We start from the raw sequence: 56,264 nt of genomic DNA, 5'->3' as shown, positions 1-56,264 counted from the left end.
AGCCGCGTGTTGCCGTTCTTGGGATCCGTCGGATCCCATCCGCCGTGCGAAATGCCGCGCATCAGCTTGATGATCCCGATGGTGTCGACGCCGCGGATGCGGGTGACGACATGCTCGCGATAGGAGGGGAACAGGGTGTCCTGCGCGCGAGCGGCGCGGGCAGACCCCACTTGGGCTGCCTCCTGGCCACGACTCGGCGGCCACAGTGCCAACTGTCCTTGTCGCTGCAGGTTGGTGGCTTGATCGTCGATGGCGCGGATGACGACCATGTCGCGATAGAACTGCTCAAGCTCTGCGTCGCTGATCGCATCGATCAACGGCAGGTACTGTTCGGCGGCAGGACTGGGCGCAAAACGGCCGTCCGCTTCCAGGACGCGGACGATATCGGTCTCTGACGAGGTCACCGTTCCACGCTAGTCGAGCATCTCCGCAGATTACTGGAGACGCTCCACAACGGATTGAGCAACCTGTAGGACCTTCTCCACGGATTCATGCTCCCCAACGGATATACGGATGCCGTCCCCCGAGAACGGCCGAACGATGATGTCGGCTTCGATGAAGGCTGCGGCGATCTCGTCTGTGCGTTCGCCCGCGGGCAGCCACACGAAGTTCGACTGGCTGTCAGGCACAGCCCAACCCTGCGCACGGAGGGCTGCCACCAGCGTCGTGCGTCGTTCGACTACTACTGCCACACGCTGCATGAGCTCGGCTTCGGCATCAAGGCTCGCGATCGCGGCGATCTCTGCGGCCGAGGTGACGGACAGCGGGATGCCGGTGGCCCTGGCCGCGTCGAGCACCTTCGCGTTACCGATCGCGTAGCCAACTCGAAGGCCGGCCAATCCGTATGCCTTGGAGAAGGTGCGCAGCACGACCACGTTCGGGTGCTTCTCGTATACGCGCTCGGCGAGGCCGTCGACGGCGTCATCAGCAGTCACGAACTCGGTATATGCCTCATCCAGAATGATGAGCACATCGGCGGGAACGCGGTTCACGAACGCCTCGAACTCCACGCTCGTGATGATCGGACCGGTGGGGTTGTTCGGCGTGCAGAGCAGGATGGTGCGGGTGTTTTCGGTGACCGCATCCGCCATCGCGTCCAAATCGTGCCGCGCGTCAGCCGTCAGCGGAACCGGGATGCCGGTGGCTCCAGCGACGAGCGGCAACCCGGGGTAGGCCTCGAAGGAGCGCCAGGCGTAGATGACCTCATCGCCGACGGATGCGGCGGCCTGCACCAGTTGGTAGAGGATCGCGACGCTGCCGCTCGCGACATGCACCTGATCGGTGTCAACGCCGTAGCGGGCTCCGAGGCGTTCGCGCAGCCGAGCGGCCGTGGCATCCGGATAGCGGTTTATGGGGGTGGTGTGCCCGAGCGCTTCCAGGACGGACGGCAGCGGATCGAAAGGGTTCTCATTACTGGAGAGCTTGAACGCGTCTGGCCCCGCCTGGCGGCCCTGCTTGTACGGCGCGAGTGCCGCGATCTCAGGACGGATGCGGGGAAGGATGGGCTCGGTCACGAGGATGAGTCTACGAGCGAGCGGCGGTTCGGACAGTGTTCTCCGCAATCATGCGGGTGTCGGTGACATCCGGCGCCCGTCATGCGAGACTGAATTCACCATGCGCTTTATTATTCGTGTCGTCGTCAACGCCTTCGCCCTGTGGGTGGTGACGCTGATTACCGTTCTGCAAGTGTCCGTCACTGCCTTCGCACCCGGCGAGACGCTGCAGTTGGTGTTGACCTTCCTGGCTGTCGGCGCGATCTTCGCCCTCGTGAACACGATCATCGGCACCATTGTGAAGATCGTCGCGTTCCCGCTGTACATCCTCACTCTCGGACTCATCGGACTGATCATCAACGGGTTCCTGCTGTGGCTGACCGCGGTGATCACCTCGGGGTTCGGATGGGGCCTGACCGTTGGCGACTTCTGGTGGGGCGTGGTCGCGGCGATCATCATCTCGATCATCAACGCCGTCTTCGGAGCGATCCTTCGCCCACAGAAGAGGAAGCGCCGCGACTGACAGCGGTGCGCGACTGACCCCGGGGCATACGGTCAATCCCGTTCTGCCTCATACTCGGTCGCCTCGATCAGCACGGCCTCATTGAGCTCGCGCCAGTTCACCTCGATCGCGTGCAGCCGCACGTCGCCCGATGCGTCGACCATCTCTGCCGTCTCGATGTAGGTATCGAGATAGTGCGTCTTGATGAGCAGGTCGTGCAGGCGGTAGTCCGGGTCTCCCACACGACTGGCGACGAAGCTGTCCGGCGATCCACTCCCGCCTGGCGCACCGCCGCCAGCGAGTGAGCTGACGATGTCGTCGGTGTGACGCAGTTCGATCAGCAGTTGGTCATCATTCAGAGTTGGATGCACCGGACTGCCCGCGGTCACCTGCACCTTCACATCGAAATCACTCTCTGATGCCAGGTAGGCAGCATTGATGGCTGCCTGTGAGTGCGCGTAGACGTCTACCCGATCTCCCGGCCGTGCACCGGCGGCCTCCAGCACGTCGAGAGTCGCCTGATATGACGCTGACTCCTGCCCGATGTACAGCTCGAGATTCGACTTCATGTCCAGTGGGTTTCCCAATCCGTACCAGGGCGAACCGGTGCCCTTCGCGTAGAGCACGAATCGATGCGAGCCGTCGGGCATCGTGTAGTTCTCGACCTTGAACTGCGCTCCCTTTGCCTCGGGGAACCTTCGGAAGGCTTCGGCCAGGCTCGTCGGCGGCGCAATCGGAGAGCTGGTCTTCACCGGCTTCACCGATACCGCACCGCCATCTCCGGAGAGAGTCGCACCCGGACGAATGGCGCCGAACCGTTGCGTGCCGATACCCGCGGCGAGAAGGAACAGCCACGAGACGTCGAAAGCACCGGGAATTTGAAGTTGCTGCTCAGCCAAACCCTCAAACCTGCCCGCCTTCCAACCTGCGAGGAGCCAGGTCTCCATCTCGGTGACGCGAGGATCGGATGCCTCAAGTTCAGCGATCCGCGCGAAGAGTGCATCGGCTTCCGCCCCGTCAGCAATGGCCAGCGCGGCCAGCTCTGCCCTGGTCTCGACCAGCTCGTAGACATCGGCCATCAGCAGCGTGTTCTGAGCCGCGCTCTGACACTCCTCGCCCATCGCGTCGGCCCGGTCGCTGCTGGCCCACAGTGCTCCCATGTCGACACGACCGATGATCCCCGGCGCCGCCAAGACATGACCATGAGCCCGTCGAATCGCGGCGCTCGCTACCGCGAACGCAGGAGCAATCGCGAGTAACGCGCTCGCTACCGATCGCAGCGCTTGGGGATCAACCGCGATCGCGCCGCCATGGTTGATGTCGACAGATCCGCTCATGGCGTCGGCCTCGACTGAATCTCCCAGTGCCGAGTACCCAACTCGCCGATCTCGATGGCCGTGCGGGTCTTCAGGGCGACGATGAGCTCGTGCAGCGCGCGCACGCCATATGCCTGCCATTCGCTCTCGTAGATGAGCGGAGTCAGCGCGGCTCCGGCATCCTCAAGAGCACCGATTGCGTCCTCCACCGCGGTATACGCCCGTACCCACTCCAAGCCGGCGCCCGTGAGTTGGCCCATCGGGGCCGACATCTCGAATTTGAACATGCACCCAGGATGCCCGGCACGCGTTGCAGGCAGGATGCCGAAACCCGCGAACCGTGCAGAGCACACGCCTCGGCGGGAATGTGGAGAACGAGATGGGTCTCGGCTGTGCAGGATCTGCTCGCGCCCGGCAGAATAGATCCCGTGACATCGCCGGATCCCTTCCGCGTCATCTTCGTGTGCACGGGCAACATCTGCCGCTCCCCTATGGCGGAAGTGGTGTTTCGCGACCTCGCCGAACATCAGGGCTTAGGCCCGCGAATCATCTCGAGCAGCGCGGGAACCGGAGAGTGGCACGTCGGCGAGCGCGCCGATCACCGCACGATCGACACATTGGAACGCCGCGGATACGACGGCTCCCACCACCGCGCGAAACAGTTCACCGCGGCATCCTTCGCGGAGAACGATCTTGTCGTCGCGCTCGACCGCACGCATGAGCGCATTCTCCGCGAGTGGGCGCGCGATGAAGACCAAGAGGGCAAGGTCATCCTGCTGCTCTCCTTCGATCGCGACGCCGACGGCATGGACGTACCGGACCCGTACTACGCAGACACGGCAATGTTCGATGCGGTGCTCGCTATGATTGAGACCGCAACCCGGGGCCTGTTTCGCCAGCTCGAACCCGCCCTGCGTCCCGGCCGCACGACGCCCCACATTTGAGGGGCCCGATCAGGAGGATTCCCCTGACTTCCCCGAATGTTTTCCCCGTCCAGCCGCTGAGCCCCCTCGACGGACGCTACCGCCCGGCCGTCGCACCGCTCGGCGATTACCTTTCCGAGGCCGGACTCAACCGCGCCCGGGTCGAGGCTGAGGTCGAGTGGCTGATCACGCTCACCGACCGTTCGCTGTTCGAGACATCGCCGTTGGCGGATGCCGACAAGGAACGTCTGCGCGGCCTGTACCGTGACTTCGGTCAGAACGAGATCGACTGGCTCGCAGAGAAGGAAGCCGTCACCCGTCACGATGTGAAGGCCGTCGAATACCTCGTGCGCGACCGTCTGTCATCACTGGGCCTCGATTCCATCTCCGAGCTCACCCACTTCGCGTGCACGAGCGAGGACATCAACTCGGTTTCGTACGCGCTCACCGTGAAGCGCGCGGTCGAGAATGTCTGGCTGCCTGCGCTGGACGACGTGATCGCCAAGCTGCGCGAGATCGCTGTCGAACATGCGGATGCCGCGATGCTTTCCCGTACGCACGGTCAGCCGGCAACTCCATCGACCATGGGCAAGGAGATCGCTGTCTTCGCATGGCGCCTGGAGCGCGTGCGCGGCCAGATCGCGGCATCCGACTACCTGGCGAAGTTCTCTGGTGCGACCGGCACCTGGTCGGCGCACCTGGCGGCCGACCCCGACGCCGACTGGCCGACGATCGCCCGCGAGTACGTGGAGGGGCTCGGTCTCGGCTTCAACGTTCTGACCACCCAGATCGAGTCACACGACTGGCAGGTCGAACTCTACGACCGGACGCGTCATGCCGGCGGCATCCTGCACAATCTCGCCACCGATATCTGGACCTACATCTCGATCGGCTACTTCACGCAGATTCCAGTGGCGGGCGCGACTGGGTCATCGACCATGCCGCACAAGATCAACCCGATCCGCTTCGAGAACGCTGAAGCGAACCTCGAACTGTCGGCCGCACTTCTCGGTTCGCTGTCGCAGACGCTGGTCACGTCGCGGATGCAGCGCGACCTCACGGACTCCACGACGCAGCGCAACATCGGCGTCGCGTTCGGGCACTCATTGCTCGCACTCGACAACCTGCGCCGCGGCCTCAACGAGATCTCCCTGGCGCGCGACGTGCTGCTCGCCGATCTCGACGTGAACTGGGAGGTTCTCGCCGAGGCCATCCAGACCGTGATCCGTGCCGAGGTCGTCGCCGGCCGTTCGACGATCAGCGACCCGTACGCACTGCTGAAGGAACTCACTCGCGGTCACCGCGTGGGTGCTGCGGAGCTGGCATCCTTCGTCGAAGGTCTCGAAATCGGGGATGCTGCCAAGCAGCGTCTGCTCGCCCTGACCCCCGCGACCTACATCGGTATCGCCGAGCGCCTCGCGAAGTAGACGTCTGGCGCCCGCGGGCGGGCTTGTGTTGCCCGCGGGCACGAGACGCGGGCGCGGGACAGGCGCGAGCCGGAGCGGGCGGATGCCCCGGCGCTAGGACTTCGTGGAGTCCGTTCCGGTCGAGTCGGTGCTCGGCTGATCGCCGGGCTCCTCGTCATAGAGCACGGGGCGGTCGAGGGTCTTGCTTTCGTACTCGCGCGGGTCGACGGCGAGGATCAGCATCGACATGATCAGCAGCGTGACGATGAACGCACCGCCGCCGATGACGAGACCCAGGGCGACCGGGGTCAGCCCTTCATAGCTGCCGGAGGAGATCAACTGGTTGACGCGAGACGTGAAGGCACCGGTCGACACGAGGGTGACGACCGTGGCGAAGACACCGCAGACAAGGGCGATGCCGAGCAGGTGCAGCGGACGCAACAGCTCTCGACGGTTGGGCTTGTTGTCGCTCACGCGGCTCCTCCAGTCTCGACCGATGCGCGTGTGGCGTCATCGGTTTCGGCATCCTTCTGCCCAGCCTCGCGCCGCGGCGAGAAGCCGGCGATCGCGAGGAAGACCGCCACGATAGCGGTGTAGCCGCCGACCATGCCGACGGCGAGGATGATTCCGGAGAGCGTCAATGCTCCCGCACCGTCGACCGAATACTGCAGAGAGTAGTCGGCCGGGATGATGAGCAGTACGACCGCGAGGACAAGTCCGAGGGCGCCGACGGTGATGGCATCCTTCGCGGTCGGGTCGGTGCGGCGTGCACGAAGGCCGGCGATGAGCTCGACCAGACCGGATGCCGCGGCCCAGATGATGACCACGACGAAGAACGCACCATCCGTGCGCCAGGTCGGGACTCCGCTGGCGACCGCCGCAATAAGGTCGATCACGGCGAGCAGAATGAATGGCCAACGTGATCCGGCAGGAACCGACTGCCAGGCGCCGAGGATAAGGATGAACCCGCTCGCTGCCACAAAACCACCGAAGACGGCGAAGCCGACCTCGGCGGAGTGATCCGACGAGAACGTGATCATGAGCGCGGATGCCGCCGCGAAGAGTGCGCGCAACAACTGGACGTCGCGCACGGTGAACGTTCGAACTGGGGCAGACATGACGATTCCTCGGTCTTCCGGGGTGATATGTCCAGTCTACGCGTGGGCAGGTGCACCCACGCCCACCGTCAATTGCCCGCCCGCCCCCCCCTGAATCCACCCATGCGTAATGCGGGGTTTGGCGGTCGGTCCCCAGATCGACCGCCAAACCTCACGTGCACGCAGCGGGGGGACACTGCGCGTCCGGTGGATCGCGTGCATTGGTAGTGCCCTACCTGCCGCGATCCGACCGTGCCGCCCACGCGTTAACTCGGGCCCCGAGTGTCTTGCGTGGTCTTATGCTCAAGGTTAGACACTGCTTGTTCACATACCTGGGGGAGGGTCTGTGATGTACGAAGAAGATTCCATCGGGGTCGACGAGAGGCTCGATTTCGCCTTGGCTTTGCGCAAGGCAATCCTTGCGCGCGGAGTCACTCTCACCTGGTTGCGGGAGCGCCTGGCAGCGAGCGGCAACCCGATCTCAGCGGCGACGCTCAGCTACTGGCGCTCCGGCGCCCGGCGCCCGGAAGGCCCGCAATCGAGGGCTGCCATAGAGCAGATCGAATCGCTGCTCGATCTGGACATCGGAGCTCTGCTGTCGCTGATCGGACCCACCCTGCGCGTCGGCCCAATCGGCACACCGCAGTACCCATTGAATGAAGGGCGTCTGGAGCGAGCTGTGGCCGAGACGTTCATTGCTCTGGATGCTCCGGTCATGGATCCTGGACGTGATGTCTCAACCACTGCCGTCACCGAGGTCGGCAGCGACGGGTTCGTCATCTCGCGCATTACGCGCACGCTTCTGCAGTCCACCTCAGGAACGATCACGAACGTCCCCTATCTCGATCTCACCCCCGGGGTCTCGACACCGGCACCCACTTTCAGCTTCGTGTCCGGCGGGCACATCTCTCGCCGCTATTCGCACCCGAGCGGAGAGGTGCACGGTGCGATGTTCGAGCTTGAGCGTCCACTCGGGCCTGCGCAGACGACGATGATCGAGTGGAAGCTGGAGTACCCACCCGACTATCCGAGCACCAGCGAGACCGGGCACGGCGTCGCCCGCCGGTGTCGCGACATCGTGCTCTGGACCAGGTTCCACCCCGACGCCCTACCGGATTGGATCGAGGAGATAGAGGAGACACCTAGGGAGACCAAGGTGACACCGCTTTTCCTCGACGGCGCCACGACGATCCACCAGGTGCGCCACGGGTGGGGCCCAGGGATGCTCGTGTTGCGCTGGGGGTTCGGCGAACGCGCGTAACGGCACTTAAGAGTGGCGTTGCAGCGCGAGCGAACTACCTGACCACTGCCGTCGGCGTGCGGAGGTGCGTGAGCACCTCGTGACTGATCGAGCCGAGCAGGAACCGTGCGACCACACCACGACCGTGCGAACCGACAACGGTGAGCCTGGCGCCGGACGCAAGCTCGCTGATGACGGCGGACGGGTATCCACGCACGACGTGCGACTGAATCTCGAGATCGGGGTAGTCCTGACGGAGCCCAGCCAGCGAGAGTGCCAGGTTCTCCTCCGCGGCGTGCTCCAGACTCTTCAGATAATCGGGCGGGTAGACGAGCGAGTTACGCGGCTTCACCGTCATCGGAGTCCAGACCGCGACCGCGATGAGCGGCTCACGCAGACGGTCAGACTCGGCGGCCGCGAAGGCGATCGCCGCCTCCGAAATCGGCGAGCCATCGACGCCGACGACCACGCCTATGCGCCCGCTGATGTCGATGTCAGGGATTACCACGACGGGGATGGATGCCGCAGACACAATGCGGATGCCATGAACGCCACGCGCCTGGCCACCTTCCGGCCCGCGGTAATCGCTGCCGATGACGAGCATCTCCTCTTCAGCTGACGCTTTCGCGAGCTGGGCGACCGGGTCGCCGCGTAGAACTCGAGTCTCGACGGTCAGGCCGCCGGTGCTCAACCGCTCGGACTCGGCGTTCAACCATTCCAGCGTCTGGCGTTCAGTCTCGGCGAGCAACTCACCTTCGCCGACCACACCCAGTGCACCGCTGACAACGGAGACCAACAGCAGCGGACGTTTCCGTTCTGCTGCCCGCTGGGCAGCCCACGCGAGCGCGCGCTCCCCTGCCGTTGTCTGCTCAATCCCGACGACGATTCGTACGCTCATGGTGAGACCTCCTGCTCCGAGGCTAGCTGGCTTGCGCATCGCGCGGGCCTTCAAGGCCCGCCGAGGTTACTTCCCCGTAGCGATCGGACGCCCAGGGGTGTTCGACCATTGACTCCAGGAACCGTGGAAGATCTTCCCATCGATGCCCACCTCGGCGAGCACGAGCGCCGTATGCGCGGCGGTGAGTCCCGATCCGCAGTACGCGGCAACAGGGGTGTCGTCGCTAATCCCGACGTCGGCGAAGTTGCCCCGCAGAGTGTCGAGATCGCGAAGCGTGCCATCCTCGCGGAGGTGCACCCCAGTTGGCAGATTCGTCGCACCGGGGATATGTCCGGCGATCGGGTCCAGCGGCTCGATCTCGCCGCGGAAGCGTTCCGACGCACGCACGTCCAGAAGCACTCCGGATGCCGGGAATGCCGCCGCCTCATCGATGGTGAGGCTGTCAGCTGCGACATCCGTCAAGGTCACCGCACCGGGCGTGAACTCTGCTGAACCGGTCTCGACGTCACCACCAGCGGCCTGCCACGCAGCCCATCCGCCGTCTAGCACCCGCACATCGACACCGCCGCGACGCAGCAGCCACCACGCACGCGCCGCCGCCAGCCCGCGGTAGTCGTCATACGCGACGACAACATCGCCGTCGCCTAGTCCCCAGCTGCGCGCGGCATCCTGCACGTGCTCTGTCGAAGGCAGTGGATGCCGACCCTCGTCGGGCCGCCCGTGACGGGACAGCTCCGACTCGAGATCGACATACACCGCGCCGGGGATGTGGCCCTCGAGATAGTCGGATCGACCGTCTGGCTGGTCCAGCCGGAAACGCACGTCAAGGACGCGCGCACCGGAACCGATCAACTCAGCCAGTTCGGTCACGCTCACCAAGTGGGACATGTTGCTCGTACCGCTCAGGCCTTGGCGTCTTCGTCTTCGTCTTCGTCGGACTCTTCGTCGATCTCGTCAACCTCGACGTCAGCTGCGACGGCAGCGGGTTCGACGGCATCCTCGTCTTCGTCCGAATCCTCATCCACAACATCCGCGCTCGGCAGACCCTCGGGGCGGATCAGCTCCCGCACCTCAGCCATGAAACTGTTCAGCTGCTGCTGCTGCCAGCGCAGCTGGCGCGTGCGATCCTCGGCATCACGCAACACCTCAGTGGTGTGGCCGGTGACCGTGCTGACGATCTTCTGCGCCTTCACACGTGCACGTTCGAGCGTCTCGCGAGAACGCACCTGCGCATCCGCCTCAATGGCATGTGCCTGCGAGCGCATCAGACGCTCGTAGTCGTCGGCCTTCGCGGAGATCCGCTTGGTGTGCTCAAGGGATGACGCGACCTGCTCGTTCGCATCACCCGTGATGCGCTCAGCGTGAGCAACGGCCTGGTTATGCAACAGCAGGAACTCCTGCTGTGCCTCGTCCTGACGGCGGGTCAGCGTCTCTTCGAATTCCAGCACGCGAGCGTTCATCTCGCGCACCTCACGCTCAGCATCGGCACGCTGCTGGCTCGTCTCACGGGTGACCATCGAGCGCAGAGCTGCTGAACCCTTCTCAGCCTCGGTGCGGACAGTCGCCGCCTCTTGCTCGGCCTGGATGACCTTCTCTGCAGCATGCGCACCCTCGCGCTGAACGCGAGCCTCGTGCGCGGTGTATTCCGTGTCGATACGCAGTCGAACCTGATCGGCATCGTGCTGCGCCTGCGCGGTGATTCGGTCAACCTCGGTGGCGAGCTCAGCTCGGCGGGTATCTGCTTCGGCGCGCGTAACCTCGAGCAGGCGATCCGCCTGCACGGCGGCGTTCTGGATCAGTACCGACGCCTGCTCCTCGGCAACTCTCAGCACGGCCTCGAACTGCAGCCGCGACCCCTCACCGTCAGTCTCGCTCTTCGGCGCGTCCACCAGCTCGCTGGTGAGCGTCGCGACCTGCTGCTCGGCGTCGTCTGCTTGCGCGCGCGCTGCGGCGAGGTCTGCTTCCAGTGCCGCGACACGGTCATCGGCCTGCGCCTCGACCTCAGCGATGCGCGCGTCGCTCTCGGCGCGCGCGGCCTCTACCTCTGAGCGCACGGAGGCGATGTCGCGGCTCCCACCGGAACGGGCCTCAGCAAGATCTGCTTCCGCACGCTGTGCCTGCATGCGCAGGCCCGCGATCGCGGCATCCACCTCACCCTTGTCATACCCACGGAAACCGATCGTGAAGGTGCCTTGCTCGCGCGTCTGTCCGTGGGCCAGCTGATCGAAGAAGTCGGCCCCCTGCTCGTCGACGTTGTTCTCGGCGGAGTCATTCACGAGGGAACACCTTTCTGGCAACTGCGAGCCGGAAGACCTTCATGACGCGAGGCATCATGAAAAAAGGGCCGTTCGCAGAAATGGGGAGGAAACGAGGGGAGATCTCATCGTCAAGACTAATCGAGGCAGGCCGCGACGGGGGAAACAATCGGCGCCCCGATAAACTGCCGCCGACCCCCCGATTGAAGGATGCCGCAATGCCGCGTTTTGATCTGCCCCTCGAGGAGCTGCGCTCCTACCGCCCCGCAATCGCAGAACCCACCGATTTCGATGATTTCTGGGAGCAGACGCTCGAAGAGTCCAGGGCACTCGCTGCGCCGGTTCAGCTGCGCCGAATCGACTCCCCGCTTCAGTCCGTCGAGGTGTACGACGTGACCTTCAGCGGCTTCGGCGGGGATCCGATCGGCGCATGGCTGTTGCTGCCGGCGGGCACAGATGAGCCGCTGCCTGCCGTGGTCGAGTACAACGGATACGGCGGCGGCCGTGGGCTGCCGCACGAACGACTCAGGTGGGCAGCATCCGGATACGCGCACTTGTTCATGGACACCCGCGGACAGGGCAGCTCCGGGGGGACCGGTGGCGTCACGCCCGACCCCCACGGCTCGGGTCCCGCGTTCCCCGGATTCATGACAAGAGGTATCGACGACCCGAATAGCTATTACTACCGCCGGGTCTACACAGATGCGGTGCTCGCGATCGACGCTATCCGCTCGCTCGACCGGATCGATGCGTCGCGAGTGGCCGTGTGCGGAGGAAGCCAGGGCGGCGGGATCGCGATCGCCGCCGCAGCCCTGTCCAACGGGCTCATCGCCGCGATGCCAGACGTGCCGTTCCTGTGCCACTTCGAGCGTTCGGTGGGGATGACCGGGCGAGACCCGTACAACGAAATCGTTCAGTACCTGTCGGTTCACCGTGATGCCACGCAGCGCACCTTCCAGACCCTGTCGTACTTCGACGGTGTGAACCTCGCCCGTCGCGCCACCTGTCCTTCCCTCTTCTCGGTCGCACTGATGGATCCGATATGCCCGCCGTCGACTGTGTACGCGGCCCGCAACAACTGGGGCGGGATCGCAGAGATCGTCGAGTATGCCTTCAACGAGCACGAGGGTGGGCAAGGACTGCAGTGGGAGCGTCAGGCCGCATTCCTCGCTGAGCAGCTGGCGGGGTGAGGTCGGCGGGTTAGGGTTTCGACAAGGGGGGCGGTGTTCTGCTCTGAGCAGAACACCTGTCGTAGCAGCAGATGCCAGCGTTACCGTGAACCATGGCCGAGATCATCCCGTTCGCCCGCACCCGCTCTCCGCACGCACCGCGTCATCCCCAGAACGGTCCTGAGCCGCTCTGGCGCCAGCTGCTCGGAGATCAGTTGCGCCGCAAGCGACATGAGCGCGAAGAGACTCTCACCGAGACTGCGAACAAAGCGGGCGTCTCGCCGCAGTATCTCTCCGAGGTGGAACGCGGGCTCAAAGAGCCATCCAGCGAGATGATCGCAGCGATCGGCGGAGCCCTGGGCGTCACGCTCGTCGACCTCACCAGCAACGTGGCCGACGAACTGCGTACGGCCTCGGCTCCGGAATCCGCTACCGGGTCTGCCGGCGTCTTCGCCCTCGCCGCCTGATCAAGGCCTGGGTGTCGCCGCTCGGCATCCGCCTGCGACACCTGTCGGACGTTGTTGCAGATGGCGGAGGTATTCGCTGATTTTGTCCGACAGACGTGACAACCTCCGCGATCTGCAACACCCCGGGCGTTACTCAGACGAGCGCGCCCCGAGCACGGTGTCGATCAGCCCGTACTCGAGCGCACCGGACGCGGTGAACACCCGATCCCGGTCGGTATCGGCACGCAGCGCCTGAACCGTGCGACCAGTGTGCCGAGCGAGGATCTCCTCCATATCGGAGCGCACCCGCACGACCTCATCGGCCGCGAGGATCAGATCGGGGATGGCACCGCGCGACTGTCCGGCGGGCTGGTGCAGCACGATGCGGGAGTGGGCGAGCGCTGCGCGCTGCCCCGGGGCTCCTGCCGCGGCGAGCAGCGCGGCCGGGCCGATCGCCTGCCCGACGACCGTCGTCGCGACCGCTGGCCGAATGTGCTGCATCGTGTCGTACACGGCCAACGCCGCGCCTGGATCACCGCCCTCGCTGTTGATGTAGAACTGCACGCCAGTCTCCGGACTGTCTGAGTCGAGATGCAGCATTTGCGCGATGAGCGCGTTTGCGACGCCGGCATCGATCCCGGTGCCGAGATAGATGACGCGCTCGGCGAGCAGGTGCGAGTAGACATCCATGATGCGTTCCCCGCGCGGATGCTGCGCGATCACATTCGGGATTGTGTAGCTGCTCATGACTTTGCTCCTCCGGTTTTGGATGGCGATTCGGTGGTGGCTGGCGAGTCTGTTGTGGATGCCACGGCATCCGTTCCCAATCCGACCCGTGCCCTGCGCCGAGGAAGCACCTCGCCGATCGACGTGACGATCTCGTCAATGAAGCCGTACTCCTGAGCCTGCGCGGCGGTGTACCAGCGGTCGTGCAGCGAATCCTCGAAGATGCGCTCGGTGGTCTGACCGGTGTCGGCGGAGATGAGTCCGAGCACGGTGTCGCGCATCTGTCGAAGATCGTCGGCCTGCGTCTCGATCTCCCCAGCGGAGCCGCCGATCCCGGCGGACCCCTGGTGCATGAGGATTCTCGCGTGCGGCAGGGCACGACGTTTGCCGTTCGTGCCGGCCGAAAGCAGGAACTGCCCCGCGCTGGCGGCAGTCCCGAGTGCGAGTGTTGCGACGTCGTTCGGGATCAGATTCATGATGTCGCGGATGGCGAGCATCGACGGCACCGATCCCCCAGGCGAATGGATCCACAGGGCGATGTCGGCGGCCGAGTCTTCAGCCGAAAGGGTCAGCAGCTGCGTCATCAGCAGCGTGCCGTTGTCGTCGTTGAGTGCACCGTCGAGCACGAGGATGCGCTCGTGGAACAGCGCGCGGCGGGCATCAGGACCGAACTGTGGGATGGGGTTCTCTTCGCTCATGAATCCAGAGTGCGTCGCACGGCGGTCGAGCAGGCGCAAATCTGCTCTGAGCGGCTCTGCCGTGGGCGGATGGGCTCCGAAACATTCCCGAATCATCGACCTTCTACGGTCGAAGCATGGGACAGGCATGGCAACCGCACGACGACGGCATCAACTTCCCCGGCACCGGAACCATCACACTCCCGTCCGCCTGAATGCTGGCATCCGGTACACATGCACGACCCGAGTACGCCGGCACGACCATTCTCGGCGATCGGTCGTGCAAGTGTGCTGGCGTCGTCGTGCAGACGTACCCCGGTCCGCGCGCCCGACGCATTGTTTTCGGCGTGCCTAAAAGGTAGGTTTTCGGTGTGCCTAAAAATTTCCGACCCGGGGCGTTGGCTCGCGCCATTGCGGCGCTCATCCTTGCTGGTGCCGTCGTCCTGGCCGGATGCGCTGGACCGAATGCCGCGGCGCCGAATGGCTCTGGGTCGGAGGCCACGGACGACCGCCCGATGGTGCTGACCACCTTCACCGTGCTCGCCGACATCGCCGAGAACGTCGCTGGTGATCACCTGCGTGTGGAGTCGATCACCAAACCCGGCGCCGAGATCCACGGCTACGAGCCGACGCCGGGTGATGTGCGCAAGGCCGCCGACGCCGATCTGATCCTGGACAACGGGTTGAACCTCGAGGTGTGGTTCGCGCAGTTCGTCGACTCGGTCGACGTGCCGCACGCAGTCGTCTCCGATGGGATCGACGTGATCGACATCACCGCAGACGCGTATGCCGGAAAGCCGAACCCGCACGCCTGGATGAGTCCGCTGAATGTGCAGCTCTATGTCGACAATATGGTCACCGCGTTCACCGATCTCGACCCCGCGCACGCCGACGATTTTGCCACCAACGCCGAGTCGTACAAGGCCGAACTGCAGCAGGTGCAGGACGACCTCACTGCAGACCTCGCCGACCTTCCGAAGAACGAGCGGGCACTGGTCACCTGCGAGGGTGCTTTTTCCTATCTCACCCGGGATGCCGGCCTCACAGAGGCGTACATCTGGGCCGTGAACGCCGAGCAGCAGGCGACCCCTCGCCAGATCGCCGCCGCAATCGAGTTCGTCAGGGACAACGACGTACCCGCCGTGTTCTGCGAGTCGACGGTGTCAGACAAGGCCATGCAGCAGGTCGTCGAGGCGACGGATGCCTCATTCGGAGGCATCCTCTACGTGGACTCGCTGTCGATGGCCGATGGCCCGGTGCCGACATATCTTGACCTCATCCGCCACGATGCTGACACCATCATTGCCGGGCTCACCGGATCAGGATCCGGCTCATGAGCGCAATCGAGGTGCGCGGCGTGACGGTCCGCTACGGCGATGTGCTCGCCCTGGATGACGTCTCACTGAACGTCGAAGCGGGCCGCGTGACCGGGCTCATCGGAATGAACGGTTCGGGCAAGTCGACGCTGTTCAAGACGACCCTGGGGATGGTGCGTCCGGCGTCCGGCACGGTAACGCTCGGCGGTATGGATTCGGCATCCGCCCGCAAACGGGGGCTGGTCGGCTACGTGCCACAGAGCGAAGACGTCGACTGGACGTTCCCGGTCTCGGTGCGCGACGTGGTGATGATGGGTAGATACGGCACGCAGGGCTTCATGCGGCGAGCGCGGACGATCGATCGGGATGCCGTCGACGAAGCCCTGCAACGGGTGGAGCTCACCGATCTCGCCGACCGCCAGATCGGGCAGCTCTCCGGTGGACAACGTAAGCGCGCGTTCGTCGCCCGCGGGATCGCGCAGGGCGCAGGCATCCTGCTACTCGATGAACCCTTTGCCGGCGTCGACAAGCGCAGCGAAGCGACGATCGTTCGGCTGCTGCGCGAGCTTGCGGCAGCCGGAGACACTGTGCTGGTCTCCACCCACGATCTGCATGCGCTGCCGTCGCTGGCCGATGAGGCCGTCTTGCTGCTGCGCCGGGTACTGTTCCACGGCTCTGTGGCCGAGGCGCTGGAGCCGGCCAATCTGTCCCGCGCCTTCGGGCTCGGCTCGACTGACGAGAATGGGGCCGACGAGAACCAGGGGGAGGTGTCATGATCCTCGATTGGATTCTCGAGCCGCTGCAGTACGACTTCATGGTGCGGGCCCTGGTCACGACGGTCATCGCGGCGATCGTGTGTGCGCTGTTGTCGTGCTGGCTGGTGCTGGTGGGTTGGTCGCTGATGGGTGATGCCGTCTCGCACGCCGTGCTGCCCGGCGTCGTGCTGGCCTACGTCGTCGGGGCGCCGTTCGCCATTGGGGCGCTGGTCTTCGGATTTCTCGCGGTCGGCCTGATCGGGCTGATCCGCGGCACGAGCAGGATCAAGGAGGATGCCGCGATCGGCATCGTCTTCACCACCCTGTTCGCGTTCGGGCTGGTGCTGATTTCAGTCACCCCAAGCCAGACCGATCTCAACCACATCATCTTCGGCAACATCCTCGGAGTCTCTGACACTGACCTGTTGCAGATCGCGATCCTCGCCGCTGTGGCCTTCGGCGTGCTGATCATCAAGCGCCGCGACCTCACGCTCTATGCTTTCGATCCGACCCACGCGTTCGCGATCGGGCTCTCACCGCGTTTCCTCGGAGCCTTGTTGCTCGGCGTCTTGGCGCTCACTGCCGTCGTCGCCCTGCAGGTCGTCGGAGTCGTACTGGTCGTCGCGATGCTGATCATCCCCGGCGCGACCGCGCATTTGCTGACAGATCGCTTCGGACGGATGCTCGTGATCGCGCCCGTCATGTCGGCACTGTGCAGCGTGATCGGGATCTACCTCAGCTACTGGATCGATGCGGCATCCGGCGGTCTGGTCGTCATGGTGCAGGGCTGCGTGTTCGCACTCGTGTATCTGTTCGCGCCGCACCAGGGCGTGATCGGCAAGCGGCTGCGACATCTCCGTAGTCATGCACGGCAAGCGCGCCCATAGGCTGGAGCAATGCCTCTGGAACCTCTCCCCCTGCCCTCCGCCGACTGGGCGGGCTTCGTCGCGGAGCGCGCCGACTCCGCTCTCACTGAAGCACGCGAGGTCGTCGCCCGCCTCAAGGACGGCACCGAGCGCAGCGCACTGGAGACACTCGAGCGGTGGAACGTCGGACAGACAGCGGCAATGAACGCCGCGAGCATGACCGAGCTTCTCTCCGAGGTGCACCCGGACACCGAACTACGTGAGCTCGCCGAAGACAGAATGCAGGCTGCCGCGGCATTCGTCACCGAGCGTGACCAGGATCGTGACCTCTACGCGCTGTTCGCCGCGCTCGATCCCACCGGTCTCGACGCCGAGGCCGCTCGTCTGTTGGAGCGCACCCTGCGCGACTTCCGCCGCGGCGGCGTGGACCGTGACGACGCCACCCGCGCCCGCCTGTCGGAGATCGCGGCGCGCATCACCGTGATTGAGCAGGAGTTCTCCCGCAATGTGCGCGACGATGTGCGCAGCATCCGGATCTCCCCCGATCGGCTCGACGGCTTGCCGGAGGACTTCCGCGCCGCGCACCCGGTCGGCGACGACGGACTCGTCGAGATCACGACGGACTACCCGGACTTCCGCCCGTTCCGCGCCTACGCGCACGACCGCGCGGCCCGCGAGGAGCTCGCCCGCGTCTATGGCTCCCGCGGCTGGCCTGCCAACAACTTGCTGCTGCACGAGCTGCTGGAGCTCCGCGCCGAGCAGGCAACAGCCCTTGGCTACGCATCCTGGCCGGATTTCGACGCCGAGGCGAAGATGATCGGCACCGGCGCCGCAATTGCCGAATTCATCGACCGCATCGCAGACCTATCGGCGGACCGCGCACAAGCGGATGCCGCGGCTCTCCTCGTCCGCGCCCAGCAGGATGACCCATCAATCACCGAGATCACGAGCGCCGACTCCGACTATTACGGCGAGCTGATCCGCCGTGAGCAATACGACGTCGACGCGCAGGCCGTGCGCCAGTACTTCGACTTCGCACGAGTGCGCGAGGGGCTGCTCTCCGTGACCGGCCGACTGTTCGGCCTCGAGTACCAGGCCGTGGCTACTCCGGCCTGGGCGGACGACGTCACGAGCTACGACGTGCTGCAGGACGGCGAGCGCATCGGGCGCATCCATCTCGACCTGCACCCGCGCGAGGGCAAGTACAAGCACGCCGCACAATTCGACTTGGTGAAGGGTGTGCGCGGTGCGCAGCTGCCCGAGGGTGTGCTGGTCTGCAACTTCCCACGCGGGCTCATGGAGCACGAGCAGGTCAAGACGCTGTTCCACGAGTTCGGCCACCTGCTGCACCACGTTCTCGGCGGCGACCATCCGTGGGTGCGGTTCTCTGGGGTCGCGACCGAATGGGACTTCGTCGAGGCGCCGTCGCAGATGCTCGAGGAGTGGGCATGGGATGCCGAAATCCTGCGCACCTTTGCCGTGGATGCCGCGGGCGAGTCGATTCCCGCGGATCTCGTCGCACGCATGCGCGAAGCGGCCGACTCCGACCGCGGTCGCTGGGTGCGCACGCAGATCTTTTACTCAGCGGTGTCGTACCGCCTGCACCAGGACCGCCCGGCCGATCACGATGCCACGATCGCCGAGCTGTCCGACCGGTACTCCGTCATCGCCCACCTGCCGGGCACCCACATGCAGGCAGGATTCGGGCATCTCACCGGCTACAGCTCCGCGTATTACACGTACATGTGGAGCCTCGTGATCGCGAAGGACCTGTTCAGCGCGTTCGACCCTGCGGACATGTTCGCGCCGGACGTCGCCGCCCGGTACCGCGACGAGATCCTCGCCCGTGGCGGAGCTGCGGATGCCGCGGCCCTGGTCGAGTCGTTCCTCGGACGCCCGTACTCCTTCGACGCCTTCGGAAAGTGGCTCGCCGGCGAGGCCTGAGCGCGTCAGATGGTCCAGAGCAGCTGGGCGCTCGGGTCCCCGGATGACTCCACACCCGTCGCAGCCGGCAGCGTCCGGAATGCGTGCCCCAGGTCGGCGATGAGGTCTCCGGCGTTCTCCAGCCCGATCGACAGTCGCAGCACGTCTGCGTCCGGGCGCGCGTCAGCAGGAACCGGCCGGTGCGTGAGCGCGGCCGGATGCTGGATCAGCGAATCGACGCCACCGAGCGAGACCGCGTGCGTGAAAAGCTGCACGGCAGACGCGACAGCGCTGGCCGCGGCATACCCGCCGCGCATCCGCATCGCGATCATCGCTCCGGTCCCCCGCATCTGCCGCTCGAGAATCCGCTCCGGGTCCCCATTGAGCCCGGGGAAGAACACCTCATCCACCTCGGGCTGATCGATCAACCACTGCACGATCTGCTGCGCGTTCTCCTGCTGCTGGCGCATCCGCACCGGCAGCGTCGTGAGCCCCCGATGCAGCAGGTACGCCCCGAGCGGATGCAGCAAACCCCCGGTCACCGCCCGTACCCTGCGCAACGCCGCGGCCGTAGTTTCACTGCACGCGATGACACCTGCGATCACGTCGCCGTGTCCGCCGAGGTACTTCGTCGCGCTGTGCAGCGACATGGCGGCACCATGATCGAGCGGGTTCTGCAGAATCGGCGTCGCGAAGGTGTTGTCGACCACGACCGGCACGTCCCCGGCAGCCGCAACGACCGCGGCGATGTCAACGAGTTCTAGTGTCGGGTTCGCCGGCGTCTCCACGACGACGACGCCGGTATCGGGGCGGATGCTGACACCCACATCCGACGGGTGACAGTAGGTCGTCTCGGTACCGAGCAGACCGGAACCCAGCAGGTGATCGGTTCCGCCGTACAGCGGCCGAACCGCCACGACGTGCCGACGACCCGTCGCACTGGTCATAGCGAGAATCGCCGCGGTCATCGCCGCCATCCCCGAGGAGAATGCCACCGCGGCCTCGGCGTGCTCCATCTCTGCGAGCGCGTCCTCGAACCGCGCAACCGTCGGGTTCCACAGTCGCGCGTAAACCATGCTGCCGTCCGCCGGCGGCCTGCCCCCGGTCGCCATGGCCTCGTAGGAGTCGCCTCCGCGCTCGATATCCGGCAGCGGGTTCGTGGTGGAGAGGTCGATCGGCAGGGCGTGAACGCCGAGTTCGGTCAGGTCGGCCCGACCGCTGTGGACGGCGACAGTATCAGGATGCATTCTTCAACGTTGCCGGAATCACAATAGGGATGGGAAGATTCGACAGTATCCGCCGCAAAAGCCGCACTACTCGACTTCTTCAACAAAGGCGCACGATCCGGAGATGGTCAGATTGCCGAAAGCACAACCGTCCGCAGCATCCCTCGACGAACTCGATCTCGAGATCCTCGCCGCCCTCAGCACTCGCGCCGATCTCACCAACAAGGCGCTTGCGCATCAGCTCGGCCTCGCAGAGTCAACGTGTGCGCACCGCGTGCGGAGCCTCCGCGATCGCGGCGTCATCCGCGACACCCGCATCCGCCTCGACGAAGCCGCGCTCGGCTTCCCACTGCAGGCGATCATCAAGGTGCGCCTAGCGAATCACACCGGCGAGAAGGTCACGGCACTGTTCGATGCTCTCGCCACGATGCCGCGCGTGCTGCAGGTGTTTCACGTCGCCGGCGTCGACGACTTCCTGGTGCACGTCGCGGTTCAGGATGCCGCGGCGCTGCGCGACATCGTGCTGGAACACATCACCGTGCATCCCGTCGTCCGCGGCACCGAGACGCAACTTGTGTTCGAACTGCGTGACGGCGGCGGAGTGCTGCAGGGATAGCGGCGCCTCAGCGCTTGAGCAGCCGCTTCCACCGTCGCTGCACCACGATGGGCACCGACTGCGTGACGATGGCATCCACGTTCAGCGAGCTGTCGTTGGGCCCGATGATCGCAATCGGAGTCGTGAGCGTCATCTCGTACGGATCGATCGGCATCTGCGCCAGCGCCCTGTGCGCCCGCACATACGCGGGGACCAGGATGACGACAGCACCTACCCAGGCGAGCGGGTTGCTCATCGCGACACCACCGAAGCCCAGCACCGCGCCCAGCGCGACCGCCGCACCGACGCGCATGACGAGCTCGACGACGCCGGTGATGGTCGGGATCAGCGCCTGGCCGAGCCCCTGCAGCGCGCCACGGATGACGAACAGCACGCCAAGCAGCGAGTACGTCGCACCGTTGATGATGAGCATGAGATGCGCGAGCTCGACCACCTCTTCTGCACCGTCACCGACGAACAGCCGCACGAGGTTGGTTCCGAATGCGATGAGCACGGCGCCCAGCACCAGCGAGGCGATGATCGCCATCCAGGTCGCCTGCACGACGCCGGCACGGATGCGGTCGGGCCGGCGTCCGCCGAAGTTCTGCGCCACGTACATCGAAACGGCTAGTCCCAGCGACGCCAGCAGTGCAGTCGCGAGGCTGTCGACGCGGGATGCCGTGGTGTATGCCGCGACGGCTTCCGCACCGAGCATGTTCAGCGCGACCTGCACCACCAGGGTCCCGATCGCGATGATCGACGCCTGGAAGCCCATCGGCAAGCCCAGTCGCAGGTGCTCGGTCAGGTCAGCTCGAGTGATCTTCCAGTCTTCGCGGCGAATGTGCAGCGCTGGCATCCGACGCCTGACGAACTCAAGGCACAGCACGACAGAGATGGCCTGCGCGATGACTGTCGCCAGCGCAGCGCCCGCGACACCCCAACCCACCGGGCCCACCAGCAAGAGCACGAGCACGACGTTCACAGCGCACGAGATCGTGAGGAATACCAGAGGCGTCTTCGAGTCACCGATCGCTCGGATGATCGCCGAGAGGTAGTTGAAGAACATCGTTGCGCCGCCACCGAGGAAGCTGATCTGCGTGAACAGCGTCGCTTCGGCGAGGAGCTCTGGCGGTGTCTGCATGAGCACCAAGATGGGCTCTGCAAGCAACGGTCCTGCGATCGTGATGATCACGCTGGCGATCGCCGCGAGCACCGTTCCGGTGGCGACCGAGCGCCGCACGGCGGTGTGGTCGCCTGCGCCGTAAGCCTGCGCGGTCGGAATCGCGAACCCGCTCGTCATGCCCCAGGCGAAGCCGAGCAGCAGGAACAGCAGAGAACCCGTCGCGCCGACGGCGGCGAGCGAGTTCACGCCCAACTCTCGGCCGACGACGATCGTGTCGACGACCTGGTAGAGCTGCTGCACGACGTTGCCGATGAGCAGGGGCACAGAAAATGCGAGGATGACGCGCCAAGGGCGGCCAGTGGTGAGAGAGGTGGCCATGCGGAGAAAAGACTTCCGGAACGCGGGGACGGGGAATCAGAGGGCCGAGAACCGGCAGACGAACAGTTTATCGAATCGATTCGGTAACGGAAGACCTAAGGCGAGATCCACCGCTCCGGGTGCAGGATGGATGCATGACCCGCACCGCCACCGCCGCCACCACTGCGATCCGCGAAATGCGCGACTTCCTCTTCGCGCACGCCACCGACTACGACGGCGCCGTGGCGGGGTTTCGATGGCCAGAGCTCGACGAGTTCAACTTCGGTCTGGAGTGGTTCGACGTCGTCGCTGGTGAGAATCCTGACCGTCCGGCGGTGCAGATCGTCTCGGCCGACCTGAGCATCAAGAGTTGGAGCTACGCCGACCTCTCTCGACGATCCGACCAGGTCGCAAGCTGGCTGCGAGAGATCGGCATCGCCCGCGGCGACCACCTGATCGTGATGCTGAACAATTCGATCGAGCTGTGGGAGGTGATGCTCGGCTTCGCCAAGATCGGCGCCGTCGCCATTCCGACATCCACTCTGCTCTCGGCATCCGATCTCGCCTACCGCGTCGAACACGGTCATGCGCGCGGAGTGGTGACACTGGGCTCTCTCGCCGATCGCCTCAGCGATATCGATGACGACATTCTGCGCGTCGGCGTCGGCGAGACTCCCGCCGGCTGGCACGACTTCGCCGACTCGACCAACGCCCCGGCATCGTTCGAACCGGATGGTCCGACTCCGGCATCCGACACCGGGCTGCTGTATTTCACCTCCGGCACGACCAACCGCCCCAAGCTCGTGCAACACACGCAGGTTTCCTATCCGGTAGGTCATCTGTCGACCATGTGGTGGCTGGGACTTCGACCGGGAGACGTGCACCTGAACATCTCGTCACCCGGCTGGGGCAAGCACGCCTGGTCGAGCTTCTACTCGCCGTTCCTTGCCGAGGCGACCGTATTCGTCTACAACTACGACCGCTTCGACGCGAACACACTGATGCAGGTGATGGACACCCACCAGGTCTCGACGTTCTGCGCGCCGCCGACGGTATGGCGGATGCTGATCCAGGCCGACCTCTCGCGGCTCACACACCCACCGCGCGAACTGGTCGGCGCCGGTGAACCGCTGAACCCCGAGGTCATCAGCCGCGTGCGCGCTGCCTGGGGCGGCACGATCCGCGACGGTTTCGGCCAAACCGAGATGACCTGCTGCGTGGGCAACTCCCCCGGCCAGATCGTGAAGGACGGTTCGATGGGGCGGGCGCTGCCGGGCTATCCGGTCGTACTGCTGGACCCGGTGACCGGCGAGGTGACCGAGCGCGAGGGCGAGATCGCACTGGATCTCGCGCATCCGCCACTGGGGCTCATGGCCGGGTACTACGGCGATCCAGAGAAAACCGCAGAGTCACGTGCGGGCGGTTTCCACCACACCGGAGACATCGCCACGCGCGATGAGGACGGCTACCTCACCTACATCGGGCGATCGGATGACGTGTTCAAGGCATCCGACTACAAGATCTCGCCATTCGAGCTCGAATCCGTGCTGCTGGAGCACGATCTCGTCGTCGAGGCCGCGGTGATCCCTAGCCCGGATCCCACGCGACTTTCGGTGCCGAAGGCGTATGTCTGCCTGCGGGCGGATGCCGCGGACGGACCGGATGCCGAGGCCGATGCCGCACGCGCCATTTACGCCTTCGCGCGCGAGCGCCTGTCGGCACACCTGTGGGTGCGGATCATCGAGTTCGTGCCGGAATTGCCCAAGACCATCTCCGGCAAGATCCGCCGGGTGGAGCTGCGATCGCGTGAAGCTGAGCGAGTCGCTGGCGGGGATACCTCAGGACAGCACCTGGACCGCGACTACCGCTGAAGACGCGGTCAGGCGTGACTCGCCTCGACACGCACGTCGCCGCCGCCGCCGAAACGCTCCACCGGCCGCGGCTGCACCACGACTTGCGCCGGCTCTGCACTGACAGCGACTGCCGGCTTCGGCCTGGCCGCAAAGGTGCTCACCGCTCCACGCAATAGGCCGCCAAGCACGAGCGCTGCCACAAGCGCGACTGCGGCGACAAGCGCCGGAATCCACACGCCGGAGAAGCCAGAGGCAAGGCTCAGCATCGCCCCGCCGATCCAGACCGCGACCGCACCGCCGCACACCGCTGCCGACCCCCGCGCAAGAGCCACCATCGCGACGAGCGCACACAGTACGGCTATCACCGCACCAAAGATCCCGATCGGCATGAAGAACTCTGCCAGGTCTCGAACAACACCAATTGACGACATCTTTTGACCCCCCGGTCATCCTCCGTGATCTCAACGGTACGCAGTACCGCAGCGATCCGCATCCATCGGAAGGATGATGTTACGCAAACGGTGCCCCCGAGCGCAACAACGACGGATAGGGAGGATGATGGATGGCGTGGCCGCACCTCTTTCTGAACTGACCCGGATGCCCGAACCGCAACTCGTATACGCCGCAGACGGCACGCGTCTGGCGACTTACACCTGGGGAGATATCGACGCCCCCGTCGTCGTCGTGGTGCACGGGTTCGCCTCGAATGTCCGCGACAACTGGGTGCTCACCGGATGGGTGCGCGATCTCACTCGCGCCGACTACCGTGTGCTCGCACTCGACCAGCGCGGCCACGGACTGAGCGAGAAGCCGCACGACCCGGCCGCGTATGCGATGCGTACTCTCGCGTCGGATGTCGAGATCGTCATGGACACCTACCTCGTGGAAGATGCCTTCTACCTCGGCTACTCGCTCGGCTCACGCGTCGGCTGGGAGGTCGTGCGCGACCTGCCGCAGCGCATCAACCGCGCCGTGCTCGGCGGCGTGCCAGACGGCATCCCCCTGGAGCGGCTCGATATCGAGCAGGTGCGTGCATACGTCGAAGACGGCGTACCCGTGCAAGACCAGACCACGCAGAACTACATCGCACTCACCGAGCGCGTACCAGGCAATGATCTTCGCTCTCTGCTCGCACTCGCCGAGGGCATGCGCACGACCCGGACCATCGATCCGGATCTCACCAACGCTCCGACCAGGCCGATCCTGTTCGCCACTGGGGCGAAGGATGCCGTCATCGAAGGCTCCCGCGACCTTGCGAGCTCCGCGCCGAACGGCCGCTTCTTCGAGATCCCCGGTCGGCACCACTTCAACGCCCCCGGCTCGCGTGCGTTCAAGGATGCCGCGCTGGAGTTCTTCGCTGAAAGCTAGGCCGGGCAGATGACTCGCCCCGCGCCTGGTCAATCCTGACCCCGCGCGCGGAGCGTTGACACGCACCATCAAACCGGTTTACACTCGCATCAAACCGGTTTGCGTCGCGTGATCCGGATCGGAATCAGTCACGAGGAGGTGGCATGACTCGCACGACGATCGCCGACGTCGCCCGCGAAGCCGGCGTCACAAAAGCGACGGTCTCGCATGCCCTCAGCGGCAATCGCCCGATCTCGGAAGAGACGCGAGCCAAGGTGATCGCCGCAGCCGAGAAGCTGAACTGGTCTCCGAGCCAGAGCGCACGGGCGCTCGCCACCCGCCGCGCGAACGCGATCGGCGTCGTCCTCGCCCGCGATCCCGACGTGATCGCAAATGACTCGTTCTTCCCCGCATTCATCGCCGGTGTCGAGTCCGTACTTTCCGAGACGGAGACCGCGCTGCTGTTGCAAGTCGTCCCTGATAGAGAGGCAGAGGAGCGTGCGTACCGCGCAATGGCGCGTGATCGTGCCGACGGCGCATTGCTGCTCGACCTGCGCACGGATGACTGGCGCGTGCCTTTCCTTCGTGAGCTCGGCCTCCCTACCGTGCTCGTCGGCGCCTACGACGGCCCGTCAGATTTCTCGTGTGTCCGCACCGACGATGTCACGCCGGTCCTTGAGATCATCGAACACCTCCGTAACGCAGGGCACGAGCGCATCGCTCATGTCTCCGGCCCACTCGCGTACGTGCACTCTAAGGCACGCGCCGACGCCTATACCGAAGCCATGGGAGACGATTCACTCCTGCGCGAAGGAGACTTCACCGCACGGAGCGGACGCGATCACACCGCAGAACTCCTCGCCCTCGAGAGCGCGCCGACGGCGATCCTTTATGCCAACGACACGATGGCCATCGCAGGCCTCTCGTACGCACGCGCCCACGGGCTCGTGATACCCCGGGATCTCGCGATCTCTGGATTTGATGATGACCACCTCTCCGCTCACCTGTCTCCGGCACTCACCAGCGTCTCGTCGGACCCGGCCGCTCGAGGCAGGGCCGCTGCCCTCCTGCTGCGCGCCGATATCGCCGGTGCACAGCCGCGCACCGAGCTCGTCGATTGCAATGTCGTTCACTTTCGAGAAAGCACCTCAGGGCCAGCATCCGCGCCCGCCACAGTGTCAAGGAGGACACCATGAAGAAGATCCGCGCAGCAGCGCTCATCGGAGCCGTAGCACTTGTCGTCACCGGGTGCTCATCAGGCGGGGGCGGCCAGACCGGCTCCGCAGAGGGCACCGGAGATATCAACATCTGGCTCTCGAACAACGAGCAGGAACTCGCCTGGGGTACAGCCGTGGTGAAGGCCTGGAATGACGACCATCCAGACGAGCAGGTCAAGGCCCAGGAGATTCCTGCGGGCGCTTCGTCAGAGGAGGCCATCACCGCCGCCATCACCGCGGGCACCGCACCCTGCCTCGTATACAACGTGGCGCCGGCCGCCGTCTCCGGCTGGATCAAGCAGGGTGGCCTCGTCGATCTCAGCACGTTTGACGGAGGTGCCGACTACATCACCGAACGTGGCGGAGACGTCGACTCCTATGCGAGCGACAGCAGCTTCTATCAGCTGCCATGGAAGTCGAACCCGGTCATGGTCATGTACAACAAGGCGCTCTTCGAGGCGGCCGGCATCGATCCGGAGAATCCGGAGATGAACACCTACGACGCCTTCCTCGAGGCGTCCCGCGCCATCGTCGCCTCGGGTGTGCAGAGCGCCATCTGGCCGTCCCCGACCAGCGAGTTCTATCAGCCGTGGTTCGACTTCTACCCGCTGTATCTGGCCGAGACTGACGGCACCATGCTCGTCGAAGACGGCGCGGCGACGTTCGATTCGGACGAGGGCACAGCGGTCGCCGAGTTCTGGGCCACCGTCTACAAGGAGAAGCTCGCCCCGAACGAAGCATCGACTGACGATGCGATGTCGGCGGGCACGACGGCGATGCAGCTCGCCGGCCCGTGGGCCATCCCTTCCTACGCCGACACCGTCGACGTGGGCTTCATGCCCGTGCCGACCTCCGACGGACGCGAGAACCCCACCACCTTCGCCGACTCTAAGAGCGTTTCGATGTTCACGTCGTGCAAGAACCAGGCGACCGCGTGGGAGTTCCTGCAGTTCTCCACGGACGTTGACAATGACGGGCAGCTCCTGGAACTGACCGGCCAGATGCCGATGCGCACCTCACTCCTGGACACGTACCCGGACTACTTCGACGCGAACCCGAACTACGTGGCTTTCGCAGAGCAGGCCGAGGCGACGGCCGATGTGCCCAGCATCCCGAATTCAGTGGAGGCCTGGCAGATCTTCCGTGACGAGTACTCCTCTGCGGTCATCTTCGAGACCTCCTCGATCAGCGACTTCCTCAGCGGGGCGGCCGAGCAGATCGACACGCTGATCGCCGAGTGAGATGACTTCCAAGAGTCGGCGGTTGCGCACCCGGATCCTGGGTGCGCAACCGCTAGGGGGCCTTTTTGCGCTGCCGTACTTCGTATTCGTCATCGCAATCTTCGCGTATCCGCTGGTGTTCGCGATCTACATCGCGTTCCACGACTACTTCTTCACGGCTCCGGGCTTGGAGGTCGATCGCCCGTTCGTCGGATTCGATAACTTCGCCAAAGTGCTTTCCGACCCGAAGGTGCTGGAGGCGTTTCGGAACACCGCCGTCTTCCTCGTCATCAACGTGCCGTTGACGGTCGTGCTCGCCCTAGTGCTCGCGACCGCTCTCAACAGTGGCATCCGATGGGTGGCGGCGTACCGCATCGCCTTCTACGTGCCGTACCTCACGGCGAGCGTGTCGCTGGTCGGCGTCTGGATGCTGTTGTTCTCCGGCGGCGGGCTCATCAATACGCTCCTGGGCCCCCTTGCCCCCGATCCATCGTGGCTGGTTAACAGCGGACTCGCGATGCCGATGATCGCGTTCTACGTGACATGGAAGCAGCTCGGGTTCTACATCCTGCTCTACCTCGCCGCTCTCCAAAATGTGCCTCGCGAACTGTACGAGTCGGCCGAGATGGACGGTGCGGGAGGGTTCCAGCGCTTCCGCAACATCACGGTGCCAGGAGTTCGCAACGCGACGACGCTCGTGCTGATCCTGTCGATCATCACCGGTGCGAACCTCTTCACCGAGCCGTATCTGCTCACCAACGGCGGCGGCCCAGACGGCGCATCCGTCACCCCCGTACTGCTCATCTACCAGCAGGGCATCCAGCAGCAGAACCCTGACACCGCGGCGGCGATCGGCATGATCCTCGTCGTCATCGTCGGGCTGCTGTCCCTCGCTGCCAACCGAGCCACCCAGGAGAGATGATGAAGCGCAAACGTACGCTCCCTCGCTTGCTGAGCACGATCCTGCTGACCATCGCCGCGATCGGCTTCGCCTTCCCGTTCTACTTCATGCTCGTCGGCGCCTTCCAGGAGAATCCGACGAACTCTCCGAACGAGCTCTTCCCCGTGGGCGGATGGACGCTGGACAACTTCATCAGCATCAACTCTCGAATTGACCTGGTCGGCTCTCTGCTGAACTCACTGATCTTCACCAGCGGTGTTCTCCTCGGAACTGTCACATTCGGGCTCCTCGCCGGATACGCCATCGCTCGACTCGATTTCCGTGGCCGCGGCGTCATCTGGGTGCTGATGCTGCTGGTGCAGATGGTGCCGTTCCAGCTACTGATGATCCCGCTCTACGTCCAGATCACCAGCAACTACGGCCTGGGTGATTCGTACATGGGCATGATCTTGCCGTTCCTGATCAACACGACGGCGGTGTTCATCTTCGCGCAGTTCTTCAAGGCACTGCCGGTGGAGATCTTCGAGGCGGCCAGGATTGACGGTGCGGGCGAGATCCGCCTGCTTGTGTCCGTCGCGATTCCGCTCATTCGCCCCGTACTGGTGACCGTCATTCTGGTCACCTTCATCGGCCCATGGAACGAATTCCTCTGGCCGTTCCTGATCACGAAAGACGCGTCCCTGCAGCCTCTCGCCGTCTCGCTCGCGAACTACATCAGCAACGTTGCGCAGTCGTCGGCGAATCCGAATGGGGCGATCCTCGCCGGCGCGACCGCGCTCGCGTTCCCCGTCGTCATCCTGTTCTGCGTCTTCCAGAGGTTCTTCAAAGCCACTGATCTCGGCGCCGCCGTCAAAGGCTGATCACAGAAAGGTTATTCATGTTCACCGGAGCATCCTTCCCCCTCGGTCCCTTCACCCCCTACGAGGGAAACCCCATCCTGCGTCCGCGCGGCGACAGTTGGGAGTCAGCAAACCTCTACAACCCGGCGGCACTTGTCGACGGTGACGAAGTCGTGCTGCTGTACCGGGCGCACGCCGACGACATCGTGTCTCATATCGGCATCGCACGTTCGCGTGATGGTCTGAACTTCACCCGAGAGGATGCCCCGATCCTCTCCCCGTCCGAAGACTATGAGCGCTTCGGGTGCGAAGACCCGCGAATCGTGCTGATCGACGGCACCTACTACCTGACGTACACCGGTTGGGATCGGCGCAGCGCCCAACTGTGCCTTGCCACCTCGCCGGATCTTCGCACGTGGACGAAGCACGGACCCCTCTTCGACGATTTCGACACGTTCAAGACCATGGATCCTCGCGGCTTCAACTGGTCGAAGGCGGGCGTCATCGTTCCCGTGCAAATGCAGCGCAAATGGTGGATGTACTTCGGCGAGGGTGCGATCTATTGGGCCACCAGTGATGACCTGATCCATTGGACTCCCGGCACCGCTGACACCGATCCGATGTACTCCCCCACACCGGGAACCTGGGACGAGGCGCTCGTCGAGATCGGCGCATCGCCCGTGCTCGCAGACAACGGTCTGCTCGTCTTCCTCACCAACGGCGCGACCCGTGTCATCCACGAGGATGGCACGGTCGATGTCGACTACCGGTGCGGTCAGATCGCGATCGACCCCGACGAGCCGACGAAGGTGATCGCGCGACTGCAGGAGCCATGGCTGCGCCCGCAGACCTTCGAAGACACCAACGGACTGGTCTCGAACGTGACGTTCGTGGAGGGTCTGGTGAAGTTCCAGGAGAAATGGTTCGCGTACTACGGGCAATCAGACACCACCCTGGCCGTGGCCATCCACGACCCGGCACAGCCGTGGGGAAAAGATCTGCGCAGGGACGACGAAGGGTGATGTGACGTGGACACTTCACGCAGAACATTCCTTGCGCTGTGCGCCGCAACATCAGCATTGTCGCTCCTGGGCACGGATGCCGCGTTCGGCGCGGGTACGCCACTGGCATCACGGCCCTCGGGGCGATTGACCAACCTCACCCACCTGCGTTTCCTCTTGGCGGAGGTGCCCGTTGCGGCGAGCGCCGATCACACGACCTACGGCATCGAGACACGACCCGTTGTTCTCGCTCCGTGGACGTATGCAGATTCTGACGGGGCGGGCGGATTTCGGCCCGTTGGCGGTGGAAACCTTGACACTGTGACGGGCTATTGGAGTCAGGGCGCGTACAACGCCGATGACATCGCCCGCGCCGCGGTGGTGTTTATTCGCGATTGGAAGGCCGGTGGCGACGAGCAGAGCCGGGATGATGCCCGCGACGTGTTGCGCTCGCTGGCCTATTTGCAAACCGTGAGCGGCCCCAATACCGGACGCGTCGTGCTGTGGCAGCAGGATGACGGCACCCTAAATCCCAGCGCATTTCCGATCGAGCTTCCCGACCCGTCCGACTCTGCGGAGTCGTATTGGCTCGCTCGCACGGTGTGGGCCTTCGGAGAGGGTTACGCGGCGTTCCGCGACGACGACCCAGAGTTCGCGGCCTTCCTTCTCACGCGCCTCCACCTCTGCGTGGATGCCCTCGATCGTGACTCGCTTTCTCATGTCGGGGAGTTCGTCACGAGCGACGGCGTCGAACTGCCCGCCTGGCTGATCGTCGGCGGGGCGGATGCCACGGCAGAGGCGATGCTCGGTCTCAGCGCCGCATTGCGCGCGGCGCCGCAGGACACCCGCATCCGTCGCACGCTGGAAGCGTACGGCGACGGGGTTGCGGTCATGGCCACGGACCCGGACAAGGGCTGGCCGTTCGGAGCCGTGCTTCCGTGGACCGGGTCATTGGGATTCTGGCACGCGTGGGGTGCCGCGGCGCCCGAGGCACTGGGGTTGGCAGGTGTACTTCTCGGGAAGCGCGACTGGACCGACGCGGCGATCGCGGATGCCGGACGCTTCACCCCGCAGGTGCTCTCCAACGGCGGGCCAGACAATGCCTGGGCGCCCATTCCCGCAGAAGCACAGATCGCCTATGGAGCGCATGGCCGAGTGGCCGGAGCGCTGCAGGCTGCCGCTTCGGGCGGTGAAGGGTTGCGGGTGCTCGCAGGCCTCGCCGCGGGCTGGTTCTTCGGCGCGAACACTGCGGGCGAGCCCGTCTACGACCCGGCGACCGGTGTCACGTTCGACGGCGTCGAGACGGATGGCCGCGTGAACCGCAACTCAGGGGCAGAGTCCACCATCCACGGCCAGCTCACGATGCTGCTGCTGGACGCACATCCGGATGTCGCCAAGATCGCGACATCCATCACCGGACTGCAGTCTCATTCGGGACTGCGCGTGATCGACGCGGAGTCTGCCCGAATGTCTGCGGGATGCACCGTGGAGACGCCTGCAGGTGGCGCCTGGATCGGTGAGGGCAACCTCTCGGGCGCGGCGTACGTGCGGGTTCCGGAGGGTGAATGGGTGGAGTTCGATGTCACCGAGCCGGGCGGTTTGCTGCATTCGCTGATGTGGCGACGAGCGGAGGATGCCGGGACTGCTGAGTGGAGCTTCCGCGACGGAAACCACACCTGGACGACATCGATGCCCGCGGGAGGCACCGGCGATGCCGGCCTCACCGAAGCCGAGGGGATGCTGGTCCCACAGCGACTCGTTGGCGCGATGTCTGACGGCGTCACGGTGATCCGCTGCACGAGCCACGGAGATGTGCGCCTGGATGCACTTCTGATTCAGCCACCGGTTGCTAGCGCGGTGTACAAAACCACGACCGGCGCGGCGGTGCTATACGCCAACAGCACGCAGGAAAACCTGCGGATTCCTCTACTCGCGCCTGGCGACGGACGAGTCTACGATTCCACCGGCGCACAGCACGGGCAGGCCACACGCAGCGGCAAGGTGCGGCTACGGGGATCGGGATTCACTATTACGGGCGCGTAGACCCCAGGATCGGCATCGCACGGCATACCGACGCTTCCCTCGAATGATGGCACCTGACTCAGCGGGCGTCTACGCTCGAATCATGCCCACCGTGATCCCCGCCATTGTTGCCCCCTCTGCCACTGAGCCACTCGCACCCGGCACCATCGAACGTCGCGACGTAGGTCCGAAGGACGTGCGCATCGACATCCGCTGGGCCGGAATCTGTCACTCCGACATCCACACGGTGCAGGGCGACTGGGGCCCACAGCACTACCCGCTCACCGTGGGTCATGAGATTGCCGGCACTGTCGCCGAGGTCGGTTCCGAAGTGACGAAGTTCGCCGTTGGCGACCGCGTGGGCGTCGGATGCATGGTGAACTCCTGCGGCGAGTGCGCGAACTGCGTCGACGGCGAAGAGCAGTACTGCCTGAAGGGCATGACCGGAACTTACGGCGCTGAAGACGTCGACGGCACGATCACGCAGGGTGGTTACTCCACCGGCGTCGTCGTCACTGAGAGCTTCGTGCTGCGTCTGCCAGAGGCCATCCCGTTCGAGAAGGCCGCACCGCTGCTGTGCGCCGGCATCACCACCTACTCACCGCTGCGACACTGGAACGCTGGCCCCGGCAAGAAGGTCGCTGTCATCGGCCTCGGCGGGCTCGGCCACATGGCCGTCAAGATCGCACACGCGATGGGCGCCGAGGTCACCGTGCTCTCGCGGTCGCTGGCGAAGAAGGACGACGCCGCGGCGCTCGGCGCCGACCACTACTTCGCGACCGAGGATCCTGAGACATTCCGCGCGCTGCGCAACCACTTCGATCTCATCATCAACTCCGTCTCCGCTCCCATCAAGCTCGACGCCCACTTGCGGCTGCTCGCTCGGGACGGCGCGCTCGTCAACGTCGGCGCGCCTTCGGAGCCGATGCAACTGCACGCGAGCACGCTGATCGGTGGCCGCCGCTCATTCGCCGGATCCAACATCGGTGGCATCGCGGAGACCCAGGAGATGCTCGACTTCTGCGCCGAGCACGGCATCGCGCCCGAGGTCGAGATCACCTCTGCCGATCAGATCAACGAGGCTTGGGCACGAGTGCTGGCAGCGGATGTGCGCTACCGCTTCGTGATTGACGTCTCGACGATCAACTGAGACACCATCCCGCGCGGAAGTGACCGTTCTGCGCGTGAAACACCATGCATACAGTGGTGTCTCACGCGGGCGATGTCGCGTACTGCGCGGGTTGTTGCTTGGCGGGCGGTCAGCCCCGGGCGGGCAGCACCCATCCTGCGCGCGGGAAGTGGCAGGTGTACCCGTTCGGGTAGGTGATCAGGTAGTCCTGGTGCTCGGGCTCCGCCTCCCAGAACGGGCCGACGGGCTCAAGCGTGGTGACCGCGGTGCCCGGCCAGAGGCCTGAGGCATCCACGTCGGCGATGGTGTCGCGCGCGACCTGCTCCTGCTCGGGGCTGAGCGGGAAGATCGCCGAGCGGTAGCTCGAGCCGACGTCGTTGCCCTGGCGGTCAAGCGTCGAGGGGTCGTGGATCTGGAAGAAGAACGCCAGGATGTCACGGTATGTGGTCGCCGCCGGGTCGAAGACAATCTCGACTGCCTCGGCGTGACCGGGGTGGTTACGGTACGTCGCATGTGCATTCTCGCCACCGGTATAGCCAACGCGGGTGTCGAGGACGCCGGGCTGCCGGCGAATGAGATCTTCCATGCCCCAGAAACAGCCTCCGGCAAGGACAGCCGTCTCGGCGCCGGGTGTGCGGGTGATGGTTCCGGTGTCAGTCATGTTCCTACTCCTCTTTCACTGGGTAAGAACAGTCTCGCCCCTATCCGCATTCCGCAGGACATCGAGGTTGCGCGCCACGGTGCGCAGCGCATCCGCCGCCGTCGCGTCTGTCGGGCGCCGGGCGACTTTGAGGCCGAGCCAGGGCACGTCGCCTGCGGCCTCAAGCGCGGATGCGACGTGCGCGTCATCCAGCAGGGAGAGCGACTCCGGATGCGTCGAGGCGATCGGCAGGTGCGCATCGATCCACGGATAGCCGTACGGGCTCTCGACGGACGCAGCGCCAGAGAATGCGAGCCCCCGCAGATGTCCGGACTCCGCGACCTTCGCGACCTGCGCGGTGACGGCATCCGCATCCCGCAGCTCGATCGCCGAGCGCCCCCAGTTCAGCCAGACCCCGACCGGGGCCCCTGAGCGCTCGATCGCGGCGATCTCGTCGTCCAGCGACAGGAAGCCCTTTTCGTGGGCCTGCCCTGGAACGAACGCATCGCAATGCTCGATCACGAGCTCTGCTCCGTGCCAGTCCCAGCCAGCAACCTCGTCCAGCGAGCGCGCCAGAGCGGCGAGGTCACCGGCGCCACCACGCGGGGAGCTGTGCAGTGAAACGACGGCGACGGATGCCGCGCTCTCGTTGTTGATGCGCGCCACGTCGACGGCAACTCGTCGCAGATCCGCGAGCGCGGCGGCTCGTCCGTCCTCGGAGGCCGAAGCGATCCCGTACCCGGCATCCTTCCCGAGCTGCCCCATGACGAACGGGATCGGTGTCACCGCCAGCGGGACGGTCGGCACGTTGGCGAGGAACCACTCGTCGTCGAACTTGTGGATCCCGCCCAGCCACGGGATCTCCAGCCCTGCGACACCGGGCAGGGCGCAGATCGCGGGCAGCAGTTCGGCTTCCAGCGCGGCATCCCAATGCACGAAGGCAGGCGAGACCGGATACGCGCTGACAAAGATCGGAGCAGTCACGAGCGTGCGGCCGCCTGCACGGCATCCGCGAACCAGGAGGTGATCGTCGACGGATGCGTAATCGCCGTGCCCACACACACCGTGAATGCACCCGCCGCGATCGCCGCGGCAGCCTGCGCGGGAGTATGGATGCGCCCCTCGGCGCAGAGCGGCGTGGTGCAATGTTCGGCGATGAGGGCGATGAGTTCGAAGTCGGGGCCGTCACTCTTCGGGCGCTCACCGGAATAGCCGGACAGCGTAGTGCCGAGGATATCGGCGCCCGCTGCCTCAGCCGCGATCGCATCATCCAGCGAACCGCAATCAGCCATGATCAACGCATCGCGACCGGAATCAACAAAGTGCGCACGGAGTCCCGTAATCGTCTCGGCGAGGGTCAGCCCGTCAGGACGAGGTCGACGCGTGCCGTCGATCGCGACGATGTCAGCCCCGGCATCCGCCACGGCGATCGCGTGCCCGAGGGTCGGCGTGATGAAGACATCCGACTCGCCGTCTTTCCACAGGCCCACGATCGGCACCGGAAGCTCTGCCACCGCACGGATATCGGCGATGCCCTGCACGCGGATGCCGGCGGCGCCGCCGCCGAGAGCAGCCGCTGCGACCTGAGCCATCGTGCGCGGATCGCGCATGGCCTCGCCAGGGTACGCCTGGCAGGAGACGATCAGGGCGCCGCGCAGGCGTTCCAGGGTGTTATCGAATCTCATCAGTCTCTCCAAGCGGATGCCGCGGCTCCCCGCAGCGGTGCATCATCGCCGAGTGAACCCGGCAGGATCGGGGTGTTCTGCAGTGCGTCGATCGCGTCGGCCCGGAACGCTGCGATCATTGGATGCCACCAGGCATCGCCGATGTTCGGCACGCCGCCGGTAACGACGATGCGCTCCGGGTCAAGCAGGGTCGCGGCTCCCGCCATCGCGCGACCGACGGCTGCGGCAGATTCGGCGATCGCGCGGGCGGCAATCGGGTCGCCTGACGCTGCGGCGACGGCGATTCCGCGCGCATTGACGATGGCCGAATCTCCGCCGAGCCAGAGGAAGTGGCGGTGCATCCCGATGCCAGAACCGAGCGCTTCGAGGTGTCCGTTTCGGCCGCAGGGACAGCGCAGGTGCTCGGCACCAGGCACTGGCATGTGCGCGATCTCGCCCCCGACGTGGTGCGCCCCGCGCAACTGTCGGTTGTCGATGACGATCCCCGCGCCGACGCCGGTGCCGACGGCCACGATCAGCGCACTGGATGCGCCGGCAGCAGCACCGTGTCGGAACTCACCGAAGGCGTGCGCATCGACGTCATTCTGCACGGCAACCATCGCGCCGTCCGTGAGGCGGTGCGCCAGCCCCTCCCGAACGAGAGCGGCAAGCGGAGTACCAGGCCAGTCGGCGAAGGTGTCGGTTGCCGACACGATCGCCCCTGTCGTCGCGTCCACGACACCGGCGGTTCCGATCCCGATGCCGGCGAGCTGCACCTCAGCGCCGGCATCCGCATCGGCATCCATGAGCAGTCGCTCAGCAAGAGCAACCACGGTCGCTACCACCGCCGCCGGCCCCTCAGACGCTGGCGTTGGTGCCACTTCGGTGCGCAGCAGTTCGTCATCGCGATCGGCGAGCGACACCGCGGTCTTGGTGCCACCGATGTCGACGGCGAGCACGATCTTGCCCGCGATAAATCCGCTCATCACACGGCTTTCCAAAACGCTGCCGCCCATCCTGCCGCCGCCAATTACACTGCTGCGACGGGCAGCAGTTCCAGTTCAGCGAGAATACCGCGGATCTCCTGTACTGCCGCATCGTCGAGCGGCGTGACCGTGCTCGCGAGGGTCGCGTGATCGATGAGGCCGGCAACGGCGAGCTCTTCCTCGAAGAGGATCGCAACTTCCACACCGCAGCACTCATCGAGCACTACGCACCGCTGCAGCGAGGGCTCGCTCAGGTCGAGTGATCGCCTGAGGGCATCCGGTGGCCTGCGGCCCCGTGCCATCTTGACGCGGTGCAATACGGTAAAACCATGACTGAGAACCCGATCGCTGACGCCTTCGTCCTCATCACAGGCGCCGCCCGTGGCATGGGTGAGCTGTATGCCCGGCGCGCGATCGCCGCGCACGCGCGTGCTGTCGCGCTCTGGGATATCGACGAGGATGCCGCGACGGCCCTGGCCACAGAGCTCTCCCGATCCGGGGTCGGCGTGCGCGCCTATCGGGTGGACGTCTCTCGCCAGGAAGAGATCGTCGCAGGACTCGAGCGCGTGCGCGTCGACTTCGGTACACCGGATGTGATCATCAACAACGCCGGCATTGTGCGGGGCGCACCGTTCTGGGAGCACGATCCGGAGCGCGACATCGAAGCCACCATGCGCATCAACACCCTTGCTGCGATGTGGCTCACCCGCGAGGTGCTGCCGGAGATGATTGCTGACACGACCCGCCCGAAGCGCATCCTGAACATCGCCTCGGCCGCAGGCACTCTCGCGAATCCGAACATGAGCGTGTATGCGGCATCCAAATGGGCGCTGATCGGGTGGAGTGAGTCGCTGCGTCTGGAACTCGCCGCGCACGGCCACCAGCACATCGCAGTGACCACGTTCTGCCCCAGTTTCGTCTCGACCGGCATGTTCGAGGGCGCGCGCGGCCCGCTGCTGACACCGATCATGACTCCGAGACGGGCAACTTCTGCGGCATGGAACGGGATGCTGAAGGGCACGCCGATGGTCCTTCGACCGTGGACGGTCAAGCTTGCGATGGCGCTGCGTGGCATCCTGCCCACACGGGCTTGGGATGTCGTTGCCGAGAGGGTGTTCAAGGTCTACGCGTCGATGGACAAATTCACGGGACGCACGTGACCTGCCAGTAGTCTTGCTTTCCTACTTCTCATCCACCTCCGGGAGAACGCATGTCAGTTGGTCTACTCGCCGTCGTCGACGACATCCTGGCCGCTGCGCTGAAGGCGTCGGCGAAATCAGCCGGTGTCGTGATCGACGATGCGGCGGTAACGCCGCAGTATGTTCAGGGGATTACTCCGGCACGCGAACTCCCCGTGGTCGCCAAGATCATGCTCGGCTCACTCGTGAACAAGTTCGTGATCATCATCCCGATCGCGCTGCTGTTGACCGCGTTCGCGCCGTGGGCGCTGCCATATCTGCTGATCATCGGCGGCGCGTATCTCTGCTTCGAGGGCGCGGAGAAGGTGATGGAGTGGTTTGGCTTCGGTCATGGTCACGCGGAAGAGGGCGCACGCAACGAGAACAAGCTGGTGTGGGGCGCGATCCGTACTGACCTGATCCTCTCCACTGAGATCATGCTCATCTCGCTGGCGAACCTGGAGGCGGGGCTCAGCTTCTGGATGACGCTGGCCATCCTCGCCGTCATCGCACTGATGATGACCGGCATTGTTTACGGCGCAGTGGCGCTCCTGGTGAAGATCGACGACATCGGCTTGAAGATGGCCAAGAACAAGTCGCGGCGAGTGCGGCACACCGGCACCAGAATCGTGCGTTCGATGCCTGCCGTCTTCCGATTCATCAGCATCGTCGGTACCGTCGCGATGCTGTGGGTCGGCGGGCACCTGCTGCTGGTGAACCTCGGGGGTGTGGGACTGACGTTCTTCAGCGACATCATCCACAACATCGAGCACCTGCTCGAACCGCTCGGTGGAGTGATCGTGTGGATCGGCGAGACTCTCGCGTCAGCGATCGCTGGGCTGCTGGTGGGCCTCGTGATCGTCGGCGTGGTGCTGCTGATCGGACGGATGCTCGGCAAGAAGCCGACCTTCCACGAGGGCGAGGAATCGCCGGTGAGCGTGCACGCGTAGGAGTTTTGCTCGCCGGGATGGCGGGCCGGGCGGACGTCGGATTTTTGAGTCGCGTGAGCACGCCTGGGCGTGAGCGCGTGAGCGCGCCTGCGCGTGAGCGCGTGAGCGCGCCTGCGCGTGAGCGTGTCTGGGCGTGAGCGCGTGAGCGCGTCTGGGCGTGAGCGCGTGAGCGCGTCTGCGCGTGAGCGCGTGAGCGCGTCTGGGCGTGAGCGCGTCTGGGCGTGAGCGCGTCTGTCTGCTCAAGAGCCTTGCAGTGGCACGAAGCTGTACAGCCCCTGATCCTGCGCATGCTGCGCGCGGCCCGCGCGCAGGTCTACGACGGTCATCACCCCGGCGACCGGGACGACCATGCGTCCCCCCTCGGCGAGTTGCCCGACGAGCGCATGAGCGTGAGCGCGTGAGCGCGTGAGCGCGTCTGGGCGTGAGCGTGTCTGTCCGTGAGCGTGTCTGTCCGCTCAAGAGCCTTGCAGTGGCACGAAGCTGTACAGCCCCTGATCCTGCGCATGCTGCGCGCGGCCCGCGCGCAGGTCTACGACGGTCATCACTCCGGCGACCGGGACGACCATGCGTCCACCCTCGGCGAGTTGCCCGACGAGCGCATCCGGCAGTGATTTCGCGGCAGCGGAGACCAGGATGCGGTCGAATGGCTCCTCGTCGGGCAGACCGAGCACGCCCGACTCGGCGCGACGGATCTCGGTTTGCACAGCCACTTCGCTCAGTCGCTCCCGGCCGTACTGGACGAGCTCTGCGACGACTTCCACGCCGATGACGGTGCCATCACTTCCTGCCAGCGCGGTAAGGATGGCGGTCGTCCAGGCTGAGCCACTTCCGACGTCGAGCACGCGGTCGCCGGGGCGGACGTCGAGCAGCTCAAGCATGCGTGCCACTGTCGAGGGCTGCGAGTTCGTCGCGGCCCAGCCGATCATCACGGGGCGGTCGGCGTCCGCGAGATGGCGCACCGCAGGAGGCAGGAAGGCCGCCCGCGGCGTTGCGGACATCGCCTCCCGCACACGGATTGCGGTGGCGGGATCCACTCTGATTTCGGCCATATGCCGACGCTACGCCGGGGGCGGGGGTCGGGATAGGGGGTCGCGCTGGGCGCGCGACTTGTTCTGCACAGGTCTTCGGGTTTGTGGGGTTATCCACGGTTTCTGAATGGCCTCTGATCTGCGGTTTATCCGATGGATGAATGTCTGTGGCCTGCGGTTGAATGGAGGTATGACATCGCTTGTGCAGGAGTTGGAGAGCATCGATCGGCAGTTGGCCGATGCGATGTCTGCTTCTGCGGCACGTGGCGGGATACGGCTCGTCGATGATGGTGAACTGTTGGGCATCGTGCAGGCGCTCGGCAGTATTCAACGGCGGGTGGATGGTGCGATCGTTGAAGCGACAGACCGGGTGGTCGAGCGGGACCAGTGCGAACGCGACGCGAGGTTGACGACACAACTCGGATGCCGGGACGCCGCCGAACTCCTCCGACGCACACTGCTGGTGGATGGGCACGCCGCCCGGCGATATGTCTCGGCGGTGGCGGCGGTGCACCGGGATCTGGACATTACTTCTGGCGAGTTGCTGCCGGGGGCGTTCCCGGAGTTGTCGGCCGCGTTGGCCGATGGGGTGATGTCGTTGAGTGGGTTCCTGGCCTGCACGACACCGTTACTGAAGGCCAGGCGCCTGGGGGCGGCGGATCGGTTGGCGGCAGATGCCGTACTCGCACGCTTCGCGCGTGGGGTGCCGTTGGATGGGGTGGATGCCGCCGATGATGTGGCGACTGACGGCGCCGATGATGAGCGGGCACCCGCTCCCACAACGGATGAGCTGGCGGGACTGACCGCGCACATCATCCACCGGCTCGACCCGGACGGTGCGGAGCCGAAAGACCGGGCAGGCAAGCGCCGCCGGTACTTCACGATCGGGCGGCTCCGGGACGGATCCGTGCCCGTGCGTGGTGAGCTGCTCCCCGAGGTCGCGGCGCAGTTGCAGAAACTCTTCGACAGTCTGATGAACCCCAAAGTCGATGACGAGGCCAGTGTGGGAGGCGCGGTACGATTCCGGCCGTCCGAGGACGGTGACGGTGACGGTGGCACCGACGACGGGCGCTCCGGCGACGACAGTGTCGACGACGAGGGTTCCGGCCACGGAGGTTCCGACGACGACCGTGCAGGCGACGACCGTGCAGACGAGGACAACGCCCACGCGGGCCATGCCGGCGACGATGCAGATGCCAGTGCCGACGATGTCGATGCAGACGACGGAGGTGCCAGCGACAGAGTTGCCGGCGACGGGGATTCCGACCGCAACGGCGACGCCGGCGAAGACCGCGCAGACGACGACGGTGCCGCTGATGACCGTGACCGCTTCGCCGCCAAGTACAGCACGGCACCCGGAACCGCGCCCGCCAGGGAGAATGATGATCTCTCCGGCCGCGGCGACGGTCTCCCGGACCACAAAGCCGCGTCACCCGCGTCGGGGACGGCTGATCTTCGCACGCATGCGCAGAAACGGCATGACGCGTTCGCGAGCATCATCATGGTCGCTGCGGCATCCGATGGCATGCCCACGTTGGGTGGTGCTGCACCAACCCTCGTCGTCTCGGTCAGCGCCGACGACTACGTCCACCGCACCGGCCGCGCCACGGTCGAGGGTGCCGGATACGACGTCCCCCTCGGGGCCGCCGACCACGCCGCATGCGCAGGCGGCATCGAACGCGTACTGTTCGATGAACACGGTGCGATCGTGGGGATCAGCACCACCGCGCGGATCTTCAACGCCCGCCAACGCCGCGCGATCGTGCTCCGAGACCGACAATGCCTCATCCCCGGGTGCGATATCCGTGCAGAATGGTGCGAAATCCACCATGTGACCGACCATGCCCTGGGTGGGCCGACCCACACCAGCAACGGGGTACCCCTGTGCTGGCATCACCACCGCACCCTCGACGAAAACATCTGGCTCATCCGGATGCGCAACGGCATGCCCGAAATCCGTGGGCCGAACTGGTGGGACCCCTACGCGCGCTGGCGATCGCCACACCTCAACTACACCGCCGTCGACGAAGCCATTGACACCGAACGCGACCGCGCGTGGAGTGCCTGGTGACGGTGGACTGTTGAGCTGCACATGCGGCACGTGCCACATCTGCCTCCGCGCCGCGGGCACGATCTCCCACGATCATGACCACCCACGAGCGCCCACGAGCACGATCAAGATGCCGGTCACTCGCGTTTTGAGAAGAGTGGCACTTCCGCGACGACCGGATTATCCGCTCGGAAATCACCGAACCTTGCCCAGGTGAGCTGCACTCGTACCACCACGGCTGTTCCGCTATGCAGCGACTGGGTGAACTCGGGGAAGGCGCGAAGATACTCGGTGCGGCAGCGCTCGAGGTCGTCTCCCTCGGGAAGGTCCGCGGAACCCTCGACCTGGAGGGTCGTCCCGTCCACCCCACCGACGACAGCAGCGAGGCGTGCGTCACGCCGGATGTTTGCGATCTTGCGCGAGTCGGGTTTCGCGTCGAAGACGAGTTCGCCAACGTCAGTCGCCGCGATCGGAAGGTATGCCGCCTGCGGTCGGCCGTCACCCCCGAGCGTCGAGATCACGCCGGCGCGTTGCTCGCGGACGTACTCGATCAGTTGGGCGAGATCCATCCGAACACCATACCGATGGCGCTCGATCGAGATATCAGCGGGCAAGCCCGAGGAAGACCATCATGGTTCGTTCCACGCACGACGGCGCAATGCTCGAAGCCTGTACCGAGTCACACCCCCAACCACTCCGGCGTCGTCGAGGCGAAGAACGCGATCAAGCCATTAGCAAGGATGTTGTCCGGCTCGACGCGCGTCGCGTCGGCGAGGTAGGCCATCGCGATCGCACGCTGCCCGCTCGCCCAATGCAACCAGGCAAGCGCGCTGAGCAACGGCGCACGGAATGACTCCGGCATGGATGCCACCGTCATGCGCAGGAATTCGATGCCACGTTGCATTCGCTCCGCATCAGGTATCTCGACCGACTCGCCTCGAAAGAGTCGGTATGTACGGTCCTTCGGAATGGCATCCATTCGGTCGAGCCCGAGCACATACTCATCCAAGGACGCCCCATCTCGGCGCGCGCCCTCGATGAATCGCCCATGTTTGCGAAGGACCTGCTCACCCGCTCGGCGCCCGAAGGCGATCTGCGTCGCCACCGTCTCGGGGACCGTGGCGAAATCACTGACGAGAATGAGCTGCGCGCGAAGCTCAAGGTCGCTCGGTCGCGGCAGTTCTGCGTCGAGGATCGTCTCGACGAGCGGAATCGCGAAGGCTGTGGGTCCGTACTCGTCGAACCGTCGCACAGTCGATCCGATGTGTCTCGTCGGCACGACGAAACCGAATTCAGGCAGGTCGTCGACGAAGCCCAACAGCAACTCGGCCAGCTCGTCGCTGTCCTCGGCCGAGACGAAGGGAAGGTGGATGAGGCTCTCACCCCGCAGGGTGTCGTGGTCTGTCATACCGCCATCGTTGCGCCACCACGCGACCAACAATCGGGAGAAATCCACGATCCGTGTACAACCTCGCATGAGGTCAAAACAGTGCAGGAAGAGTCGGCGCAGCATCCATCCTCAGGTATTCTTCCGAATGAACACACACGTGCTCCGGGGTCGGTGAAATTCCGAACCGGCGGTCATAGTCCGCGACCCGAAGCCCTCCGGGGCTGAGGCTGAACCGGTGAAATTCCGGTACCGACAGTCAAAGTCTGGATGGAAGAAGCACACGGGTGGACTGCATGCGGCGACGCATGCAGCTGTCCTCACGCTCCCTCGGCGGCATCGCAGCCGAATGGAGAATCATGGACTTCCTGCACTGGCTGGTCGACGCCTTCAACTCGCAGTGGATACTGCCCGGCGGGCAGACCCTGCTGATTCGCGAAGTCGTGGGCAACGTCTTCGGCTTGGCCAGCGCTCTCGGCGGCATGCGGCGCAAGATCTGGGCGTGGCCGGTGGGCATCGTCGGCAACCTGCTGCTGCTCACGGTTTTCCTCGGGTCGATTCTCAACCCCGATCACTCGCTGCCGAACCTGCTCGGGCAGGCCGGACGCCAAGTGATGTTCATTGCGGTCGCGATCTACGGCTGGAACCGCTGGCGTCAGGCAAAGGCCGACGGCGGGCAGGTGACGCCGCGCTGGGCGCCGAACAGCGCTCGCGTTGGACTCGTGCTCGTTCTGGTGCTCGGCACCGTGGCGCTCACTCCCCTGTTCCGCGTGCTCGGATCGTACGAGCCGGTCTGGGCGGATGCCTGGACCTTCGTCGGCTCGTTGCTCGCGACCTACGGCATGGCCAAGGGCTGGACGGAGTTCTGGCTGATCTGGATTGCCGTCGATGTGGTCGGTGTACCGCTGCTGTTCAGCTCCGGCTACTACGCCACCGGGTTCATGTACGTGTTCTACGGCATCTTCACTGCGATCGGCTTCGTCGTGTGGGCACGGGCGCAGGCGAATGCCAAGCCGAAGATCGACACACTCATGCCGGATCCCCGGGTGGTTTCACCGGGGGACAATAGTGAGTGATGTTCGACAGCCCGCTTTCCGCCTCGGCCTACGAGGTGCTCGGTGTCGACCCCGCGGCGAATGACGACGATCTGCGACGGGCGTATCGCTTGAGGCTGCGGCAGACGCATCCAGACACCGGCGGCGACGCGGCGGAGTTCATCCAAGTGCAACGCGCCTGGGAACTCATCGGCTCCGTCGAGAGGCGCGCCTCGTACGACCGCGGGCACGGCTTCGGTGCCGCGAATCCGGCGTCTCCGGGACAAAGCCAGGATCAGAACTGGAGCGGCTGGCGGGCCCAAGCCTCGCGCACCGATACCCGTCCGCGGGCACGGTCATACGGGCATCCGGGCGGCTGGCGTCGCGAGCGCTATCTGACGCTGATCCGTGAGTGGGCTGGCCACGGCGTCGACGTCCCCGACCCCTATGACCCGGCGCTCGTGCGCTCCATGCCGCGCGAGCTGCGCCGCATGCTTGCGGACGCTCTCGCCGAAGAAGAGACCGCACGCACGGTGTCCGACCTCGGCATGGGATTCACCGTGTGGCACGATGTGGCCGCCGGCGAGGGCGCAGGCGACAAGCTTGACCACGTCATCCTCAGTCCGTCCGGCCTGTACGGCGTGCTCTCGGAGGACTTCGGCGAGATCGTTCGATTCCGGCGCGGAGAGATCCTTGCCCGGTCCGTCGATGGAGACGCACCCATCGCAGCCCTCCTCGCGCGCATGCGTGTCATCGCACGAGCCGCACGCGTCCGCTTCGGCGGTGCGATCATCGTCCTCCCAGACGACGACCTGGATCAGGCGATCACGACACTCGGAAAAATCCGCGGCACACCCGTCGTCGTCGTACGCCGCAGCGCACTGCACACAGTGTTGCGCCGTGGCGTCCCCGGAGCACGCGACATCGGCGGGAACGAGCTGTTCGATGTGCGGACTCGGCTGCAGCACACGGTGCGGTTCGTGTGAACATCGGGTCGACCAAACTCATGACCGCAGTCGAGGCGAAGGCCACGGCATCCGGGTTCGCGCTCGACGACGCACAGCGCGAGCTGGTCGCAGAGCTCGCACGGGTCACCCGCGCGGACGGCAGCCTATTCATCCACGGCCCGGCAGGGCGGGGGAAGTCCTGGATCGCGAACGCTTTCTTCGACGCGATGCCGACGCGCAGAAAAACCCGCGTGCACTTCCATGGGTTCCTTGATGCTCTGCACCGCAGCATCCATCGCCGTCGAGACGAGCAGGATGCCGTCGAGAGCGCAATCGACGACATCGTCGGCGACGCCCGCGTGCTGTTCTTCGACGAGTTCCACGTTCATGACTCTGGTGATGCCCGGCTGCTCACCCGACTGTTGGAACACGTGTTCCCGCAGGATCTGATCGTGCTCGCCACCTCGAACTATGCTCCCGTCGATCTGCTACCGAACCCGACCTGGCACCACATGTTCGAGCCGGGCATCGCGCTCATCACGCAGCACATGCAGGCGTTCGAACTCGCCGGCCCCACCGATTACCGCGCCGTCCCTCACTCCCACTCGAGCGGGTTCGCATCGGGCAGTTGGACACGAACCCCACCCGCGCCCGCCCCAACCGCTGACGAGGCGACCCTCTCGCACGTGCGCGACAGAGACTTCCCCGTGCTCGCCATCCGCGATAACGAGCTTTGGATCTCGTTCCATCAGCTCTGCGGGACGCCGACCTCGACGATCGAGTATCTGGAGTGGGCGCGCATCCACCCGCGCTGGGTCGTGACGGATGTACCCGGCTTCGCGGATGTCGACCGTGAAGCACAACAGCGCTTCATCAACGTGATCGACGTGATTGCAGATCTCGACGTGCCGACGACGTTCGTGTCAACGCACGCTCTGGCGGACTTCCTCTCCGGAGCCACGACCAGGCCGGATGCCTTCCGGATGGTGAGCAGGCTGCAGCTGCTCCGGCACTGATCGCCACCGGTTGTGAACGTCGCCCGCTGACGCGAACGCGATTAGCATCAAGGAATGACGAATGCTGACCCGATCGACGACATCTCCATCGGCGGAGAGATGATCCGCCTCGGACAGTTCCTCAAGTTCTCCGGGCTGCTCGACTCCGGTGGCGACGCCAAGGAGGTCATCATCGACGGGTATGTGACCGTCAACGGCGAGGAAGAGCGCCGCCGAGGACGCCAGCTACACGACGGCGACCTCGTCGAATTCGAGGGGCGCACGGTTCGCGTTCGCCCCTGAGGATCGACGTTCGGCGCGCGATCATCAGACGCGCTCCCGCACCGCCCTGGCAGTCGCGCCGGGATCAAGCCTGTGCATGATCGATTCCGGGACGATCACGAGCTCTGCTCCGTGCATCTCAGTTGCGAGCCGATCTGCTGCCGTAGCAAGGATGGGGAAGGTCTGCTCACCTCGCAGGATCGTGACCGGCTGCGACACCGACAACATCTCCGCCGTGGGCGTCGAGACCTGCGCCGTCAACTTCGCGTCGTATACCGTCGACTGCGCGAGCGGCACCAATGCGGGGAACTGATCGCTCTGCCGGATCGCTTGCACCATCTCTTGTGGCAACCCCACTCCTTCGAGTTGGAACGTGACCACCGCTTCGTCGCTCTTGCCATCGTCAACAAGCTTCTGCAGACGCTGGGGAAGATCTGCGGCGGGCTCGTCATTGCCGAATCGGAACGGCGGCTCTGAGAGAAAGAGTGAGCGGATCGGAACTCCTCTGGAGGCTGCGAAGAGGGCGAGTACGGCGCCGGATGAGTGTCCGAGCACGATCGCGTCGCCACCGACCGCTTCAATCACGGCGGCAAGATCATTGGCTTCGTCCTCGGGCGATGACCCTCGCCTGTCGCCGCTTGCCCCTCGAGCACGTCTGTCTACCGTGACAGCTCGGAAGCCTACGTCCACAAGGGCGCTCGCGAGCGCCCCGCCATCGGTAGCCAATGAGAAGGCACCGCCCACAATAACGATGGTCGGCCCTTCCCCCACTTGCTCGAAGGCGATCGTGATCCCGTCGGCAGAGGTCGTTGTATTCATGCCACCAAGAAACCACGATCCACCGACACTGGCAAGGGTGTGGGGCCGTCAGTAGGGTGAAGAGCATGACCACGACGACTGACGCACCTGCCGTTCAGAAGCGGCAAGGTACCTGGCCAGTCTTTGGAGTGCTCATCGTCGGTGTGGTTCTCATACCCTCAACCCTTGCGATTCTCACCACGAGCGCTGAAACACCGGATGCCGAGGCATACGTGCGGATGGCCTTTGCCGTGGTTGCGGGACAGACGATCGCGATCGCTACTGTGGTCAGCCTCCTAATTGCATCGATCATGCGGCGTTTGAGCATCGGCGCCATTCTCGCCAACGCACTTATCGCGATCGTTGTCACGTCCTTCGCGGCATACGGCATCGGAAATGCACTGACGACACTGCTGCAGGGTCTGGGTCTCAACAACTAAGAGTGGCGTCCCGCAGGCGCCGCGCCACCGTGGACTGTCAAGAATCGGAGCAGTTCCCGATTGAAGACCTGCGCATTGTCCTGGTTCGCGTTGTGGCCGGCATCCGGAATCACGACGTAATCGATCCGAGGATCGCTCGCAGCCCAACTCGGGCCATCCTTTCGGATGTTCCCGGTCCCGTCACTCTCGCCATGAGTGAGCAAAAAGGGCACATCGACCCGGAAGTCGGGATACCCGTCCCGACGCACGGCTGTCGCGACGGCAGCGAAGATGCGGACCAGATCACGCCGCCCGATCAAGCCCATGGCGTCGAGTGCGTAGGCCTGCACTTTCTCTCGAATGGAGGTGACCTTCGCCATAGAACGGCGCAGGTGGTCGAGGGGCCAGAAGCGGAAACTGGGAGCCATGAACCGCACGGCAATGTGATCACTTCGACTCAAGGGGAAAGCGATCGGAGTCGAGCCGACGATGACGAGCCCTTTTACACGCTCGGGATGCCGGCGGACGATGTGTTGCGAAACATATGCGCCCATCGACTGGCCCACGAGGATGAGACGGTCGATGCCGGCGTCATCGAGAACCGCGACCAGGTCATCGACATAGTCCTCTATAGAGGGATGCTCGATCCCCAAGGGCTGTGAACGGCCATGGCCACGCGCATCCCAGACGAGCACGCGGTAGTCGCCGAGTACCGCCGGGATCTGGGCGTTGAACATTCGGTGATCCATCGTCGCGCCGTGCAGGAAGGCGATCGCCGGACGTTCCGGATCACCCCCGACCCAGTAGTGAAGCGGTGTGCCCCGGCGCTCCAGCACGCGAACTTCGAGACCCTCGGCGGTGCGGCTCCAGTCAGCGGTCACGGTCTTCTCCCCATGGTCGTCGTACTTCCCAGGGTAGCGAGCCGGGACGAGGCCTCACTGTCCCAACGTCAGCCACCATCCAGGCCGGCGGGTCTGCCTTCGGAAACCTACCCGAGATCGATCGTCTGCCAAATGACGTCCGCGACGCAAAGGCCGTTGCCAGCCTCGCGATAGAACACATCAGTCGGGCTTACCTCACCCGATGCATGCCCGTTGGCGGATCCCTCAAGGTTGATCCTCCACGCGGCGTCTAACGAGGGCCGATCGACGGAGGTTTCAGCGTTGAACTGTTCTGGTTCCCCCGCGCTGAGTCCCTCCCACGCCGGCGAGTCACCAAAATCTGCCGTGGAGTCTTCGCAGGCAAGCGTTTGTTGTTCGCCCGAGGATGCGGCGTCGATGAGCTCCTCGGTCGAGTTGATGACGCGAGCACCGTCAGGTCCCCAGAGCACGACGTCCATCGAACACCCCGAAAGCAGGGCCATGGATGCGCCCGCGACAATCGCGACAAGGACTCGGCTAGGAGTGTTCACGGTGTCACGGTACCCGCCACGGGTTGAGATTGGCTGGCGATGACGCCCCCGAGTTGCAAGTGGCGTTAAGGATGCGGTGCCTCTGCTCAGATCATGGGCAGAGGCACAGCATCCTTACGAACTAAACGTCAGCTCACCGATTCAACCTCGACACTGTCTTCGCGTCGGCGGCGGACCATAAGCAGAACGCCTCCACCAACGAGCAGCGTCAGTCCGGTGATGAGAACCCACGCGGCGATCTCCCCACCGGTGACAGCCAACCCCCCACCGGGAGCCGGCGGATCAATCGGGTTCAGCGTGCACAACGGGTTCGTGTCAACACACTCGGTCGCCGGTTCCTGACCCGCGAGGGTCAAATAGTTCGCCAGCTCATGATTGCCCTGCTGATCGTATGCCGCGACCAACACGGTATACGTCACAGTCCCCGTCTGACCCGGCTCGAGAGCACCCGTAATGTGCAACTCACCATCCGTCGGGCCCGTCACCGAGAGACCATCGCTGGCCTCAGCAACCCCGACCAGCTGTGCATCATCAAGCACACCGTCCATGTAATCGGTGTAGTCAACGGCCGCACTCGCTTCGCCCACATTCTCAAACGAGAGCGTGTAGGTCAGTTCATCACCAGAATCGACAGTCGTTCCCGTACCGGGATCAACCGTCTTCGCCGGCACAATGTCACCCACAGGGTTCGTCGTGCAATCCTCACCGCCCACTTCACATTCATCCGGGGTCTCCGGGGTCGGGTCCTCGGGGGCGAAGAGGAAGTTCGCGAGAACGTCATCCCCACGATCCGCCGCCGCCCGCACCTGGACGGTGTAGCTGACAGTGACTTCCTGACCAGCCTGCAACGTTCCCGCAATGCTCATGCGCGCACCATCACGGGACACGGTGAGAGCATCATCAGATGCCGCCGGCTCCACAATGACATCAGCATCGTCGAGGACATGAGCGAGGTCATCAACCTTCAGCAGATCCGCGGCAGCCGCGCCCTCATTACGGAACGTCAGAGTGTAGGTCAGCTCCTGATCAGCGACCACCGGAGTACCAGAGGCCGGGTCAACCGACTTCGAGTCCACAAGCAGCGGAACAGGGTTGTACGTGCAGTCTTCACTGCCCGGTGCGCAGTCGTCCGGAGTCTCCGGCGTGGGGTCCTCGGGGTTCAGGAGGAAGTTACCCAACTCCGCGTCACCCAGGTCGTCGCTGGCGTTGACGGTAACGGTGTAAGTAACCGTCACGGTCTGCCCTGCGGCAAGTTCGCCGGTGATGAAGAAGCGACCGTCTGTGATCTCCGAGACCGTCAGCGCGTCGTCCGAAGCCACAGGGGCGACGGTGACGGAGGCGTCATCGAGGATGTGCGTCAGGTCGTCGGCCCGATCGATGTTTGCTACGCCTTCGCCGATGTTCTCGAACGTGAGCGTGTAGGTGAGCTCCTGACCGGATACCACCGTCGTACCGGACTCCGGAGTTACCGACTTCGAGTCGACGACCATGGGGATCGGGTTGTAGGTGCAGTCTTCACTGCCCGGCACGCACTCGCCCGGAGTCACCGGAGTCGGATCCGTCGGGTCAAGGAGGAAGTTACCCAACTCCATGTCGCCGAGAGCGTCGCTCGCGTTGACGATGACCGTGTAGGTGACCGTCACCGTCTGCCCAGCTGCCAACTCGCCGGTGATAGAGAAGCGACCATCCGCGATCTCCGACACCGTCAACGCCGCATCCGAAGACACAGGCGCGACCGTGACCGTGGCGTCATCGAGGATGTGGGTCAGGTCGTCGACGCGGTTGACCGCGCCTGCACCCGCACCCGTGTTCTCGAAGGAGAGCGTGTACGTGAGCTCCTGCCCAGGCTCCACCGTCGTACCCGACTCCGGGTTGACGGACTTGGAGTCCTCAACGCGCGGAACGGGGTTGTAGGTGCAGTCTTCACTGCCGGGCACGCAATCGCCCGGGGTCACCGGCGTCGGATCCTCGGGGTTCAGGAGGAAGTTACCCAACTCCGTGTCACCCAACTCATCCGCCGCCTTCACGACGACCGTGTAAGTGACGGTCGTCGTTTGACCGGCAGCGAGCTCACCGGTGATCGAGAAACGACCATCGGCGATGTCCGAGACCGTCAGAGCCGCGTCAGAGGATGCCGGAGCAACCGTGACATCGGCATCATCCAGGATGTGGGTCAGGTCATCGGCACGATCCACGGCCACCGGCACTGTGCCGGTGTTCGCGAAGGAGAGCGTGTACGTGAGTTCCTGACCGGAAACCACTGTCGTGCCCGACTCCGGGTTGACGGACTTAGAGTCCTCCAGACGCGGAACGGGGTTGTAGGTGCAGTCTTCACTGCCCGGCTCACACTCGCCCGGAGTCTCCGGGGTCGGGTCCTCGGGGTTCAGGAGGAAGTTGCCGAGCTCCGTGTCGCCCAGCTCGTCGTTCTCGTTCACAACGACCGTGTAGGTCACCGTGACCGTCTGGCCCGCAGCAAGCTCACCCGTGATCGAGAAACGACCATCAGCGATCTCCGACACCGTCAGAGCATCGTCAGAGGATGCCGGAGCAACCGTGACCTCAGCATCGTCAAGGATGTGCGTCAGATCGTCGACACGGTTGATGTTCCCTGCGCCCTCGCCGATGTTCTCGAACGTGAGCGTGTACGTGAGCTCCTGACCAGGCTCCACCGTGGTGCCAGACTCCGGGTTCACCGACTTCGAGTCGATGAGCTCGGGGATCAAGTTGACCGTGCAATCCGGGAACTCGTCATCCGTGGGAACACAGATCGGGTCCGTCGGAGGAACGTCACCGGGAGCGAGCAGGAAGTTCGCTGCGATGTTGTCCCCCCGCTCGGCATCTGAACGGAGAGTAACGGTGTAGGTCACTGTTGCCGTCGTGCCGGGTGCGACCTCGCCGGCGATGGTGATGTTCTCACCGTCACGGACAGCGGTCACGCCTCCATCGGAGGTGGGTTCGATCGTGACGTCCGCGTCGTCCAGAACGTGAGTCAGGTTGTCGACCGCGTCAACCGGGGCTGCGATCTGACCGATGCTCTCGAAGTGGAGCGTGTAGGTGAGAGTGTCACCCTCACCGAGCGGCGAGTCCGAAGCCTCGACGGTCTTCCACTCGTTCAGTGCGGCACCGGGGATGATGACATCCGCGCACGGGTTGGTACCGGGGAGTGCGTCGCCGGCGGGAACACACGCGGTGTTCGTCAGCAGCTGGTCGCCTTCGCCGGTGTACGTCACCGTGTACTCGAGGATGACGGACTCACCAGCAGCAAGAGCGCCGATCCAGGTCAGTTCCGGCTCTTCGTAGGCGAGAGTGCCGTTCACCGTGGATGTGGCGTCGTCGTTGTACGTGCCGTCGTCAAGGACCTCGGTCATGTCATCCGTGATGGATGCAGGAGCGTCGACCGTGAAGTCGCCGGGGCCGGCGTTGGTAGCGGTCACCGTGTAGGTGACCTCGGTGCCGATGGCCGGAAGCTCTGTCTCACTGGCGGTCTTGTCGATCGTCAGGCGCGGCAGCTCGAAGACGTTCTCTGCACACGGGATTCCCGTTGCGGGATCTGTGCCGTCTGCGTCCGCAGGATCACACACCGGAGTCGGAGTGTCGGGAGTATCTCCGTACGCGACGTTGCGGACAACGCCATCGCCGGTGGCGGTAAGCGTGGCCGTGTAGGTCAGCGTGACCGTTTCACCTGCTGCGAGAGCACCCGTCCACGACAGCTTGGGCTCCGTGTATGTCACTGTGCCGGCGAGGTCTGCCTCGGCATCGTCGTTGTAGGTCGCGTCGTCGAGGACGCCCGAGAGGTCATCACTGAAGGTGGCCGGCGTCTCGTCGGTGTAGTCCAGTTCGCCCGTGTTGGTCGCCATCACGGTGTAGGTGACGGTGTCGCCCACGCGTGTGTCGGCGTCAGCGTCGGAGGTCTTCTCCATGTCGAGGCAGCGGCCGCCGATCTGGATCTCGCCCGCATCGAGCGCGATGGGATCATAGGCCCAGTCATCGATGGTGCGGTTGTTGCCCCAGCTGTTGGTGGCGTTGTTCCAGCCATGCACGCCGCCGGTGCTCGCCACTCCTCCCGTGCCGTCAAGGACGGGGGTGGTATTGACCCTGGTTCCCGTGAGTGTGGTGTCGTTCCAGTAGACGGTGTCATCCGGAGCGTCTGTGCCGTTGAGGCGAACGATCTCGATGCCGGCGGAACGAGCCTCGACATCGATCTGGAGGAGGTGGATCTCGCCGAGCTTCTCAAAGAAGATGCGCGCGTTCATCAGCGTGCAGTCAGCGACGAGATTACCCTCACCGTCAAGACCGTCGAAGTCGTACGTGTACTCGCCGGTGCCGTCCGCACCGAGCGCGATAGTGCGGTCCACAGCGTCGTCATATGAGCCGTTGCCGTTGGTGTCAACCTGGAGGTTGTACGCACCGGAGAAGCGCTCGTTGATGGAGTACGAGAAGGTACCCGAACCGGAGTTGGCCATAGTCGGTGTGAAGGCCAGGTCGTCGACGGCCAGATCAGCGTCTGTGAGCAGCGGCGGCGCGACGTTGAGCTCACCCTGCGCAGACGGCGCCGTCGCGGGGAGAACTGCAGAGGGCTCATCGAAGAAGATGCGGTACTGGGGGCCATTGAAGTCCGGATTGATGCCGGACGCGACGCCTGACTCGTAGAGCGGCTGTCCGTCCGGGCCGGTCAGTCCAAGGCTGTTGGCGATGATGCGCGAGCCGATGCCGTTGTAGTCGTACAGGTTGACTGCGTACCGGTAACCGGTGTCATTGAGCACCGTGTATGAGAGGTCATTCGTCTGCACGTTATCGGTCTGATATGCACCGTAGTTGTCTGTCCACACCCGACCGGTCTGTGCAACACCAGCGGCGTCACTGACAGTGATGTTCCAGTCGAAGCTGCTACCGGAGTCGGCGGTCCTCGTTGCCTGGGTGATCGTCCACACACCCGCTGGTCCGGAAAGATCCGTCACGGCACAGCTACTGCCGACCGCATCCGTCGCAAGGGCCGCGCATGTCCACGCCTCGGTGCCAGCGGGGTCTGTGACAGTGAAGTCGTAGTCTCCGGCACCGCCCGTGAAAGCCTTAGTGAAATCAATGTCGAGAGTTTCACCCGCCTGCGTATAGGCGAAGAACGTCGTGTCGAACCCGCTGGGCACACCCGGGATGCTCTCTTCCGCCTGTGCTGGCGCGGCGGTCAACGCGGTTGTGGCGAATGTCAACCCTGAGGCGACTAAGGCACCCGTAGCGAGCAGCGATCCCACCTTCCTCGCCCAGGACGGTCTGGATCTCTGATCGGAGTATTTCTGACGTGAGCGCATGAGCGCTTCCCCCCTCCCAGGCCGGAGGCCTGGCTGCATATGGACCTTTTGAGTCAATCGAAAGGCCACACACAGGTAAAGCTCAGGGAGGGTAAACAACCCTCGGGCCGTCATTAACTCACCCTCGTCCCACCCCGGCTCTCACCCTGGGTCTCACCCTCGGCTCACCCCGGCGGATGGTTCTACTCGCCAGCACCTCGGAGCGAGGCGGCATGCTCAAGCGCTTCGGCCCTGCTTCGAGCGCCCAGTTTGCGGTAGAGGGAGCGCTTATATGTCTTCACGGTGTTGACGGAGAGATACAGCTCGTTCGCGATTGCGGTGGCTGACTCATGCCGGCCAAGTGCGTAAAGCACCTGTTGCTCCCTTTGACTGAGGTCAATGGTGGTAGCGCCGGAATACCGATACTGGGCCCGGGTCGGTGCATGAATCGCATCCAGACGTTTGAGGATATCCGTCCGAACTGGTTCATTGGCTTCTTGCAAAGCAACGGTCATTCCCGATGATCGAATCTGATCCGCGGCCTTGGACACGGTACGTTCCGTCGCCTTACCTGAATCGGCGTACTCGATAACGGCGCGGAGCACTGAAGTGGCGGCGACGACTTCGCCGCTTCCGGCGTCCGGATCGGTGTCAAGCGCGCCGAACGCGTCATCCAGGCGTCCTCGCAACAGAAACTGTCGTGATTCGGCAGCCCTGATGAGAACATGCGTTCGGGCAAGACCTGGCGTTTTGAGTACCCGTTCAGCCGCGTCAAGCTCGTCAGCCATCTGGTAGTGGCTAGCGAGATCAGCCCGAAGCAACTGACCCGCGAGGAGTTCCGGTGCGCTCGCTGACCTGTAGTTGCGAAGTGCTTGCTCGAGCCGTGCGATTCCCCGCCGGGGGTCTCCCCATTGGAGTTCGAACAGCGCCCGAGCGTGGACACCGACCCACCAGAGGTCGCTCTCTGACTGCTCATAGGCGACTCGATCGAGTGCCGCTTCAGCTTCCTCTGCGGAATCGCTGCAAACGCTCACGAAGGCCCGAATGAGCAACTCAGCTGTTGCAAGGTGGTGGTTGAGGGCGCCCTCATCGGCCTGATCGCCTTCGACTGACGGACGAAGCCACGCACGTGCGAGGACGAAGTCACCGTGAAGCGCGTCGATGAGAGCGAGATGACTTCGGATGTATCTGTCGTGGGGATGTACGCCGCGAGAATTGGCCCACCGATGTGCCCGTGTGAATGCTTCAGACGCCGCGGACAGATCGCCAATGTGCAGTTTGCTCTGGCCTGTGTGCAGCAGAACAGCCGGAAGCACCTCGTGGAATCCGTCGGTGTCGGAAGCGAGTTCCGCCATCTCGTGAATGTCGTCTG

General features: G+C 64.7%; 55 protein-coding genes and 1 riboswitch (2 of these 56 running past the window's edge). Of the genes, 28 read left to right on the top strand and 27 right to left on the bottom strand.

Going from position 1 to position 56,264, the window contains the following annotated elements; all coding sequences use genetic code 11:
* Nucleotides 1-404: the 5' portion of a thiamine pyrophosphate-dependent dehydrogenase E1 component subunit alpha gene (locus AC1C2O_RS13675; RefSeq protein ID WP_495430987.1), read on the bottom strand. It extends 742 nt beyond the left edge of the window; the window shows 404 of its 1,146 coding nt (coding positions 1-404); its start codon is at nt 402-404; its stop codon lies off the left edge, out of view.
* 30 nt (nt 405-434) lie between these two features.
* Nucleotides 435-1,514 carry a histidinol-phosphate transaminase gene (locus AC1C2O_RS13670; RefSeq protein WP_495430986.1) on the bottom strand — a complete coding sequence of 360 codons (1,080 nt, stop codon included), beginning with the start codon at nt 1,512-1,514 and terminating at the stop codon, nt 435-437.
* Nucleotides 1,515-1,614: 100 nt separating this feature from the next.
* On the opposite strand from AC1C2O_RS13670, the gene AC1C2O_RS13665 reads away from it, so the two are divergent.
* A complete protein-coding gene (locus AC1C2O_RS13665; protein ID WP_495430985.1) occupies nt 1,615-2,016 on the top strand; it encodes a phage holin family protein in 402 nt (133 codons plus the stop codon).
* A gap of 32 nt (nt 2,017-2,048) precedes the next feature.
* Here the strand turns inward: AC1C2O_RS13665 and AC1C2O_RS13660 are convergent, their stop codons facing one another.
* Both AC1C2O_RS13660 and AC1C2O_RS13655 read right to left on the bottom strand, forming a co-directional pair.
* Nucleotides 2,049-3,332 (bottom strand): hypothetical protein, encoded by a 1,284-nt coding sequence (locus tag AC1C2O_RS13660; protein WP_495430984.1) that lies wholly within the window; start codon nt 3,330-3,332, stop codon nt 2,049-2,051.
* Nucleotides 3,329-3,598, bottom strand: coding sequence for a hypothetical protein (locus AC1C2O_RS13655; RefSeq protein WP_495430983.1), 270 nt, complete (start codon nt 3,596-3,598; stop codon nt 3,329-3,331). The genes AC1C2O_RS13660 and AC1C2O_RS13655 overlap by 4 nt, the downstream gene beginning before the upstream one ends.
* A gap of 141 nt (nt 3,599-3,739) precedes the next feature.
* Here AC1C2O_RS13655 and AC1C2O_RS13650 point away from each other — a divergent pair, with 141 nt between their 5' ends.
* Complete coding sequence (locus tag AC1C2O_RS13650; RefSeq protein ID WP_495430982.1) at nt 3,740-4,255, top strand: low molecular weight protein-tyrosine-phosphatase; 516 nt, start codon at nt 3,740-3,742, stop codon at nt 4,253-4,255.
* Nucleotides 4,252-5,661 (top strand): adenylosuccinate lyase, encoded by a 1,410-nt coding sequence (gene purB / locus AC1C2O_RS13645; protein ID WP_495430981.1) that lies wholly within the window; start codon nt 4,252-4,254, stop codon nt 5,659-5,661. Before AC1C2O_RS13650 ends, purB begins: the two co-directional genes overlap by 4 nt.
* Nucleotides 5,662-5,754: 93 nt before the next feature.
* Here the strand turns inward: purB and AC1C2O_RS13640 are convergent, their stop codons facing one another.
* Nucleotides 5,755-6,114, bottom strand: coding sequence for a hypothetical protein (locus AC1C2O_RS13640; RefSeq protein WP_495430980.1), 360 nt, complete (start codon nt 6,112-6,114; stop codon nt 5,755-5,757).
* Entirely contained in the window at nt 6,111-6,758 is a 648-nt protein-coding gene (locus AC1C2O_RS13635; protein ID WP_495430979.1) for an acyl-CoA synthetase, read from the bottom strand. Before AC1C2O_RS13635 ends, AC1C2O_RS13640 begins: the two co-directional genes overlap by 4 nt.
* Nucleotides 6,759-7,086: 328 nt before the next feature.
* Between AC1C2O_RS13635 and AC1C2O_RS13630 the strand changes: the two genes are divergently transcribed.
* Entirely contained in the window at nt 7,087-7,998 is a 912-nt protein-coding gene (locus tag AC1C2O_RS13630) for a hypothetical protein (protein ID WP_495430978.1), read from the top strand.
* A gap of 34 nt (nt 7,999-8,032) precedes the next feature.
* Here AC1C2O_RS13630 and AC1C2O_RS13625 read toward each other — a convergent pair whose 3' ends face one another.
* From AC1C2O_RS13625 to AC1C2O_RS13615, 3 genes are all read right to left on the bottom strand, one after another.
* On the bottom strand, nt 8,033-8,875 hold the full coding sequence (locus AC1C2O_RS13625) for a universal stress protein (protein ID WP_495430977.1): 843 nt from the start codon (nt 8,873-8,875) through the stop codon (nt 8,033-8,035).
* A gap of 66 nt (nt 8,876-8,941) precedes the next feature.
* Complete coding sequence (locus tag AC1C2O_RS13620; RefSeq protein ID WP_495430976.1) at nt 8,942-9,763, bottom strand: sulfurtransferase; 822 nt, start codon at nt 9,761-9,763, stop codon at nt 8,942-8,944.
* 14 nt (nt 9,764-9,777) lie between these two features.
* Nucleotides 9,778-11,151: a cell division initiation protein gene (locus AC1C2O_RS13615; RefSeq protein ID WP_495430975.1), complete on the bottom strand. Its 1,374-nt coding sequence runs from the start codon at nt 11,149-11,151 to the stop codon at nt 9,778-9,780.
* Between the two features lie 197 nt (nt 11,152-11,348).
* On the opposite strand from AC1C2O_RS13615, the gene AC1C2O_RS13610 reads away from it, so the two are divergent.
* Together AC1C2O_RS13610 and AC1C2O_RS13605 are read left to right on the top strand one after the other, a co-directional pair.
* Nucleotides 11,349-12,320, top strand: coding sequence for an acetylxylan esterase (locus AC1C2O_RS13610; protein ID WP_495430974.1), 972 nt, complete (start codon nt 11,349-11,351; stop codon nt 12,318-12,320).
* A gap of 92 nt (nt 12,321-12,412) precedes the next feature.
* Complete coding sequence (locus AC1C2O_RS13605; protein WP_495430973.1) at nt 12,413-12,766, top strand: helix-turn-helix domain-containing protein; 354 nt, start codon at nt 12,413-12,415, stop codon at nt 12,764-12,766.
* Nucleotides 12,767-12,895: 129 nt separating this feature from the next.
* On the opposite strand, the gene AC1C2O_RS13600 is transcribed toward AC1C2O_RS13605, so the two are convergent.
* Together AC1C2O_RS13600 and AC1C2O_RS13595 are read right to left on the bottom strand one after the other, a co-directional pair.
* Nucleotides 12,896-13,492 (bottom strand): ClpP family protease, encoded by a 597-nt coding sequence (locus tag AC1C2O_RS13600; RefSeq protein ID WP_495430972.1) that lies wholly within the window; start codon nt 13,490-13,492, stop codon nt 12,896-12,898.
* Nucleotides 13,489-14,169 (bottom strand): ClpP family protease, encoded by a 681-nt coding sequence (locus AC1C2O_RS13595; protein ID WP_495430971.1) that lies wholly within the window; start codon nt 14,167-14,169, stop codon nt 13,489-13,491. The genes AC1C2O_RS13600 and AC1C2O_RS13595 overlap by 4 nt, the downstream gene beginning before the upstream one ends.
* Nucleotides 14,170-14,519: 350 nt before the next feature.
* Between AC1C2O_RS13595 and AC1C2O_RS13590 the strand changes: the two genes are divergently transcribed.
* Genes AC1C2O_RS13590 through AC1C2O_RS13575 form a run of 4 tightly spaced genes read left to right on the top strand, consistent with a single transcriptional unit; the run spans nt 14,520 to nt 19,029 of the window.
* A complete protein-coding gene (locus AC1C2O_RS13590; RefSeq protein WP_495430970.1) occupies nt 14,520-15,485 on the top strand; it encodes a metal ABC transporter substrate-binding protein in 966 nt (321 codons plus the stop codon).
* Nucleotides 15,482-16,240 carry a metal ABC transporter ATP-binding protein gene (locus AC1C2O_RS13585; protein WP_495430969.1) on the top strand — a complete coding sequence of 253 codons (759 nt, stop codon included), beginning with the start codon at nt 15,482-15,484 and terminating at the stop codon, nt 16,238-16,240. The genes AC1C2O_RS13590 and AC1C2O_RS13585 overlap by 4 nt, the downstream gene beginning before the upstream one ends.
* Nucleotides 16,237-17,106, top strand: a complete 870-nt coding sequence (locus AC1C2O_RS13580) for a metal ABC transporter permease (protein ID WP_495430968.1) — start codon at nt 16,237-16,239, stop codon at nt 17,104-17,106. The genes AC1C2O_RS13585 and AC1C2O_RS13580 overlap by 4 nt, the downstream gene beginning before the upstream one ends.
* A gap of 9 nt (nt 17,107-17,115) precedes the next feature.
* Entirely contained in the window at nt 17,116-19,029 is a 1,914-nt protein-coding gene (locus AC1C2O_RS13575; protein WP_495430967.1) for a M3 family metallopeptidase, read from the top strand.
* A 5-nt stretch (nt 19,030-19,034) separates the two neighbouring features.
* On the opposite strand, the gene AC1C2O_RS13570 is transcribed toward AC1C2O_RS13575, so the two are convergent.
* Nucleotides 19,035-20,255, bottom strand: coding sequence for a trans-sulfuration enzyme family protein (locus AC1C2O_RS13570; RefSeq protein WP_495430966.1), 1,221 nt, complete (start codon nt 20,253-20,255; stop codon nt 19,035-19,037).
* A gap of 103 nt (nt 20,256-20,358) precedes the next feature.
* Here AC1C2O_RS13570 and AC1C2O_RS13565 point away from each other — a divergent pair, with 103 nt between their 5' ends.
* Nucleotides 20,359-20,850 (top strand): Lrp/AsnC family transcriptional regulator, encoded by a 492-nt coding sequence (locus tag AC1C2O_RS13565; RefSeq protein ID WP_495430965.1) that lies wholly within the window; start codon nt 20,359-20,361, stop codon nt 20,848-20,850.
* Nucleotides 20,851-20,857: 7 nt separating this feature from the next.
* Here the strand turns inward: AC1C2O_RS13565 and AC1C2O_RS13560 are convergent, their stop codons facing one another.
* Nucleotides 20,858-22,330: an MATE family efflux transporter gene (locus AC1C2O_RS13560; protein WP_495430964.1), complete on the bottom strand. Its 1,473-nt coding sequence runs from the start codon at nt 22,328-22,330 to the stop codon at nt 20,858-20,860.
* A 134-nt stretch (nt 22,331-22,464) separates the two neighbouring features.
* On the opposite strand from AC1C2O_RS13560, the gene AC1C2O_RS13555 reads away from it, so the two are divergent.
* Nucleotides 22,465-24,180, top strand: coding sequence for an AMP-binding protein (locus tag AC1C2O_RS13555; protein WP_495430963.1), 1,716 nt, complete (start codon nt 22,465-22,467; stop codon nt 24,178-24,180).
* An 8-nt stretch (nt 24,181-24,188) separates the two neighbouring features.
* Here the strand turns inward: AC1C2O_RS13555 and AC1C2O_RS13550 are convergent, their stop codons facing one another.
* Entirely contained in the window at nt 24,189-24,593 is a 405-nt protein-coding gene (locus AC1C2O_RS13550; protein WP_495430962.1) for a hypothetical protein, read from the bottom strand.
* 136 nt (nt 24,594-24,729) lie between these two features.
* Here AC1C2O_RS13550 and AC1C2O_RS13545 point away from each other — a divergent pair, with 136 nt between their 5' ends.
* From AC1C2O_RS13545 to AC1C2O_RS13510, 8 genes are all read left to right on the top strand, one after another.
* Entirely contained in the window at nt 24,730-25,530 is an 801-nt protein-coding gene (locus AC1C2O_RS13545) for an alpha/beta fold hydrolase (RefSeq protein ID WP_495430961.1), read from the top strand.
* Nucleotides 25,531-25,673: 143 nt separating this feature from the next.
* Nucleotides 25,674-26,705 carry a LacI family DNA-binding transcriptional regulator gene (locus AC1C2O_RS13540; RefSeq protein ID WP_495430960.1) on the top strand — a complete coding sequence of 344 codons (1,032 nt, stop codon included), beginning with the start codon at nt 25,674-25,676 and terminating at the stop codon, nt 26,703-26,705.
* Nucleotides 26,702-27,967: an extracellular solute-binding protein gene (locus tag AC1C2O_RS13535; protein ID WP_495430959.1), complete on the top strand. Its 1,266-nt coding sequence runs from the start codon at nt 26,702-26,704 to the stop codon at nt 27,965-27,967. The genes AC1C2O_RS13540 and AC1C2O_RS13535 overlap by 4 nt, the downstream gene beginning before the upstream one ends.
* A 1-nt stretch (nt 27,968) precedes the next feature.
* Complete coding sequence (locus AC1C2O_RS13530; RefSeq protein WP_495430958.1) at nt 27,969-28,868, top strand: carbohydrate ABC transporter permease; 900 nt, start codon at nt 27,969-27,971, stop codon at nt 28,866-28,868.
* Nucleotides 28,865-29,707, top strand: a complete 843-nt coding sequence (locus tag AC1C2O_RS13525; protein ID WP_495430957.1) for a carbohydrate ABC transporter permease — start codon at nt 28,865-28,867, stop codon at nt 29,705-29,707. The genes AC1C2O_RS13530 and AC1C2O_RS13525 overlap by 4 nt, the downstream gene beginning before the upstream one ends.
* Nucleotides 29,708-29,724: 17 nt before the next feature.
* Nucleotides 29,725-30,708, top strand: coding sequence for a glycoside hydrolase family 130 protein (locus AC1C2O_RS13520; protein ID WP_495430956.1), 984 nt, complete (start codon nt 29,725-29,727; stop codon nt 30,706-30,708).
* A 6-nt stretch (nt 30,709-30,714) separates the two neighbouring features.
* Nucleotides 30,715-32,730 carry a hypothetical protein gene (locus tag AC1C2O_RS13515; protein WP_495430955.1) on the top strand — a complete coding sequence of 672 codons (2,016 nt, stop codon included), beginning with the start codon at nt 30,715-30,717 and terminating at the stop codon, nt 32,728-32,730.
* Between the two features lie 82 nt (nt 32,731-32,812).
* Entirely contained in the window at nt 32,813-33,859 is a 1,047-nt protein-coding gene (locus AC1C2O_RS13510; RefSeq protein WP_495430954.1) for an NAD(P)-dependent alcohol dehydrogenase, read from the top strand.
* A gap of 109 nt (nt 33,860-33,968) precedes the next feature.
* Here the strand turns inward: AC1C2O_RS13510 and msrA are convergent, their stop codons facing one another.
* Genes msrA through AC1C2O_RS13485 form a run of 5 tightly spaced genes read right to left on the bottom strand, consistent with a single transcriptional unit; the run spans nt 33,969 to nt 37,430 of the window.
* Nucleotides 33,969-34,499, bottom strand: a complete 531-nt coding sequence (msrA, locus tag AC1C2O_RS13505) for a peptide-methionine (S)-S-oxide reductase MsrA (protein ID WP_495430953.1) — start codon at nt 34,497-34,499, stop codon at nt 33,969-33,971.
* A 15-nt stretch (nt 34,500-34,514) separates the two neighbouring features.
* Entirely contained in the window at nt 34,515-35,462 is a 948-nt protein-coding gene (locus AC1C2O_RS13500; RefSeq protein ID WP_495430952.1) for a DUF4862 family protein, read from the bottom strand.
* Nucleotides 35,459-36,163 carry an N-acetylmannosamine-6-phosphate 2-epimerase gene (locus AC1C2O_RS13495; RefSeq protein ID WP_495430951.1) on the bottom strand — a complete coding sequence of 235 codons (705 nt, stop codon included), beginning with the start codon at nt 36,161-36,163 and terminating at the stop codon, nt 35,459-35,461. Before AC1C2O_RS13495 ends, AC1C2O_RS13500 begins: the two co-directional genes overlap by 4 nt.
* Entirely contained in the window at nt 36,163-37,128 is a 966-nt protein-coding gene (locus AC1C2O_RS13490) for an ROK family protein (protein WP_495430950.1), read from the bottom strand. The genes AC1C2O_RS13495 and AC1C2O_RS13490 overlap by 1 nt, the downstream gene beginning before the upstream one ends.
* A gap of 44 nt (nt 37,129-37,172) precedes the next feature.
* Nucleotides 37,173-37,430, bottom strand: a complete 258-nt coding sequence (locus tag AC1C2O_RS13485) for a hypothetical protein (protein ID WP_495430949.1) — start codon at nt 37,428-37,430, stop codon at nt 37,173-37,175.
* A gap of 27 nt (nt 37,431-37,457) precedes the next feature.
* Between AC1C2O_RS13485 and AC1C2O_RS13480 the strand changes: the two genes are divergently transcribed.
* Together AC1C2O_RS13480 and AC1C2O_RS13475 are read left to right on the top strand one after the other, a co-directional pair.
* The gene (locus AC1C2O_RS13480) at nt 37,458-38,288 is read left to right on the top strand and encodes an SDR family NAD(P)-dependent oxidoreductase (protein ID WP_495430948.1); all 831 of its coding nucleotides are present in this window, start codon (nt 37,458-37,460) and stop codon (nt 38,286-38,288) included.
* A gap of 50 nt (nt 38,289-38,338) precedes the next feature.
* A complete protein-coding gene (locus AC1C2O_RS13475) occupies nt 38,339-39,256 on the top strand; it encodes a DUF808 domain-containing protein (RefSeq protein ID WP_495430947.1) in 918 nt (305 codons plus the stop codon).
* A gap of 455 nt (nt 39,257-39,711) precedes the next feature.
* Here AC1C2O_RS13475 and AC1C2O_RS13470 read toward each other — a convergent pair whose 3' ends face one another.
* A complete protein-coding gene (locus AC1C2O_RS13470; protein ID WP_495430946.1) occupies nt 39,712-40,305 on the bottom strand; it encodes a protein-L-isoaspartate O-methyltransferase family protein in 594 nt (197 codons plus the stop codon).
* A 169-nt stretch (nt 40,306-40,474) separates the two neighbouring features.
* Here AC1C2O_RS13470 and AC1C2O_RS13465 point away from each other — a divergent pair, with 169 nt between their 5' ends.
* Nucleotides 40,475-42,355, top strand: coding sequence for an HNH endonuclease signature motif containing protein (locus tag AC1C2O_RS13465; RefSeq protein ID WP_495430945.1), 1,881 nt, complete (start codon nt 40,475-40,477; stop codon nt 42,353-42,355).
* 116 nt (nt 42,356-42,471) lie between these two features.
* On the opposite strand, the gene AC1C2O_RS13460 is transcribed toward AC1C2O_RS13465, so the two are convergent.
* Together AC1C2O_RS13460 and AC1C2O_RS13455 are read right to left on the bottom strand one after the other, a co-directional pair.
* Entirely contained in the window at nt 42,472-42,903 is a 432-nt protein-coding gene (locus AC1C2O_RS13460; protein WP_495430944.1) for a pyridoxamine 5'-phosphate oxidase family protein, read from the bottom strand.
* Between the two features lie 110 nt (nt 42,904-43,013).
* Complete coding sequence (locus AC1C2O_RS13455) at nt 43,014-43,742, bottom strand: hypothetical protein (protein WP_495430943.1); 729 nt, start codon at nt 43,740-43,742, stop codon at nt 43,014-43,016.
* Between the two features lie 136 nt (nt 43,743-43,878).
* Nucleotides 43,879-44,007, top strand: a riboswitch (FMN riboswitch).
* Nucleotides 44,008-44,080: 73 nt separating this feature from the next.
* Here AC1C2O_RS13455 and pnuC point away from each other — a divergent pair.
* The 4 genes from pnuC to AC1C2O_RS13435 are packed head-to-tail and all read left to right on the top strand — an operon-like array spanning nt 44,081 to nt 47,000.
* The gene (pnuC, locus tag AC1C2O_RS13450) at nt 44,081-44,797 is read left to right on the top strand and encodes a nicotinamide riboside transporter PnuC (protein ID WP_495431738.1); all 717 of its coding nucleotides are present in this window, start codon (nt 44,081-44,083) and stop codon (nt 44,795-44,797) included.
* Entirely contained in the window at nt 44,797-45,741 is a 945-nt protein-coding gene (locus AC1C2O_RS13445; protein ID WP_495430942.1) for a J domain-containing protein, read from the top strand. Before pnuC ends, AC1C2O_RS13445 begins: the two co-directional genes overlap by 1 nt.
* 20 nt (nt 45,742-45,761) lie before the next feature.
* Nucleotides 45,762-46,718 carry a cell division protein ZapE gene (gene zapE / locus AC1C2O_RS13440; RefSeq protein ID WP_495430941.1) on the top strand — a complete coding sequence of 319 codons (957 nt, stop codon included), beginning with the start codon at nt 45,762-45,764 and terminating at the stop codon, nt 46,716-46,718.
* A gap of 54 nt (nt 46,719-46,772) precedes the next feature.
* Nucleotides 46,773-47,000, top strand: a complete 228-nt coding sequence (locus tag AC1C2O_RS13435) for an RNA-binding S4 domain-containing protein (protein ID WP_495430940.1) — start codon at nt 46,773-46,775, stop codon at nt 46,998-47,000.
* 24 nt (nt 47,001-47,024) lie between these two features.
* Here AC1C2O_RS13435 and AC1C2O_RS13430 read toward each other — a convergent pair whose 3' ends face one another.
* Entirely contained in the window at nt 47,025-47,798 is a 774-nt protein-coding gene (locus tag AC1C2O_RS13430) for an alpha/beta fold hydrolase (RefSeq protein ID WP_495430939.1), read from the bottom strand.
* Nucleotides 47,799-47,863: 65 nt separating this feature from the next.
* Between AC1C2O_RS13430 and AC1C2O_RS13425 the strand changes: the two genes are divergently transcribed.
* On the top strand, nt 47,864-48,217 hold the full coding sequence (locus AC1C2O_RS13425) for a hypothetical protein (RefSeq protein ID WP_495430938.1): 354 nt from the start codon (nt 47,864-47,866) through the stop codon (nt 48,215-48,217).
* On the opposite strand, the gene AC1C2O_RS13420 is transcribed toward AC1C2O_RS13425, so the two are convergent.
* The 4 genes from AC1C2O_RS13420 to AC1C2O_RS13405 all read right to left on the bottom strand — a co-directional run.
* Complete coding sequence (locus tag AC1C2O_RS13420) at nt 48,214-49,077, bottom strand: alpha/beta fold hydrolase (RefSeq protein ID WP_495430937.1); 864 nt, start codon at nt 49,075-49,077, stop codon at nt 48,214-48,216. The genes AC1C2O_RS13425 and AC1C2O_RS13420 overlap by 4 nt on opposite strands.
* Before the next feature lie 107 nt (nt 49,078-49,184).
* On the bottom strand, nt 49,185-49,607 hold the full coding sequence (locus AC1C2O_RS13415) for a hypothetical protein (RefSeq protein ID WP_495430936.1): 423 nt from the start codon (nt 49,605-49,607) through the stop codon (nt 49,185-49,187).
* Between the two features lie 128 nt (nt 49,608-49,735).
* A complete protein-coding gene (locus AC1C2O_RS13410; RefSeq protein WP_495430935.1) occupies nt 49,736-54,814 on the bottom strand; it encodes a DUF7927 domain-containing protein in 5,079 nt (1,692 codons plus the stop codon).
* A gap of 281 nt (nt 54,815-55,095) precedes the next feature.
* Nucleotides 55,096-56,264: the 3' portion of a helix-turn-helix transcriptional regulator gene (locus AC1C2O_RS13405; RefSeq protein WP_495430934.1), read on the bottom strand. The gene runs 406 nt beyond the window's last position; 1,169 of the gene's 1,575 nt are visible here — the last part of the coding sequence; its start codon lies off the right edge, out of view; the stop codon is at nt 55,096-55,098.

The organism is Microbacterium sp. Y355, from assembly GCF_059445345.1.
This window is presented reverse-complemented; position numbering and strand designations above follow the sequence as displayed.

Bases quoted from the DNA above. Each gene is read 5' to 3' on its own strand.
- AC1C2O_RS13665 (WP_495430985.1), top strand. From the start codon at position 1,615: ATGCGCTTTATTATTCGTGTCGTCGTCAACGCCTTCGCCCTGTGGGTG.
- AC1C2O_RS13660 (WP_495430984.1), bottom strand. From the start codon at position 3,332: ATGAGCGGATCTGTCGACATCAACCATGGCGGCGCGATCGCGGTTGAT.
- AC1C2O_RS13655 (WP_495430983.1), bottom strand. From the start codon at position 3,598: ATGTTCAAATTCGAGATGTCGGCCCCGATGGGCCAACTCACGGGCGCC.
- AC1C2O_RS13635 (WP_495430979.1), bottom strand. From the start codon at position 6,758: ATGTCTGCCCCAGTTCGAACGTTCACCGTGCGCGACGTCCAGTTGTTG.
- AC1C2O_RS13630 (WP_495430978.1), top strand. From the start codon at position 7,087: ATGTACGAAGAAGATTCCATCGGGGTCGACGAGAGGCTCGATTTCGCC.
- AC1C2O_RS13625 (WP_495430977.1), bottom strand. From the start codon at position 8,875: ATGAGCGTACGAATCGTCGTCGGGATTGAGCAGACAACGGCAGGGGAG.
- AC1C2O_RS13620 (WP_495430976.1), bottom strand. From the start codon at position 9,763: ATGTCCCACTTGGTGAGCGTGACCGAACTGGCTGAGTTGATCGGTTCC.
- AC1C2O_RS13610 (WP_495430974.1), top strand. From the start codon at position 11,349: ATGCCGCGTTTTGATCTGCCCCTCGAGGAGCTGCGCTCCTACCGCCCC.
- AC1C2O_RS13605 (WP_495430973.1), top strand. From the start codon at position 12,413: ATGGCCGAGATCATCCCGTTCGCCCGCACCCGCTCTCCGCACGCACCG.
- AC1C2O_RS13600 (WP_495430972.1), bottom strand. From the start codon at position 13,492: ATGAGCAGCTACACAATCCCGAATGTGATCGCGCAGCATCCGCGCGGG.
- AC1C2O_RS13595 (WP_495430971.1), bottom strand. From the start codon at position 14,169: ATGAGCGAAGAGAACCCCATCCCACAGTTCGGTCCTGATGCCCGCCGC.
- AC1C2O_RS13585 (WP_495430969.1), top strand. From the start codon at position 15,482: ATGAGCGCAATCGAGGTGCGCGGCGTGACGGTCCGCTACGGCGATGTG.
- AC1C2O_RS13580 (WP_495430968.1), top strand. From the start codon at position 16,237: ATGATCCTCGATTGGATTCTCGAGCCGCTGCAGTACGACTTCATGGTG.
- AC1C2O_RS13575 (WP_495430967.1), top strand. From the start codon at position 17,116: ATGCCTCTGGAACCTCTCCCCCTGCCCTCCGCCGACTGGGCGGGCTTC.
- AC1C2O_RS13570 (WP_495430966.1), bottom strand. From the start codon at position 20,255: ATGCATCCTGATACTGTCGCCGTCCACAGCGGTCGGGCCGACCTGACC.
- AC1C2O_RS13565 (WP_495430965.1), top strand. From the start codon at position 20,359: ATGGTCAGATTGCCGAAAGCACAACCGTCCGCAGCATCCCTCGACGAA.
- AC1C2O_RS13560 (WP_495430964.1), bottom strand. From the start codon at position 22,330: ATGGCCACCTCTCTCACCACTGGCCGCCCTTGGCGCGTCATCCTCGCA.
- AC1C2O_RS13555 (WP_495430963.1), top strand. From the start codon at position 22,465: ATGACCCGCACCGCCACCGCCGCCACCACTGCGATCCGCGAAATGCGC.
- AC1C2O_RS13550 (WP_495430962.1), bottom strand. From the start codon at position 24,593: ATGTCGTCAATTGGTGTTGTTCGAGACCTGGCAGAGTTCTTCATGCCG.
- AC1C2O_RS13540 (WP_495430960.1), top strand. From the start codon at position 25,674: ATGACTCGCACGACGATCGCCGACGTCGCCCGCGAAGCCGGCGTCACA.
- AC1C2O_RS13535 (WP_495430959.1), top strand. From the start codon at position 26,702: ATGAAGAAGATCCGCGCAGCAGCGCTCATCGGAGCCGTAGCACTTGTC.
- AC1C2O_RS13530 (WP_495430958.1), top strand. From the start codon at position 27,969: ATGACTTCCAAGAGTCGGCGGTTGCGCACCCGGATCCTGGGTGCGCAA.
- AC1C2O_RS13525 (WP_495430957.1), top strand. From the start codon at position 28,865: ATGATGAAGCGCAAACGTACGCTCCCTCGCTTGCTGAGCACGATCCTG.
- AC1C2O_RS13520 (WP_495430956.1), top strand. From the start codon at position 29,725: ATGTTCACCGGAGCATCCTTCCCCCTCGGTCCCTTCACCCCCTACGAG.
- AC1C2O_RS13510 (WP_495430954.1), top strand. From the start codon at position 32,813: ATGCCCACCGTGATCCCCGCCATTGTTGCCCCCTCTGCCACTGAGCCA.
- msrA (WP_495430953.1), bottom strand. From the start codon at position 34,499: ATGACTGACACCGGAACCATCACCCGCACACCCGGCGCCGAGACGGCT.
- AC1C2O_RS13495 (WP_495430951.1), bottom strand. From the start codon at position 36,163: ATGAGATTCGATAACACCCTGGAACGCCTGCGCGGCGCCCTGATCGTC.
- AC1C2O_RS13490 (WP_495430950.1), bottom strand. From the start codon at position 37,128: ATGAGCGGATTTATCGCGGGCAAGATCGTGCTCGCCGTCGACATCGGT.
- AC1C2O_RS13485 (WP_495430949.1), bottom strand. From the start codon at position 37,430: ATGGCACGGGGCCGCAGGCCACCGGATGCCCTCAGGCGATCACTCGAC.
- AC1C2O_RS13480 (WP_495430948.1), top strand. From the start codon at position 37,458: ATGACTGAGAACCCGATCGCTGACGCCTTCGTCCTCATCACAGGCGCC.
- AC1C2O_RS13475 (WP_495430947.1), top strand. From the start codon at position 38,339: ATGTCAGTTGGTCTACTCGCCGTCGTCGACGACATCCTGGCCGCTGCG.
- AC1C2O_RS13470 (WP_495430946.1), bottom strand. From the start codon at position 40,305: ATGGCCGAAATCAGAGTGGATCCCGCCACCGCAATCCGTGTGCGGGAG.
- AC1C2O_RS13465 (WP_495430945.1), top strand. From the start codon at position 40,475: ATGACATCGCTTGTGCAGGAGTTGGAGAGCATCGATCGGCAGTTGGCC.
- AC1C2O_RS13460 (WP_495430944.1), bottom strand. From the start codon at position 42,903: ATGGATCTCGCCCAACTGATCGAGTACGTCCGCGAGCAACGCGCCGGC.
- AC1C2O_RS13455 (WP_495430943.1), bottom strand. From the start codon at position 43,742: ATGACAGACCACGACACCCTGCGGGGTGAGAGCCTCATCCACCTTCCC.
- pnuC (WP_495431738.1), top strand. From the start codon at position 44,081: ATGGACTTCCTGCACTGGCTGGTCGACGCCTTCAACTCGCAGTGGATA.
- AC1C2O_RS13445 (WP_495430942.1), top strand. From the start codon at position 44,797: ATGTTCGACAGCCCGCTTTCCGCCTCGGCCTACGAGGTGCTCGGTGTC.
- zapE (WP_495430941.1), top strand. From the start codon at position 45,762: ATGACCGCAGTCGAGGCGAAGGCCACGGCATCCGGGTTCGCGCTCGAC.
- AC1C2O_RS13435 (WP_495430940.1), top strand. From the start codon at position 46,773: ATGACGAATGCTGACCCGATCGACGACATCTCCATCGGCGGAGAGATG.
- AC1C2O_RS13430 (WP_495430939.1), bottom strand. From the start codon at position 47,798: ATGAATACAACGACCTCTGCCGACGGGATCACGATCGCCTTCGAGCAA.
- AC1C2O_RS13425 (WP_495430938.1), top strand. From the start codon at position 47,864: ATGACCACGACGACTGACGCACCTGCCGTTCAGAAGCGGCAAGGTACC.